At 63.3% G+C, this 56298-nt stretch carries 51 protein-coding genes and 3 pseudogenes (2 of these 54 running past the window's edge); 21 read left to right on the forward strand and 33 right to left on the reverse strand.

Annotated features, from left to right (window positions below):
* The 4 genes from LK540_RS10900 to mpl all read right to left on the reverse strand — a co-directional run.
* On the reverse strand, positions 1-868 hold the beginning of the coding sequence (locus LK540_RS10900; RefSeq protein ID WP_229437317.1) for a ribonuclease catalytic domain-containing protein. The gene continues 1199 nt to the left of window position 1, outside the view; 868 of the gene's 2067 nt are visible here — the first part of the coding sequence; it begins with the start codon at positions 866-868; its stop codon lies beyond the left edge, outside the window.
* A gap of 182 nt (positions 869-1050) precedes the next feature.
* Positions 1051-1635 (reverse strand): chorismate lyase, encoded by a 585-nt coding sequence (locus LK540_RS10905; protein ID WP_229437318.1) that lies wholly within the window; start codon positions 1633-1635, stop codon positions 1051-1053.
* Positions 1635-2246, reverse strand: coding sequence for a YqiA/YcfP family alpha/beta fold hydrolase (locus LK540_RS10910; protein ID WP_229437319.1), 612 nt, complete (start codon positions 2244-2246; stop codon positions 1635-1637). The genes LK540_RS10905 and LK540_RS10910 overlap by 1 nt, the downstream gene beginning before the upstream one ends.
* Positions 2243-3613: a UDP-N-acetylmuramate:L-alanyl-gamma-D-glutamyl-meso-diaminopimelate ligase gene (gene mpl, locus LK540_RS10915; RefSeq protein WP_267498754.1), complete on the reverse strand. Its 1371-nt coding sequence runs from the start codon at positions 3611-3613 to the stop codon at positions 2243-2245. Before mpl ends, LK540_RS10910 begins: the two co-directional genes overlap by 4 nt.
* 76 nt (positions 3614-3689) lie before the next feature.
* Here mpl and LK540_RS10920 point away from each other — a divergent pair, with 76 nt between their 5' ends.
* The 8 genes from LK540_RS10920 (at position 3690) to LK540_RS10955 (ending at position 11041) form a co-directional block, all read left to right on the forward strand.
* Positions 3690-4322, forward strand: coding sequence for a hypothetical protein (locus LK540_RS10920; protein WP_229437320.1), 633 nt, complete (start codon positions 3690-3692; stop codon positions 4320-4322).
* Positions 4319-4891, forward strand: coding sequence for a TlpA disulfide reductase family protein (locus tag LK540_RS10925; RefSeq protein WP_229437321.1), 573 nt, complete (start codon positions 4319-4321; stop codon positions 4889-4891). Before LK540_RS10920 ends, LK540_RS10925 begins: the two co-directional genes overlap by 4 nt.
* Positions 4892-5033: 142 nt before the next feature.
* Positions 5034-5465: a type II 3-dehydroquinate dehydratase gene (gene aroQ, locus LK540_RS10930; protein ID WP_229437322.1), complete on the forward strand. Its 432-nt coding sequence runs from the start codon at positions 5034-5036 to the stop codon at positions 5463-5465.
* Between the two features lie 97 nt (positions 5466-5562).
* Positions 5563-6030 (forward strand): acetyl-CoA carboxylase biotin carboxyl carrier protein, encoded by a 468-nt coding sequence (gene accB, locus LK540_RS10935; RefSeq protein WP_229437323.1) that lies wholly within the window; start codon positions 5563-5565, stop codon positions 6028-6030.
* A gap of 100 nt (positions 6031-6130) precedes the next feature.
* Positions 6131-7519: an acetyl-CoA carboxylase biotin carboxylase subunit gene (accC, locus tag LK540_RS10940; protein ID WP_229437324.1), complete on the forward strand. Its 1389-nt coding sequence runs from the start codon at positions 6131-6133 to the stop codon at positions 7517-7519.
* A complete protein-coding gene (prmA, locus tag LK540_RS10945) occupies positions 7516-8469 on the forward strand; it encodes a 50S ribosomal protein L11 methyltransferase (RefSeq protein ID WP_229437325.1) in 954 nt (317 codons plus the stop codon). The genes accC and prmA overlap by 4 nt, the downstream gene beginning before the upstream one ends.
* 13 nt (positions 8470-8482) lie before the next feature.
* Entirely contained in the window at positions 8483-10093 is a 1611-nt protein-coding gene (locus LK540_RS10950) for a zinc-ribbon and DUF3426 domain-containing protein (RefSeq protein ID WP_229437326.1), read from the forward strand.
* A gap of 6 nt (positions 10094-10099) precedes the next feature.
* Entirely contained in the window at positions 10100-11041 is a 942-nt protein-coding gene (locus LK540_RS10955; RefSeq protein WP_229437327.1) for a carbohydrate kinase family protein, read from the forward strand.
* Positions 11042-11280: 239 nt separating this feature from the next.
* Here LK540_RS10955 and LK540_RS10960 read toward each other — a convergent pair whose 3' ends face one another.
* Positions 11281-11814 (reverse strand): YggT family protein, encoded by a 534-nt coding sequence (locus LK540_RS10960; protein ID WP_229437328.1) that lies wholly within the window; start codon positions 11812-11814, stop codon positions 11281-11283.
* A gap of 83 nt (positions 11815-11897) precedes the next feature.
* Positions 11898-12764, reverse strand: coding sequence for a hypothetical protein (locus LK540_RS10965; protein WP_229437329.1), 867 nt, complete (start codon positions 12762-12764; stop codon positions 11898-11900).
* 55 nt (positions 12765-12819) lie between these two features.
* Between LK540_RS10965 and LK540_RS10970 the strand changes: the two genes are divergently transcribed.
* A complete protein-coding gene (locus tag LK540_RS10970; RefSeq protein ID WP_229437330.1) occupies positions 12820-13791 on the forward strand; it encodes a hypothetical protein in 972 nt (323 codons plus the stop codon).
* Positions 13792-14806: 1015 nt separating this feature from the next.
* The gene (locus LK540_RS10975) at positions 14807-15691 is read left to right on the forward strand and encodes a hypothetical protein (protein ID WP_229437331.1); all 885 of its coding nucleotides are present in this window, start codon (positions 14807-14809) and stop codon (positions 15689-15691) included.
* A 94-nt stretch (positions 15692-15785) separates the two neighbouring features.
* On the opposite strand, the pseudogene LK540_RS10980 reads toward LK540_RS10975, so the two are convergent.
* The 16 genes and pseudogenes from LK540_RS10980 to LK540_RS11055 form a co-directional block, all read right to left on the reverse strand.
* Positions 15786-15932 (reverse strand): annotated as a pseudogene (locus LK540_RS10980) (ribonucleotide-diphosphate reductase subunit beta); the annotation flags it as partial.
* Between the two features lie 8 nt (positions 15933-15940).
* Positions 15941-16926: pseudogene (locus LK540_RS10985) on the reverse strand (IS1595 family transposase).
* Between the two features lie 75 nt (positions 16927-17001).
* Positions 17002-17580: pseudogene (locus LK540_RS10990) on the reverse strand (ribonucleotide-diphosphate reductase subunit beta); the annotation flags it as partial.
* Between the two features lie 122 nt (positions 17581-17702).
* Positions 17703-18194: a hypothetical protein gene (locus LK540_RS10995; protein WP_229437332.1), complete on the reverse strand. Its 492-nt coding sequence runs from the start codon at positions 18192-18194 to the stop codon at positions 17703-17705.
* Positions 18187-18945: a type II TA system antitoxin MqsA family protein gene (locus LK540_RS11000; RefSeq protein WP_229437333.1), complete on the reverse strand. Its 759-nt coding sequence runs from the start codon at positions 18943-18945 to the stop codon at positions 18187-18189. The genes LK540_RS10995 and LK540_RS11000 overlap by 8 nt, the downstream gene beginning before the upstream one ends.
* 7 nt (positions 18946-18952) lie before the next feature.
* Positions 18953-19426 carry a hypothetical protein gene (locus tag LK540_RS11005; protein WP_229437334.1) on the reverse strand — a complete coding sequence of 158 codons (474 nt, stop codon included), beginning with the start codon at positions 19424-19426 and terminating at the stop codon, positions 18953-18955.
* A 232-nt stretch (positions 19427-19658) separates the two neighbouring features.
* Positions 19659-20768: a ribonucleotide-diphosphate reductase subunit beta gene (locus tag LK540_RS11010; protein ID WP_229437335.1), complete on the reverse strand. Its 1110-nt coding sequence runs from the start codon at positions 20766-20768 to the stop codon at positions 19659-19661.
* Between the two features lie 94 nt (positions 20769-20862).
* Positions 20863-23781: a ribonucleoside-diphosphate reductase subunit alpha gene (locus LK540_RS11015; RefSeq protein WP_229437336.1), complete on the reverse strand. Its 2919-nt coding sequence runs from the start codon at positions 23779-23781 to the stop codon at positions 20863-20865.
* Between the two features lie 625 nt (positions 23782-24406).
* Positions 24407-24571, reverse strand: coding sequence for a hypothetical protein (locus LK540_RS11020; protein WP_229437337.1), 165 nt, complete (start codon positions 24569-24571; stop codon positions 24407-24409).
* 1 nt (position 24572) lies between these two features.
* A complete protein-coding gene (locus tag LK540_RS11025; protein ID WP_229437338.1) occupies positions 24573-26057 on the reverse strand; it encodes a sigma-54 dependent transcriptional regulator in 1485 nt (494 codons plus the stop codon).
* 10 nt (positions 26058-26067) lie between these two features.
* Positions 26068-27795: a PAS domain-containing sensor histidine kinase gene (locus tag LK540_RS11030; RefSeq protein ID WP_229437339.1), complete on the reverse strand. Its 1728-nt coding sequence runs from the start codon at positions 27793-27795 to the stop codon at positions 26068-26070.
* A 4-nt stretch (positions 27796-27799) separates the two neighbouring features.
* The gene (locus LK540_RS11035) at positions 27800-28075 is read right to left on the reverse strand and encodes a PP0621 family protein (protein WP_229437340.1); all 276 of its coding nucleotides are present in this window, start codon (positions 28073-28075) and stop codon (positions 27800-27802) included.
* Positions 28072-28884, reverse strand: a complete 813-nt coding sequence (locus LK540_RS11040) for an inner membrane protein YpjD (protein WP_229437341.1) — start codon at positions 28882-28884, stop codon at positions 28072-28074. Before LK540_RS11040 ends, LK540_RS11035 begins: the two co-directional genes overlap by 4 nt.
* Before the next feature lie 350 nt (positions 28885-29234).
* Entirely contained in the window at positions 29235-30029 is a 795-nt protein-coding gene (locus LK540_RS11045; protein WP_229437342.1) for an ABC transporter ATP-binding protein, read from the reverse strand.
* Entirely contained in the window at positions 30030-30875 is an 846-nt protein-coding gene (locus tag LK540_RS11050; RefSeq protein WP_229437343.1) for an ABC transporter permease, read from the reverse strand.
* 25 nt (positions 30876-30900) lie between these two features.
* Positions 30901-31872, reverse strand: a complete 972-nt coding sequence (locus tag LK540_RS11055) for an ABC transporter substrate-binding protein (RefSeq protein WP_229437344.1) — start codon at positions 31870-31872, stop codon at positions 30901-30903.
* 265 nt (positions 31873-32137) lie between these two features.
* Between LK540_RS11055 and ffh the strand changes: the two genes are divergently transcribed.
* Complete coding sequence (gene ffh / locus LK540_RS11060; protein WP_229437345.1) at positions 32138-33505, forward strand: signal recognition particle protein; 1368 nt, start codon at positions 32138-32140, stop codon at positions 33503-33505.
* 253 nt (positions 33506-33758) lie between these two features.
* Complete coding sequence (locus LK540_RS11065; RefSeq protein ID WP_229437346.1) at positions 33759-34154, forward strand: SWIB/MDM2 domain-containing protein; 396 nt, start codon at positions 33759-33761, stop codon at positions 34152-34154.
* Between the two features lie 382 nt (positions 34155-34536).
* Here LK540_RS11065 and LK540_RS11070 read toward each other — a convergent pair whose 3' ends face one another.
* The 4 genes from LK540_RS11070 to LK540_RS11085 all read right to left on the reverse strand — a co-directional run bounded on the left by LK540_RS11070 (position 34537) and on the right by LK540_RS11085 (position 40108).
* Positions 34537-35925, reverse strand: coding sequence for an alkaline phosphatase (locus tag LK540_RS11070; RefSeq protein ID WP_229437488.1), 1389 nt, complete (start codon positions 35923-35925; stop codon positions 34537-34539).
* A gap of 20 nt (positions 35926-35945) precedes the next feature.
* Entirely contained in the window at positions 35946-37403 is a 1458-nt protein-coding gene (locus LK540_RS11075) for an alkaline phosphatase (protein ID WP_229437347.1), read from the reverse strand.
* A gap of 330 nt (positions 37404-37733) precedes the next feature.
* Positions 37734-38372: a lytic transglycosylase domain-containing protein gene (locus LK540_RS11080; RefSeq protein ID WP_229437348.1), complete on the reverse strand. Its 639-nt coding sequence runs from the start codon at positions 38370-38372 to the stop codon at positions 37734-37736.
* A 5-nt stretch (positions 38373-38377) separates the two neighbouring features.
* The gene (locus tag LK540_RS11085; RefSeq protein WP_229437349.1) at positions 38378-40108 is read right to left on the reverse strand and encodes a proline--tRNA ligase; all 1731 of its coding nucleotides are present in this window, start codon (positions 40106-40108) and stop codon (positions 38378-38380) included.
* 204 nt (positions 40109-40312) lie between these two features.
* Between LK540_RS11085 and LK540_RS11090 the strand changes: the two genes are divergently transcribed.
* The 4 genes from LK540_RS11090 (at position 40313) to LK540_RS11105 (ending at position 44750) form a co-directional block, all read left to right on the forward strand.
* Complete coding sequence (locus LK540_RS11090) at positions 40313-40951, forward strand: RNA pyrophosphohydrolase (protein WP_229437350.1); 639 nt, start codon at positions 40313-40315, stop codon at positions 40949-40951.
* A gap of 122 nt (positions 40952-41073) precedes the next feature.
* Complete coding sequence (locus LK540_RS11095) at positions 41074-42624, forward strand: retropepsin-like aspartic protease (RefSeq protein ID WP_229437351.1); 1551 nt, start codon at positions 41074-41076, stop codon at positions 42622-42624.
* A gap of 98 nt (positions 42625-42722) precedes the next feature.
* Positions 42723-44243 (forward strand): retroviral-like aspartic protease family protein, encoded by a 1521-nt coding sequence (locus LK540_RS11100; RefSeq protein ID WP_229437352.1) that lies wholly within the window; start codon positions 42723-42725, stop codon positions 44241-44243.
* A gap of 78 nt (positions 44244-44321) precedes the next feature.
* The gene (locus LK540_RS11105) at positions 44322-44750 is read left to right on the forward strand and encodes a DUF1841 family protein (RefSeq protein ID WP_229437353.1); all 429 of its coding nucleotides are present in this window, start codon (positions 44322-44324) and stop codon (positions 44748-44750) included.
* 58 nt (positions 44751-44808) lie between these two features.
* Here LK540_RS11105 and LK540_RS11110 read toward each other — a convergent pair whose 3' ends face one another.
* The 3 genes from LK540_RS11110 to LK540_RS11120 form a co-directional block, all read right to left on the reverse strand.
* Complete coding sequence (locus LK540_RS11110) at positions 44809-46314, reverse strand: SulP family inorganic anion transporter (RefSeq protein ID WP_229437354.1); 1506 nt, start codon at positions 46312-46314, stop codon at positions 44809-44811.
* Positions 46315-46707: 393 nt separating this feature from the next.
* Entirely contained in the window at positions 46708-47049 is a 342-nt protein-coding gene (locus LK540_RS11115) for a cytochrome c (protein ID WP_229437355.1), read from the reverse strand.
* An 11-nt stretch (positions 47050-47060) separates the two neighbouring features.
* Positions 47061-47396 (reverse strand): cytochrome c, encoded by a 336-nt coding sequence (locus LK540_RS11120; protein WP_229437356.1) that lies wholly within the window; start codon positions 47394-47396, stop codon positions 47061-47063.
* Between the two features lie 220 nt (positions 47397-47616).
* Between LK540_RS11120 and LK540_RS11125 the strand changes: the two genes are divergently transcribed.
* Genes LK540_RS11125 through LK540_RS11135 form a run of 3 tightly spaced genes read left to right on the forward strand, consistent with a single transcriptional unit; the run spans position 47617 to position 50242 of the window.
* On the forward strand, positions 47617-48471 hold the full coding sequence (locus tag LK540_RS11125; protein WP_229437357.1) for a MoxR family ATPase: 855 nt from the start codon (positions 47617-47619) through the stop codon (positions 48469-48471).
* On the forward strand, positions 48468-49076 hold the full coding sequence (locus LK540_RS11130) for a GNAT family N-acetyltransferase (protein WP_229437358.1): 609 nt from the start codon (positions 48468-48470) through the stop codon (positions 49074-49076). The genes LK540_RS11125 and LK540_RS11130 overlap by 4 nt, the downstream gene beginning before the upstream one ends.
* Positions 49070-50242: a VWA domain-containing protein gene (locus tag LK540_RS11135; protein ID WP_229437359.1), complete on the forward strand. Its 1173-nt coding sequence runs from the start codon at positions 49070-49072 to the stop codon at positions 50240-50242. Before LK540_RS11130 ends, LK540_RS11135 begins: the two co-directional genes overlap by 7 nt.
* Positions 50243-50478: 236 nt before the next feature.
* Here LK540_RS11135 and LK540_RS11140 read toward each other — a convergent pair whose 3' ends face one another.
* Complete coding sequence (locus LK540_RS11140; protein WP_229437360.1) at positions 50479-51150, reverse strand: CPBP family intramembrane glutamic endopeptidase; 672 nt, start codon at positions 51148-51150, stop codon at positions 50479-50481.
* Positions 51151-51364: 214 nt separating this feature from the next.
* On the opposite strand from LK540_RS11140, the gene LK540_RS11145 reads away from it, so the two are divergent.
* Both LK540_RS11145 and LK540_RS11150 read left to right on the forward strand, forming a co-directional pair.
* Positions 51365-52591: a cation:proton antiporter gene (locus LK540_RS11145; RefSeq protein WP_229437361.1), complete on the forward strand. Its 1227-nt coding sequence runs from the start codon at positions 51365-51367 to the stop codon at positions 52589-52591.
* Positions 52581-53717, forward strand: coding sequence for a YbdK family carboxylate-amine ligase (locus tag LK540_RS11150; protein WP_229437362.1), 1137 nt, complete (start codon positions 52581-52583; stop codon positions 53715-53717). The genes LK540_RS11145 and LK540_RS11150 overlap by 11 nt, the downstream gene beginning before the upstream one ends.
* Before the next feature lie 221 nt (positions 53718-53938).
* Here the strand turns inward: LK540_RS11150 and LK540_RS11155 are convergent, their stop codons facing one another.
* The 3 genes from LK540_RS11155 to LK540_RS11165 all read right to left on the reverse strand — a co-directional run.
* Positions 53939-54274, reverse strand: coding sequence for a hypothetical protein (locus LK540_RS11155; RefSeq protein ID WP_229437363.1), 336 nt, complete (start codon positions 54272-54274; stop codon positions 53939-53941).
* A gap of 260 nt (positions 54275-54534) precedes the next feature.
* Positions 54535-55521, reverse strand: a complete 987-nt coding sequence (locus LK540_RS11160; protein WP_229437364.1) for a gamma-glutamyl-gamma-aminobutyrate hydrolase family protein — start codon at positions 55519-55521, stop codon at positions 54535-54537.
* Between the two features lie 78 nt (positions 55522-55599).
* Positions 55600-56298 carry the 3' portion of a response regulator gene (locus tag LK540_RS11165; RefSeq protein WP_229437365.1) on the reverse strand. It continues 117 nt past the right edge of the window, so the window shows 699 of its 816 coding nt (coding positions 118-816); the start codon falls outside the window, past its right edge; it ends in the stop codon at positions 55600-55602.

The following is a 56298-nucleotide window of genomic DNA, read 5'->3' on the forward strand; positions in this document are numbered from 1 at the left end:
TCTTGTCGATCTCGTCGTCCGGCTTGATGGCAAGACCCGGCGCGGCGATGTGGATACCGACGCGCACGTTGCCGTCTTCCAGCTGCTCGACCGAGAAGGCATCGTCGATCTCGGTGGTGGTGAAGTCGTCGATCGAGAAGGCGGCCACGTTCGCCGTCGGCAGGCCGGCAGGCGCACTCGGCACGGGCACGGCCGGGAAACCGGCGCCGCGCGGGAAGTTCTCGAACAGGAAGCGGCCCATGTGCAGCTCTTTCGGCGAGGCGATGCCGCCGGCTTTCAGCATCAGGCGCGGGGCCGAAGTCTGCAGTTCGCTGGCGGCCGTTTCCATGGCCTTGTATTCGATGGTGTTGCGGTCCGGCTTGAACAGCAGCTGGTGCACCATGGGCTGCAGCGCGGCCGGCAATTTGCCCGCCTTCAGTTCCTCGACGTAGCCGGCCTGGATCAGGGCCTGCTGCTTTTTCTTTTCGATGCCGGCCTGGGCCGCGCGCAGCGATTGCTCGGGCGCCGCCTTGTAGCGGCCACGGCCCTTTTTATAGAAGTAGATCGGCGCATTGTGCAGGGCCAGCACCAGGCCGGCGGCCTCGGCCGGCAGCGGCGCATGGCCGAAGTACTCGGCGCCGAGCTCGGCAAAGCCGAACTCTTCCTGGCCAGCGACTTCCCACAGGAATTCCAGGTCGACGTCGGCGGCGATGCCCTTGGCAGCCTCGAGCAGCGACGCGGGGTCGGGTTTCTCGAACTGGAGCAGCACGTCCTTGGCCTTGACTTTGGATCGTTTGCCGCTCGACAGTTCTACCTGGTAAGCCTCGCCTGCCTGGGACAGCACCGAGCCGACCTTGAAGTCGCCCGATTCTTCAAAAAATACATTCATTGTTTATGTCGCAATCGTGTCGCGTTATTAAGAACCTATCTCAGTAGGTAAGAGTCGCTGCTGAGGCGCCTGGAAAGCGGGGGCGGCGTTACTCGTCGTTGCATGGCTCGCCATGCGGCCTCCTCGCGCCTTGCCCGCGCTTCCCAGCCATCGCCTACGCGCATGTCCTCATCAGCTTCCCCTTACCTACTGAGATAGGTTCTAAGTGTTGCGCCCAGATCGAGTACCGCCGGCAAGAATACCTCGGTGACCATCAGCAGGCCTTGATGGCGGCGATAGACACAGCGCCGCGCATAAAATTCGTTTCCCGTCACTGCGGTGCCGAGCGCAGACTGCATGCGCTCGAGCAGCGGGTGGCCCCTGCGCAAACGCGCAAATTCCAGTGGCCCGCGCACTACCAGCGGGTCGTAAAACAGGGTCGTGCCGAGCGAGCGTTCGCCCAGCGCCGAAAACAGCGGCCAGTCGCTGGCGCTGGCCGACATCGGCACCACCGTGTGGCCGAACACCGCCGGCGCACCGTCGCAGCACAGCAGGACCTCGCGTTCCCACACCCGCTCGCGGCGCGGCAAGCCGATTGGAGCCGCTTCCTCGGGCGAGCACAGCGCGGCATGCTGGTGCACACGCTTCACGCGGAAGGTCTCGCTACTTCTCACCAGGCGCGCGGTCAGCGAACCCTTGGTCGTCAGCCAGTCGCGCATCCCGGCCGGCGCCTGCAAGGCGCCCACGTGGCGATGCCATCTCGCCTGGCGCAGCGAAGCATTGCGCACTACTGCTTGCCTGCCTGCGACCAGTCGACATGCGGCTGGCAAAACGCCAGCACGGCGTCCACATACTGCGGGAATTCCGAAATCGCATGGTCGCTGCCGTCGATCACATGCTGGCGCGCGCCGGCGTAATGCGCCACCATGTCGCGGTAATCCAGCACTTCGTCGCCGGTTGCCGCGATCAGGAAATAGCGCTCGGGACGCGTGATCGTGGCAACCTTCAGCTCGGCCAGCTCGTCGATGTATTCGCGGCGGAATTCGAACGGTTCGTCCGAATGCCAGTTCGTGGTCACGCCGACGTGCTGCTCCAGGTTCTTCAAGGGGTCGACCGCCGGGTTCAGCAGCACGGCGGGCACACCCAGGCGCTCGGCCAGCCAGGTGGCGTAGAAGCCGCCCAGCGAGGAACCGACGATCGCCAGGTCTTGCGGCGCGTGGCGCTCGGCCAGCAGCAGGGCCAGTTCCATCGCCGCTTTCGGCGAGGCCGGCAGCTGCGGGCAGATCAGGTCGTTCGCGCGGCCGGCCGCCGCCATGCGCTCCTGCACCACGCGCGCCTTGAACGAGCGCGGCGAGGAGCGAAAGCCGTGCAAGTACAAAACGTGCGCGTAGGCGATCATTTGGCCAGCGCCTCGAGCAGCTTCTGGTGCACGCCGCCGAAGCCGCCGTTGCTCATCACCAGGATGTGGTCGCCCGGCTGGGCGGCCTGGATAATCGCCTGCACCATGTAGTCGATCTGGTCGAAGCTGTGGGCAATCGTGCCCAGCGGCTTCAGGGCGTCGGCCAGCGACCAGCCCAGCGCCTGCTGGCTGCCGAAGCCGAACACCAGGTCGGCATCCTTCAGGCTGCCCGGCAAGGCATCCTTCATGGCGCCCAGCTTCATCGTGTTCGAGCGCGGTTCCAGCACGGCCAGGATGCGGCCATTGGTACCGATGCGCTGGCGCAGGCCACCGACGGTGGTGGCGATCGCGGTCGGGTGGTGCGCGAAGTCATCGTACACGGTGACATCGTTCACCACGCCGCGCACTTCCATGCGGCGCTTGACGCTCTGGAAGCGCGACAGCGAATCGACCGCCTGCGCCACCGGCACGCCCACGTGGCGGGCGGCGGCAATCGCGGCCAGCGCGTTCGAGCGGTTGTGCTTGCCGGTCAGTTCCCAGTGGACCGTGCCCTGGTTCTCGCCATTGAACAGCACGTCGAAGCTGGCGCCGCCCGGATGCTCGACCATCGCCCAGTTCACGCCGTCCGAACCGCCGAAGGTTTCCTTGTCGCTCCAGCAGCCGCGCTTGATCACGCGCGCCAGCGAGGCTTCGTCGCCGTTCACGACCAGGCGGCCGATGCCCGGCACGGTGCGCACCAGATGGTGGAACTGGGTTTCGATGGCGCCGATGTCGGGGAAGATGTCGGCGTGGTCGAATTCCAGGTTGTTCAGCACGGCGGTTTTCGCATGGTAGTGCACGAACTTGGAACGCTTGTCGAAGAAGGCGGTGTCGTATTCGTCGGCCTCGATCACGAAGAAGTCGGAATCGGCTTCGCCTGACAGGCGCGCCGAAATGCCGAAGTTCATCGGCACGCCGCCGATCAGGAAGCCCGGCGAATAGCCCGCGTCTTCCAGGATCCAGGCCAGCATCGACGAGGTCGTGGTCTTGCCGTGGGTACCGGCCACGGCCAGCACCCATTTATTACGCAAAATGTGTTCGCCAATCCACTGCGGGCCAGACATATACGGCAAGCCGCGGTTCAGGATTTCCTCGATCAGCGGGTTCCCGCGCGTCATCACGTTGCCGACCACGTACAGGTCCGGCTCCAGCGACACCTGCTCCGGCCCGTAACCCTGGATCAGTTCGATGCCCTGGGCTTCGAGCTGGGTGCTCATCGGGGGATAGACGTTGGCGTCGCAACCGGTAACGCGGTGGCCGGCCTCCTTGGCCAGCACCGCCAGGCCACCCATGAAGGTGCCGCAAATGCCGAGGATATGAATGTGCATGGTCGTGGGTATGAAAGCGAATACAGGATTCTAACCGACGCGATGCCATTTTTCGTTCAAGAGTATGATCGTCCTCATGATGCCAAGCCAGAACAATGACCTATTCCAGCTGCGCCTGGAGATTGCCGCCACAGCGGCGCGCATGATCGCCCAGGACGGCGCCGATTACGCCACTGCCCGCCGCAAGGCCGCAAGGCAAGTGCTGGGCGTGGACCAGCCGGCCCCGAACCTGATGCCCGACAACCTGCAGATCGAGGACGAGGTGCGCAAGTACCAGGCCTTGTTCGGCGGCAGTGCGCAGGCCGAGCGCCTGCTGCATCTGCGCCAGACGGCCCTGCAGGTCATGGACGCGCTGGCCGCGTTCAATCCTTATCTCACCGGCGCGGTGCTGAACGGCACCGCCGGCGAGCACGACGACATCCATTTGCAATTGTTTGCCGACAGCGCCAAGGAAGTCGAGATCTTCCTGCTGGGCCGCAATGTGAATATCGATATCTCGGAAACGCCCCACTTCAAGGGCGCACGCCACGATCCGGTTGAAACGGTGAGCTTCCTGTGGCATAAGGAAGCCGTCCACGCTGAGCTGTATGAATTTCATGACTTGCGTGGCGCACTCAAGCCGCGCGCCGATGGCCGCCTGCAGCGTGTCGACGCGGCCGGCCTGCGCGCCTTGATGACGACCGACCAATCTCTGGAACAGGACGAATGAATAAAAAGAAGTTGGCAGCACTCGCGGCCGTGGCCGTGGTCTTCGGCGCGCTTGGCGCTTTCCTCGGGTACAAGACCCAGCCGCAACCGGCGGCGCCCGCATCGTCACCAATGACGACCGCCATGGCCCCGACCGGCGGTGCGGCCCACACGGCCTCCACTAATCTATATGCGCAATCGCTGAACGACCTGAACGGCCAGCCGCAGTCGCTGGAAAAATGGAAGGGCAAGCCGGTGCTGGTGAACTTCTGGGCCACCTGGTGCGGCCCCTGCGTGCAGGAAATGCCGGAACTGTCGGCACTGGCGAACGAAGAAAACGGCAAACGGTATAACGTGATCGGCATCGGCATCGATTCGCCTTCGGCCATGAGCGAGTTCGCCGCCAAGCACAAGATTCAGTATCCGCTGTACGTGGGCGGCATGGGCGGCACGGAACTGTCGCGCGGCTTCGGCAATGCGCAGGGCGGCCTGCCCTTCACGGTGCTGATCGGCGCCGACGGGCAGGTGAAAAAGACTTACCTGGGCAAGCTCAAGTTCGACGAGCTGAAGGCGGACCTGGCGGCACTGTAAGGCGGCACTGCGGGGCTGGCGAACGGTCGTTCTATTCCGAACGCCGCCCAAGTCACCCTTATCCGCATAGAATTTTATTGCTTGCCAATACCCCTTGTTGGCGGCAAAATGCGTCACTTTCGAGCATAGACTCTACAAAAACATGGCGAAAAAGCTACTGCTGCTCAACGGTCCCAACCTGAATCTACTGGGGACCCGGGAGCCTGCGGTGTACGGCGCGGCAACGCTGGCCGACATCGAAAGCGCTGCAACGGCCCAGGCCGAAGCTGCGGGTGGATCGCTTTCCTGCTTTCAAAGCAACCACGAAGGTGCGCTGATCGACCGCATCCACGCTGCCCGTACCGAAGGCGTGGAAGCCATCGTCATCAATCCTGGCGGACTGACCCACACGAGCGTGGCCCTGCGCGATGCGCTGGCTGCGGTGGCGATTCCGTTTATTGAGGTACATATCTCAAATATTTACCAGCGTGAAGAATTCCGTCATTTCTCGTACCTGTCGGCGATCGCCCGCGGAACGATCAGCGGCCTGGGTGTGGACGGATATCGGTTTGCCATCGACTTTGCGCTTAAATAGCGTTAATCTACGCCAACTTCATGCATCATGCGCGGATGCGCCCTCTTTTTGGCGCTTCGCTTACTCTTAAAACACAAATAATTCCAAGGGGTTCTACATGGATCTTCGTAAACTCAAGACTTTGATCGACCTCGTCGCCGAATCGGACATCGCTGAACTCGAAGTGACCGAAGGCGAAAGCAAGGTCCGCATCGTCAAGTCGTCCGCAATGCCCCAAGGCCAGATGGTCATGATGCCGTCCGCTGGCGTGCAGCAGTTCTCGGCGCCGGCTGCCCCTGCCGCAGCGCCAGCCCCGGCCGCTCCGGCAGCACCTGCCGTTGCCGCCGAAACCGGTCACGTGGTCAAGTCGCCGATGGTCGGCACCTTCTACCGTTCGTCGGCGCCAGGCGCACCGGCCTTCGTGGAAGTGGGCGCCAACATCAAGGAAGGCGATACCCTCTGCATCATCGAAGCGATGAAGCTCCTGAACGAAATCGACGCCGATGTCTCCGGCGTGGTGACCAAGATCCTGGTGGAAAATGGCCAGCCGGTCGAATTCGGCCAGCCGCTGTTCGTGATCGGCTAAGGTTAAACCGAGCCCCGCCGGCCGTGATGTCTACGCGGCCTCTTGATCCGAACCCAGGCCGGCGCCCGACGCCGGCTTCTCTCATCTACCCAAGCTAACCATGTTTGAAAAAATCCTCATCGCCAACCGTGGTGAAATCGCGCTGCGTATCCAGCGCGCCTGCCGCGAAATGGGCATCAAGACGGTGGTCGTTCACTCCGAGGCGGACAAGGACGCCAAGTACGTGAAGCTGGCCGACGAGTCCGTCTGCATCGGGCCGGCACAATCGTCGCTGAGCTACCTGAACATGCCGGCCATCATCAGCGCCGCCGAAGTGACCGACGCCGAAGCGATCCACCCCGGCTACGGCTTCCTGTCGGAAAACGCCGACTTTGCCGAGCGCGTGGAAAAATCGGGCTTCGTCTTCATCGGCCCGCGTTCCGATTCGATCCGTTTGATGGGCGACAAGGTCTCGGCCAAGCAGGCCATGATCCGCGCCGGCGTGCCTTGCGTGCCGGGCTCGGACGGCGCCCTGTCGGATGACCCGAAAGAGATCATCCAGACCGCGCGCAAGGTCGGTTACCCGGTCATCATCAAGGCGGCCGGTGGTGGCGGCGGCCGCGGCATGCGCGTCGTCCACACCGAAGCGGCCCTGCTGAACGCCGTGGCGATGACCAAGACCGAAGCCGGTACCGCCTTCGGCAATCCGGAAGTGTACATGGAGAAGTACCTGGAAAATCCGCGCCACGTGGAAATCCAGGTGCTGGCCGACGAACACAAGCAGGCCGTCTGGCTGGGCGAACGCGACTGCTCGATGCAGCGCCGCCACCAGAAGGTGATCGAGGAAGCACCGGCGCCGGGCATCCCGCGCAAGCTGATCGAAAAGATCGGCGACCGCTGCGCCGAAGCCTGCCGCAAGATCGGCTACCGCGGCGCCGGCACCTTCGAATTCCTGTACGAAAACGGCGAGTTCTATTTCATCGAGATGAACACCCGCGTGCAGGTGGAACACCCGGTCACCGAAATGATCACCGGCATCGACATCGTGCAGGAACAGATCCGCATCGCCTGCGGCGAAAAGCTGCGTTTCCGCCAGCGCGACATCATGCTGGCCGGCCACGCCATCGAATGCCGCATCAATGCCGAAGACCCGTTCAAATTCACGCCGTCGCCGGGCCGCATCACCGGCTGGCATCCGCCGGGCGGTCCTGGCATCCGTGTCGATTCGCACTCGTATGCGGGCTACTATGTGCCACCTCATTACGACTCGATGATCGGCAAGGTAATTTCCTACGGTGCTACCCGGGAGCAAGCCATCCGCCGCATGCAGATCGCGCTCTCTGAAATGGTGGTCGAGGGTATCCTCACCAACATCCAGCTGCACCGCGAACTGATGGTCGACGCGCGCTTCATCGAAGGCGGCACCAACATCCATTACCTCGAACAAAAGCTGGCAAACCGTCCCGACACGAAAGTGGTCGTGGCCCCAGAGAACAAGGCTGACGCATGAGCTGGACTGAAGTCGTCATCGAAATCGCCCGCGAGCACGCCGAAGCCCTGTCCGACGCGCTGATGGAAGCGGGCGCCCTGTCGGTGTCGGTGGAAGACGCCGACGAAGGCACCGACCAGGAAAATCCCCTGTTCGGCGAGCCGGGCATGGAACCGACCGAGACCGCCTGGGACCACAGCCGCGTGGTCGCCTTGACCGACACCGATGCGGACCAGGCTGCCATTGTGGCCGAAGCCGCTGCCGCGATCAAGCTGGCCGACGTGCCGGCGTTCACCACGCGCGACGTGGCGGACGCCGACTGGGTGCGCCTGACCCAATCGCAGTTCGAGCCTATCCACATCGGCAAGAACATCTGGGTCGTGCCGAGCTGGCACGAGGCGCCGAACCCGGACGCCCTGATCCTGGAACTCGATCCGGGCCTGGCCTTCGGCACCGGCAGCCATCCGACCACCCGCCTGTGCATGGAGTGGCTGGAAGCGCACCCGGCGCCGGGCCAGTCGGTGCTGGACTATGGCTGCGGCTCGGGTATCCTGGCGATGGTGGCCAAGAAGCTCGGTTCCGGCGACGTGGCCGGCGTCGACATCGATCCGCAAGCGATCGAGTCGGCCCGCGCCAACGCCGAGCGCAACAATTGCGAGATCGACTTCTACGTGCCGGACGAACTGGCCGTGGCGCCGAACGCGCGTCACGCCAGCGGCAAGTTCGACATCGTGGTGGCGAATATCCTGTCGAGCCCATTGAAGCTGATGGCGCCGATGCTGTCGGGCCGCGTGGCGCCCGGCGGTTCGCTGATCCTGTCGGGCGTGCTGGCGCGCCAGGCCGAGGAAGTGGCCGCCGCCTACGCACCTTTCATCAAGCTGGGCGTCTGGGCCGAGCAGGACGGCTGGGTTGCCTTGCACGGCACGCTCGGCCAGGACACGGTTCCGCCCGCGCGTTCCGCCACCGCCTAAGGAGAGGCCAGGCATGGCGCTCGCCACACAATGCCCCCACTGCGGCACCATGTTCCGGGTCGCCTCGGACCAGCTCAAACTACGTGGGGGCATCGTGCGCTGCGGCGCCTGCCAGGAAATCTTCGACGGCAGCGCCTCGCTGGTCGACCTCGATGCGCTGCCGCGTGCGCCGGCAGCGCCGACGCCGCCTGCCGTGGCCGACACGCCTGCGGCGCCCGGTATCTCCGCTGCACCTGAAACGCCGGCCGAAGCCGACGTTGCTGCCGTACCTGAAGCCTTGGCCGAAGCCGAGGCCGCTGCCGCTTCTGAAGCGCCAGCTGAAGCAGAAGCCACACCTGAGGCTCCGGCCGACGTGCTGGCTGAGGCCATGCCGGAACCCGAACCGGCCGAGCAGCCGGCAGCGGACACCGCAGCCGATCCCCTTTCCATTGCCGTTGTCGACGCAGAAGCGCCTGCCGCGCCTGCAGGCGACGCCGCACCGAACTTCGACGACCAGCCGGTCTACACGCTCGACTTCGGCCATACCTTCGGCCCGTTCGGCATCCTGCCCAAGGTCGCCGCGCCGGAAGAGGACGCCCCTGTCACACCCGAAGCGGAGGCCTTGTCGGCAGACGCGCCGATAGCGAAGGTGACGGTCGTCGAACCGCCTGCGCCAGCCGACGCCGAAGCGGCTGCGCAAGCCGATTCCGACAGCACCGCAGCGAGCGACACCACATCGGGCGACACCGCCCAGGTGCTCACGCCGCCGGCCTTTGCGCCGGCGACCGAGATCGCCTTCCCGCCCTCGGGCCGCATCGAGCCGACCTTTGGCCTGCCGGTGGACGAGGAAATCGTCGCCACCGCCCTGCCCGGCCACGAGGACGAGCACAGGCACGAACCAGCGGCGGCGGCCGCGGCGCCGGTGCGCGCCACCGATGCGCCGCCGATGCTGCCGCTGCGCGAAGCGGCGGGCGCCATCGTCCACGGTGCAGCGCCGGCCCCAAGCGCGCCGCCAGTGGCCCGTACGCCCTCGGCAAAGCGAGCCGAAAAGGCCGCCGCCCGCCGCTCGCGCCTGACCCCGACGAAAATCGACGCGCCGCCGAAAATCCGCGTGCCGGAAAGCGACGAACCCGAATTCGTGAAACGCAGCCGCCAGCAGGAACAAAGCGGACGCACGCGCAAGATCGCCATGCTGGCCGGCTCGATCGTGCTGCTGCTGCTCCTGTTTGCCCAGGGCGCCTTCACCTTCCGCAATGCGCTGGCCGCGCGCTACCCTGGCGCGAAGCCGGCGCTGGAGTCAAGCTGCGCCCTGTTCGGCTGCCGCGTCGAGCTGCCGGCCCAGGTCGACAACCTCGTCATCGACACCGGCGAACTGACCACCCTCGGCGGCAGCGCCTATGCGTTCACCACCCAGCTGCGCAACCAGGGCGCCGTGCCGCAGGCCTGGCCCAGCCTCGAGCTGTCGCTGACCGACGCCAACGACAAGCCGCTGGTGCGCCGCGTCTTCGCGCCGCGCGACTACCTGGCGGCAGGCACGCCGGCTGCGAACGGCCTGGCGCCGCGCGTCGAACAAGCGATTACGCTCCACTTCCGCGTGGACGACCTTCAACCATCCGGCTACCACATCGCCGTCTTTTATCCCTGAGCGAACATGACCCACCCTACCCTGATCTGCGGATCGCTGGCATTCGACAAGATCATGCAGTACCACGGCCGCTTCGGCGACACCCTGCTGGCCGACCAGCTGCACCGCGTGAACGTGTCCTTCCTGGTGCCGACCCTGCGCACCGAATACGGCGGCTGCTCGGCGAACATCGCCTACAACCTGAACATGCTGGGCGGCGACCCGCTGATCATGGCCACCATCGGCCAGGACGGCGCCGACTACCTCGAGCGCCTGCGTAACTTCGGCATCAAGACGCGTGCCATCAAGACCATCGGCGACGCCTACACCGCGCAGTGCTTCGTCACGGCCGACCAGGACAACAACCAGATCAACGCCTTCCACCCGGGCGCCATGCAGTTCTCGCACGAGAACAACGTGGCCGACTGCGGCCCGCTGCGCGTGGCGATCATCGCCCCGGACGGCCGCGACGGCATGCTGAAACACGCGCGCGACTGCGCCGCGCAAGGCATCCCCTTCATGTTCGACCCGGGCCAGCAGCTGCCGATGTTCAGCGGCGAAGAACTCTTGAGCTTCATCGACCAGGCCACCTACCTGGCGGCCAACGACTACGAATTCGAGATGATCGTCGACCGCACCGGCCTGACGCTGGAACAGATCGCCTCGCGCCTGGACGCCTTGGTCATTACCCGCGGCGAAAAGGGTTCCGAGATCTACGCCGGCGGCGAGCGCTACGACATCCCGGTAGTCCCGGCCGCCAGCATCGTCGACCCAACCGGTTGCGGCGACGCCTACCGCGCCGGCCTCCTGTACGGCATCGCCCAGGGCTACGACTGGAAAACCACCGGCCGCCTCGCCAGCCTGCTCGGCTCGATCAAGATCGGCCACCAGGGCGGCCAGAACCACAAATTCACCCCGAGCGAAATCGCCGACAAGTTCGAAGCCGCCTTCGGCTACCGCTTCAAGTAAAGGCGCGCTGGCCGCACACGCAGCCCGCGATACGGCCGCGAGTCGCGGATCGGCCTCTGGCTTATGATTCGGCCTGCGGCTCGCTCCGTAAGGTGGGCACCCCGTGCCCACGCGCTTACGTGCTCCGATGACGGCCACGTTCGTGGAGGCATCGCCCCCACCCTCAAGCCAGGCCACGAACAACAGACAAAAAAATGGGCAGCTCCAGGCTGCCCATTTTCACATCCAACGCCCGCGCCTCAATACGGCCCCGGCAACACCATCCTCAACAAATACAAGGCAATCTGCAACAGCAGCACCGCCACCAGCACCGACAGATCCAGCCCGCCGATCGGCGGCACCACGCGCCGGATCGGCCGCAGCAGCGGATCGTTCAGCGCATGCACGAACGGCGCCAGCGGTGCATGGGGATTCACCCAGCTGAAGATCGCCTCGATGATCAACAGCGCCACGAAGCCATAGATGATCCACTTCACGAAGCGCGCCAGCGCCCACAGGAAGACCTGCTCGCCGCCGGCGCCGGCCAGGAAGTAGATCGAGGTCGCCAGCAGCACCACGATGAAAGCGCCGATCAGGCTCGCCCAATCGTAGCCGCCTGCCCCCGGCACCACGCGGCGCAGGGGCTTGACCAGCCAGTCGCTCAGCGTGAACGTGAACTGCGCCACGGATGCAGGTGGACGGACCCGGATGGCCTGCATCCAGAAACGCAGGAGCAGGACCGCGCCCAGCACGGTGGCAGCGGTGTCGACGATCAACTGAAGAATGGGCAGCACATGGACTCCTTAAAATAAAAAAAATACCGCTGTGCGAACATATCACACAGCGGTATTTTGCCCCAAGCGGGCGTGGACTGTCGTTACGGACGGCTGCTAGTCGGGAACGGCCATGCCGCTGCCGGCGCCAGCGTGGTCTTCGCGGCAGGAGCCGGTGCAGCCGCCTTGTTCTCGCCGCCTGCTTCTTTCGAAGCTTGCTTGGCGGCTGGCTGCGCTTCCGACTTGGTGTCGGCGGCCTTGGCGGCTGCTTTCTTCGCAGCTGGCTTCTTCGCCGCTGGCTTGGCTTCGGCTTTCGCTTCAGGCTTGGCTTCGGCCTTCGCTTCAGGCTTGGCTTCGGCCTGGGCTTCAGGCGTGGCTTCGGCCTTGGCTTCCGGCTGGGCTTCAGCCTTGGCTGCCGGTGCGGCTGGCTTGGCTTCGGTCTTCGCTGCCGGCTTGGCTTCGGCCGACTTCGTGCCGACTGCGCGCTTGACTGCCGGGTTGGCGGCTAGGGTTGCTTCCGACTTGGCCGGCGCCGCAGGCGAGTCTTCGGCTTTTACCGTCGAACGCGCTGCCGGCTTGGCTGCTGGCTTGGTGGCAGCGGCCTTGGCCGGCGCTTTTGCTGCGGTCTTGGTAGCGGCGGCTTTCACCGGAGCGGCTTGCGCTGCGGTCTTGGTCGCTGCGGTCTTGGCCGGCGCCTTGGCTGCGGTCTTGGTGGCGGCGGTTTTCACCGGAGCGGCTTGCGCTGCGGTCTTGGTCGCTGCTGCCTTGGCCGGCGCTTTTGCTGCGGTCTTGGTAGCGGCGGCTTTCACCGGAGCGGCTTTCGCTGCAGTCTTGGTCGCTGCTGCTTTGGCCGGAGCCTTGGCTGCGGTTTTGGTGGCGGCGGCCTTCACCGGAGCGGCTTTCGCTGCGGTCTTGGTCGCTGCGGCTTTGACCGGAGCCTTGGCTGCAGTCTTGGTCGCTGCGGCTTTCACTGGAGCCTTTGCTGCGGTCTTGGTCGCTGCCTTGGCCGGAGCTTTGGTCGCGGTCTTGGCCGACGACTTGGCTGCAGTTTTGGTCGCTGCCTTTGCTGGCGCTTTAGCTGCGGTCTTGGCCGACGACTTGGCTGCAGTCTTGGTCGCTGCCTTCGCTGGTGCTTTGGCTGCGGTCTTGGCCGCTGCCTTGGCCGGAGCCTTGGTCGCGGTCTTGGCCGACGACTTGGCCGCGGTTTTGGTCGCTGCCTTGGCTGGTGCTTTGGCTGCGGTCTTGGTCGCTGCCTTGGCCGGAGCCTTGGTGGCGGTCTTGGCCGACGACTTGGCTGCGGTTTTGGTCGCTGCCTTGGCTGGCGTTTTGGCTGCAGTCTTGGTGGCTGCTGCCTTGGCCGGAGCCTTGGTTGCGGTCTTGGTTGCTGCTGCTTTAGCCGGCGCCTTGGCTGCGGTCTTGGTCGCTGCTGCTTTAGCCGGCGCCTTGGCTGCGGTCTTGGTTGCTGCAGCCTTGGCCGGCGCCTTGGCTGCGGTCTTGGTTGCTGCAGCCTTGGCCGGCGACTTGGTTGCGGTCTTGGCCGCTGCCTTGGCTGGCGACTTTGCTGCAGTCTTGGCAGCGGTCTTCGCCGGAGCTGCAGCCTTCTTCGCTGCTGGCTTGGCGGCCGGTTTCGCTGCAGCTTTTGCAGCCGGTTTCGCGGCTGGTTTCGCAGCAGCTTTCTTTGCTGCCGGCTTGGCAGCTGGTTTCGCCGCAGCTTTTGCCGCTGGCTTCGCAGCTGGCTTGGCTGCCGGTTTGGCCGCAGCTTTTGCAGCCGGCTTGGCCGCTGCCTTTGCTGCTGGTTTCTCTGCTGCGGCAGCTTTTGCGGCCGGCTTGGCGGCAGTCTTGCCTGCCGGTTTTGCTGCTGGTTTCTTAGTGGCTGTTGCCATTTTTGTTCTCCTTCTCTGCGATGAGAAAATACGCTACAAGGTTGAAATCCGTCCGACCGCCTGCTGCATCGGGCGAATTATTCATCGGCACAAACCAATCGGTTACTGCCAATGAATACGGCACCAGCTGAACTGCTGCAACTCCTCACAATTGCAGCGCTTCAGCCAACGACGTTGGAACACCCACACTTCCAGTACTTCCACATCGCTACCCCTGCGGGCGCGAAAAGAAAAAGCCGCCATGCCTGATGTCGATCAGGCAGTGCGGCTTGTTCTTTTCGCTAAGCTTAAGTGCATACTGAACGTATCAGCGTCCCAATATTCGATCGGTTTTGTTTGCCAGCGAGCATGCAAAAAAATCCATGTTCACGTTTTGACAAATTCAATCACGTAAAGTACACGAAAACCTTGTCAGTGCGCAACCCGCGCACAGACATTTCACTCTATTGGACCGCGCCGCAACGCATCGAGCTTCAAACGGCGCCTTATTTCATCGGCAAATCTCGCAAAACAGTTTTCGCCCGACCCGCGCACGATTGAATTGCGCAAACGCAGAGAACATGGAAAAAAAATTTCGTTGGTGTGGTCTCATGCCCTCCGGACGATGTCAACTTGATAGGTGTCGCAGATGCCATGTACGCGTAGGGAAGCGCCTCCTTCCCAAGCTACTCACAGGGCTTGGCTAGCTACCGATGCCTTCGACGTAGTAAGAGAGGCCAGTGGGCCTTAGGCTGCGCAGCCGAGCTGGCCTGCGATGTCGACTTTGACAAGAACGCACTTACGCGTGTGTGACATACGCCTCCTGGTGATCTCTGCTTCGAAGCGAGTCTTGCTCAGACACCCTTGGTCAACGTCGAGCTAGGTAACATCAGTGCACGATCCTACGACACGATCCGAATCCAACCACACAAGCTACGAGCTATTTCAGGTTAGCGCTCACGCCCCTACCTCAGTGCCGCTTACTTGAACTATCCGGGGTTTCATACCCGCACGTCGATAACGACCGTTTGTAGACAGCTACTACGATCAATTGGATGAGATGTAAACCACAACGTTCGAGCTGAAGTAGTGGCAGCGCAAGATAGCTTACGTAATATCATAGACGTGCTCTATTTTCTACGAGGTTTTAGATGATTGATCAGCTAGTTGCTGCTTTAGACTTGTTAGAACGGGTGAAGGTGGGTTATCGGAAATGGAAAAATCCACCTCAAGAATCTGTAGCATCAAGGTTCATCCGACTCTTCGAGACGCACGGTGTGCATCGCAATCAAATTCCACGCTTCTTTGGACATGGCCTTAGCTTGGCCGACCTACAGAGTGAAGATTCACTACTGCTCAAGCTTGATGAACCCATGTTAGAAGACGCTTGTGCCCTCTTTGCAGTACGTAGACCTTGGCTGGATGGCGCAGACTTGCAAGTCTATCCCCACCACGACTTCTATAAGCGGCCGAAGGAGTTCGCTCAGTTCATCACACAGCTTCAAGCTGCTGGTCCGGACAGAGAACTTTGTGGCATCTTAGTGTCTCCGTCTCGCCCAACCCCTGGTGCTCCAGCTATCTTCGTACTTCAAGAATACGTAGGCTTGGTTGGCGACAAAGCGATTGCTAGGCATCATCTATGTACGGGATGGATCTTCGAATATTGGAAATCACGAGCATACTTGGCGGCATGCGTCGCGCTAGCTTGGAAAGCAGGGATCTACACTCGCGGGGTTGTGGCTAGTTCTGAGACGATTGCTAAATATGTCGAAGCAGCTTCGCTGTTTGGTGCTGAAGAAATAGGTGTATTCAACAGAAGCGGATGGTACCCAGAGGACTTGGCGCTAGAGCCTTCAACCTTCCTTCATCAGTTAGATTTCGAAAGTGACTGTTATGGCGCTAGAGCTGGTCTAAAGCTGTGGTTGATGTTACATGATGACGGACTACTTGAGCTCAGTTTGCCCTCCCCCTGCGCACGACCAAAGTTCCAGGCTGAGCTCGCAAAATATAACAACGGCTCCCCTATTGTCGAATAGAGCATTGTGCTTGGGAAACTCAACGTTCAGCTCTACACGAAGCTCATTGCGACGCTATCAACAAATGGTAGCTGAGTTCGCCACCTTAGGAACGGGCTTTCAGCTCGTCGCAGAAAACCGGGGTCCACAGTTGCAGGTTTTCCATCTTGATCGTATTGATCAGGTCGATGCCGAAGTTCACGTGCATCGATTCGTCGCGCAGGATGTACTGGTACTGCTCGGCGGCGCCGGTCATTTTATTTGGCGCTGTCACCGTTCACTGTGGATGGGGCTGATCGCTAATCTCAGCAATTGTTCGGCGGAAGCGATTCGTCCACCATCGAGCGCCCGTCGCCAGCCCAGGTAATTTGGCAAATAGCGCGAAGCGACGCCGTGAAACGGCGCGAGCCATTCGCGCAGGCGCCGGTGGTAACCGTTCACGTTCTGCACGTGAATGGCGCCTGAAGCGTCCTGCCGTATGCGCTCGCCTGCCCGCAAGTTGACGGCTTGGTGCGCAATGCCGTGCGCGCGGGCAAACGCGCGGTAGGCCGCATGCGAGTCGGTCACCAGCAACACTTGCCGGTCGAGGTAAGGCAGCAAGTGGTGTCCAGCTGCGCGCTGCTCACGGCGCCGCGCCCGGTGACGGCGTCGACGGTCTGGCCGCTGCGGTCACGCGCCACGAGGATGCAATCGAGTTCGCGCGAGATTCCGCGCCTGCTCGCCGCGCCGCCTCGTTTGCGCGGCAACCGGTCGAGATGACGTGCGCCTTTCTGCGATTCGAGGAGGAACATCTCGTCGGCTTCGGCAATACCGTTCAGGCGCGCTCGCCGGTTGTCTTTCACTCGGTCGAGAAAGCGGTGGCGCCAGCGAAAGGCAGTGTTGCGATGCACCTGCAGTTGCTTTGCGGCGGCACATACCGGACGCGACGCGAGCAAGGCATCGAGATAATCGCACCATTTTTCGCGCAGCCGTAGCCGCGCCAGCGGGGTGCCGGTCAGGTCATTGAAGGTGCGTCGACATTGCCGGCAGCGGTAGCGCTGCAGGTTGTTGGCGCGGCCATGCCGATGCCAGCGTTCGCAGCGGCAATGGGGGCAGCGGCGTCCGGCCGCGCGGATATGTGCGATGAGCGCCAGTATCCGATGCAGCCCTGCCGTCGGACGCAGGGCGTCGAGTACCTGCAAGCGCTGAGGCTGGTTCAGTGCCGGCAGCGATGCGAACCATTTCTTGAAGCGGGGGCTTCCATGGTGAACCCATATCGGTGGCGATACGGGTTGGACCGCGGCAAAGCTCAGCAGTTCAATCCTCATCCATAGCTAACGGTGACAGCGCCTTTTATTTTGGCGGCCCAGCGCCAGGATCTGGGTGAAGCCGACGTAGAAGAACAGGCCTTCCATCAGCCAGGCGAACACGATGATCGACTTCAGCAGCTGCTGGTCGGCTTCCAGGGTGTCGGTCTTGAATTCCGGGTCGGTCAGCACGTTGATGAACGGGATCAGGAACTGGTCCTTGTCGTGGATCGACGCGATCTCGTTATCGGCGTTGAAGATCTCCTGCTCGTCCAGACTGAGCGCCTCGACGATGTACTGGTAGGCGCGGGTGTGGATCGCTTCCTCGAACGCCTGGCGCAGTAGGTACTAGCGGCATTCCGGCGCCGTGATGTGGCGGTAGGTGCCCAGCATGATGTTGTTCGCGGCCAGCGAGTCGGCGGTGGTGAAAAAGCCCAAGTTGCGCTTGACCAGGCGGCGCTCGTCTTCCGACAGGCCGTTCGGGTTCTTCCACAGCTCGATGTTGCGCTGCATGTTCACTTCCTGCGGCATCCAGTGGTTCGCGCAGCCAGCCGGCCAGGTACTTGTCCCATGTCCATTTGTACTTGAACAGCACCAACTGTTGACGTCGGTCTGGCTATTGACCTTGGTCGGGCTGTACATATATGCCCGGTTCCTTGGGCATCTTCGCCCAGTAGATGAGATCTTAAATTATCTACTTAAACATTACAAAATTGCTCTGCCTTTTTGCAATATCGGGAGCAATTTTAAGACAAGTTTTCTTCCATAGCTGCCTCATCTTTGTGCATAAGGTTAACTCTACTCTCAATAGGTGGAAGGCTTAGAGGAAAATCTGTTTTAAAATTTAGTTCAGAAAGTAAATTTTTGAGCCTGCAGAGCGCTAATGGGTACGCCTGATCAGCCAGGCGATCGAGAAAATCGAGATCATCAAATACCTCGTTAAACCTTTTTACTCCGAGATTGCGCAACTCAAAATGAGCTTCACCTTCAACAAATGACTCCACAGCAGTTTTATTTTGCTCGACCTCATCCTTTCGTTCCAATAATACATTGATACGAATTACTAAATTAATATAAAATGGCGCGCGCTTTCTCTCTGCGTATCCAAACGCGATTTCAGGAGCAATTTTTACTACTCCTTCCTCATTTATCCGCTCATTAGCACTTCTTCGGTCAATTGCAACAAGCTGCCGCAAATTGAAGTCCTGAAAAACAACTTGAATTTGCTTTTTATGCATTTTTCTGACCGCGTACTTTGCTAGTTTTTCTAATTGGAGTAACGAATTTTGTTTTAGTTCGATTTTCTGGATATTGCTTTTGCGCAACATCATAAGACTGAACAACGTACTCGTAATCTAGCGCGTAATTTACACCTGCCTCTTGGCCCCACTCTTCTGCTGACTTAGTTCTGGTCACATCTAACCCTTTCTTAAGAAGGGCAACGCAACCGTCCCATCGCGAGATCCGAAGATTTCCGGCGTATTCTTCCACTTGAGAACGAATTTCAAGTGGCAAAGTATCAATTAACGCTTCGCATGACTCAATTGGCGTACAAACATTGACCCTAACGCCACGACTATCCGCGACGCTACGCATAAATGAAGGATCGCGTAGTGCTGCCAACATTTGACGAGATGCGCTAGCGGTAGGATTACTTAAACCACGTTCGTATTTTGAAAAAGCCGTTGGGCCTCCTCCAAATATTTTATTTGCATCAACCTGAGTTATTTTATATTTCTCCCTCAACTCAAGAATCTGCTCAGGAGAAATATAATCTTCCAGTTTTGCCTGAAAATCTTTTACACGTCGATTATTTTCTTTTAGCTGACTCGGCAAAAACATTGACACTCCGCATGCGGAACACAACGTTTGCGAAAGATTAGGAACCTCTTTCAATTTTCTTCCATGGTTAAAGAAAAAGGAATGATCGTGCTTTTCAGTTAAAGCACTAGCTCCACAGACTGGACAAATGTTAGATTGGGCGTTCATGATATTCCTAGTAAGCAGGATGCAATCGGCAAATTACAGCTTTGCTGCCATTGGGAAAAAATCCGAACTTAACATATAACTTAATTCCCTGCTGAGGGTCACTCGATCTCTTTTTGCGTGAACGGCTGAAACGAATAACGTAGGAATCACAGTCTAAATAAGTATTAACGTTGAGCGCACACCACTGAGCATTCTCATGATCATTCTCGGTGAGTGACATAATTACAGCCTCGAACTCTTCGTCGCTCCATGCTGGGGCTGGTAGAGGATTGCGGCCTCGGCCTCGTTTTGCTTCATCCGTATCATCGTTAAGCACGACAAAACCATGCTTTTTTATCATCTCGCGAACCTTAGCGAGATCATAAATTGGATCATCGCTAATGATTCGATTTGCGTCAGTGACAGGATCGGGACGTTCAGCTCGCGGCCACTGATAGCGAGGCGCAGGCGGCGGAGCAATTTTTGCGGTAGTCAACAGCATGTGTCATCTCGCGTATTATTAACCACTAAGGTTAGTTCAAGCAAGCGGATTCGCTGTGTCGAGACAGTCATCTGTTGCAGAATGTCATGACATGCGCACAATAGAAGCTTTCGAGGTGCTGAAAGCACCTCGATTAGCCAAGGAATGATGTGCCATTGCGTGAATGGCAGACTAGACATTGAGTGCGGTTAAATTTTACCAGTCTAAGGCTTGGAAGTGCGCTAAGGTAATTTTAGTCCCAGTTCAGCGCGCCGCCAGTCTGGTACTCGGTCACGCGCGTTTCGAAGAAGTTACGCTCTTTCTTCAGGTCGATCATTTCGCTCATCCACGGGAACGGATTCTCTTCGTTCGGGAACAGCGCATCGAGGCCGATCTGCACGGCGCGGCGGTTCGCGATGAAGCGCAGGTAACCCTTGAACATCGGTGCGTTCAGGCCCAGCACGCCGCGCGGCATGGTGTCTTCGGCGTAGCGGTATTCGAGTTCGACAGCCTGCAGGAACAGGGCTTTCAGCTCGTCGCGGAAGGCCGGGGTCCACAGCTGCGGGTTTTCCATCTTGATCGTGTTGATCAGGTCGATGCCGAAGTTCACGTGCATCGATTCGTCGCGCAGGATGTACTGGTACTGCTCGGCGGCGCCGGTCATCTTGTTCTGGCGGCCCAGCGCCAGGATCTGGGTGAAGCCGACGTAGAAGAACAGGCCTTCCATCAGGCAGGCGAAGACGATGATCGACTTCAGCAGCTGCTGGTCGGCTTCCAGGGTGCCGGTCTTGAATTCCGGGTCGGTCAGCACGTTGATGAACGGGATCAGGAACTGGTCCTTGTCGTGGATCGACGCGATCTCGTTATACGCGTTGAAGATCTCCTGCTCGTCCAGGCCGAGCGACTCGACGATGTACTGGTAGGCGTGGGTGTGGATCGCCTCTTCGAACGCCTGGCGCAGCAGGTACTGGCGGCATTCCGGCGCCGTGATGTGGCGGTAGGTGCCCAGCACGATGTTGTTCGCGGCCAGCGAGTCGGCGGTGGTGAAGAAGCCCAGGTTGCGCTTGACCAGGCGGCGCTCGTCTTCGGACAGGCCGTTCGGGTTCTTCCACAGCTCGATGTCGCGCTGCATGTTCACTTCCTGCGGCATCCAGTGGTTCGCGCAGCCGGCCAGGTACTTGTCCCATGCCCACTTGTACTTGAACGGCACCAGCTGGTTGACGTCGGTCTGGCCGTTGATGATGCGCTTGTCGTCGGCGTTCACGCGCTTGGCGACTTCGGCGGCAGGTGCGCCTTCGGTATTACCGGCGAGCGGTGCGCGCGAAGCTGGCGCGCTGGTTGGTTCATCGTCCCATGACAGCATGATTTGTTTCCTTTGAATTCTTGACGTGGCAGCGCCCGGCGCGTAGCCGGGCGTGCACTTACTGATTGATTACTGATTAACGCTTATTGACCACTTACTGGCAGGCTTCGCATTCGTCGAAGCCGGCGTCGCCCGGACGCAGGTAGCAAGCCGCGCCGTCGACGATTTCAGGGGCTGCCGCTGCTGGGGCAGCAGCAGGTGCCGCCGCTGGCGCAGCGTGACCGCTCAAGCCGCCCGACACAGGCACCGCGTTCAGCGCGCCGGTACGGGTGGTCGACTTCTCCATGTGCGTCGCCGCGATGGTGCGCAGGTAGTAGGTGGTCTTCAGGCCGCGCAGCCATGCCAGCTTATAGGTCTCGTCCAGTTTCTTGCCCGATGCGCCGGCCATGTAGATGTTCAGCGACTGGGCCTGGTCGATCCACTTCTGGCGGCGCGATGCCTGCTCGACCAGCCACTTCGGCTCGACTTCGAAGGCGGTGGCGTAGATGTCGCGCAGGTCTTGCGGCACGCGGTCGATCTTGGAGAGCGAACCGTCGAAGTACTTCAGGTCGGCAATCATGACTTCGTCCCACAGGTCGCGTGCCTTCAGGTCGCGCACCAGGTACGAGTTGATCTCGGTGAACTCGCCCGACAGGTTCGACTTCACGTACAGGTTCTGGAAGGTCGGCTCGATGCAGGCCGACACGCCGATGATGTTCGAAATGGTCGCGGTCGGAGCGATCGCCACGCAGTTCGAGTTACGCATGCCGAACTCCTTGATGCGGTTACGCACCACGGTCCAGTCCATCGATTCGCTGGTGTCCTGCTCCAGGTAGCCGCCGCGTTCTTCGGCCAGCAGCTTGATCGAGTCCTGCGGCAGGATGCCGCGGTCCCACAGCGAACCGGCGTAGGTGTCGTAGCGGCCGCGCTCTTCGGCCAGCTCGGTCGAGGCCAGGTAGGCGTAGTAGCAGACGGCTTCCATCGACTTGTCGGCGAATTCAACGGCCTTGTCCGAGGCGAACGGCACGCGCATCATGTGCAGGCAGTCCTGGTGACCCATGATGCCCATGCCGACCGGGCGGTGGCGCAGGTTCGAGTTGCGCGCCTTTCCCACGGCGTAGTAGTTGATGTCGATGACGTTGTCCAGCATGCGCATCGCGGTGCGGATGGTCTTTTGCAGCTTGACGTGGTCGAGGCCATCGCCCTTCATGTGCTGCGGCAGGTTCACCGAGCCCAGGTTGCAGACGGCGATTTCGTCGGCGCTGGTGTTCAGGGTGATCTCGGTGCACAGGTTCGACGAGTGCACGACGCCGATGTGCTGCTGCGGCGAACGGATGTTGCATGGGTCCTTGAAGGTGATCCATGGGTGGCCGGTTTCGAACAGCATCGACAGCATCTTGCGCCACAGGTCGAGGGCAGCGACTTTCTTGTACACGGTCATTTCGCCGCGTGCCGCCTTGGCTTCGTAGGCGGTGTACGCGTCTTCGAAGGCCTTGCCGACCAGATCGTGCAGGTCAGGGGTTTCGCTTGGCGAGAACAGGCTCCAGTCGCCCTTTTCCATCACGCGCTTCATGAACAGGTCGGGAATCCAGTTCGCGGTGTTCATGTCGTGGGTACGGCGGCGGTCGTCGCCGGTGTTCTTGCGCAGGTCGAGGAATTCCTCGATGTCCATGTGCCAGGTTTCCAGGTAGGCGCAGACCGCGCCCTTGCGCTTGCCGCCCTGGTTGACCGCGACGGCGGTGTCGTTCACCACTTTCAGGAACGGGACCACGCCTTGCGACTTGCCGTTGGTGCCCTTGATGCGCGAACCGAGCGCACGCACCGGGGTCCAGTCGTTGCCCAGGCCGCCGGCGAACTTCGACAGCAGAGCGTTTTCCTTAATCGCGTCGTAGATGCCTTCCAGGTCGTCGCCGACGGTGGTCAGGTAGCACGACGACAGCTGCGAGCGGCGGGTGCCCGAGTTGAACAGGGTCGGGGTCGAGCTCATGAAGTCGAAGGACGACAACAGGTTGTAGAACTCGATGGCGCGCTCTTCGCGTTCGCTTTCGCGCAGGGCCAGGCCCATGGCGACGCGCATGTAGAAGGCCTGCGGCATCTCGATGCGGGTTTCGCGCACGTGCAGGAAGTAGCGGTCGTACAGGGTCTGCAGGCCGATGTAGCCGAATTGCAGGTCGCGGTCGGCGACGATGGCTTTCGCCAGACGCTCAAGGTCGTAGGTGCCGAGCTGTTCATCCAGCAGTTCGTTCTGGATGCCCTTGGCGATGTACTGCGGGAAGTAGGTGATGTATTCGGCGGCAGCCTTGGCTTGCGCGACTTCCTTGCCGAAGACTTCCTTGCGGATCGTGTGCAGCAGGATGCGGGCGGTGACCTGGCTGTAGGCCGGATCGGTTTCCATCAGGGCGCGGGCGGCCAGGATAGCGGACTTGTGCAGTTCCTCGACCGGCACGCCGTCGTACAGGTTGCGCAGGGTCTCGGCGACGATGGCGTCGGCGTCGACGTGTTTTTCCAGGCCGGCGCAGGCGGCGTTCACCAGCGCGTGGACGTCGTTGACGTCGAGCGGACGGCGCTCGCCGCCGTCGACCACGTGGATCTGCGGCGCCTGGATGGCGGTGCCGCCGGCGGCTTCCTTGGCGGCGCGGCGCTCTTCCATCTGCTTGGCGCGGTACAGCACGTAGGCGCGCGCCACGTCATGCTCGCCCGAGCGCATCAGCGACAGCTCGACCTGGTCCTGCACGTCTTCGATGTGGAAGGTGCCGCCGTTCGGCTGGCGGCGCACCAGGGCCGCGACCACGTTGTTGGTCAGCTCTTCCACCAGGTCGCGGATGCGGGCCGAGGCGGCGCCCTGGCCACCGGCGACCGCCAGGAAGGCCTTGGTCATGGCGACCGAGATCTTGTTCGGCTCGAAAGGCACGACGGCACCGTTGCGGCGGATGATGCGGTAGTCGCCGTGGGCCGCGATGTCGGTTGCCTTGGCGCCGGTTGCCGCTCCTGGAGCCGCTTGCGGTTTGATTGAGATGTCTTGAGAAGTTTGCATTGAGCCTCCAGGATGGGCAGTCGGGCTGCCGCCGGTTGTTCCGTGCCGAATGCCCGCGCGTGCGGGCAATCGACGTATATTAAAAAGCGAAAAAGGGTTCCCTACCGGCTGGGCAACGCCGAGCCGGGCAGTATTATTGCCTACAGTTATTTATTGCGTGTGAAGCCAGTAAAAAACAGGTGCAAGACGAAATGCGCTACTGCCGGGTTGTATTGCAGTCAAGTGCTCCGTTCGTGGCTGCCTGGTCAGGCTACCCGGTGCTACTCTTGACCTCGCTACCACTATATCTAGTGTTGCGTATTGAGATGGGACTAATTGTAGTACCTGCTCGCGCGGCCGTGCAAGTGAATAAATTCTCAATTTCGCGCGTTTTTTGGGTGCGCGCCTCTTGACAATCGGGTCTAAGCCGACTGATGGGTCGTTTCGGGTTAGTGAGCACTAACACTCTGCCTAAAGCTTGTACAGCTGCAATAATCATTGCTCAACAACGGTGCACAGCGCACCGTTTTGCACTGGCGAAAAGACAACACTATTTGATAACGGCAGATAGGTAGATGGACGGCGAGCCGTCCACCCTGCCGGTATGCATGCGCCGGAGGGTGAAGCGCCTTCCCGCCGCTTGCGACTACACCGGCGTTCCTGGCGTGTACGGCTGGATGCACTCGCCCAGTCCGTTATCCCAGCGCCCGCCTGCATCCAGGCAGCTGTCCACCTTGGCCTCGTGCCGCATCCACATCAGCGCGGCGATCAGGGCAATCGCCAGGGCGACGTAACGCAAGAGCTTGGGCATGTCAGTTCTCCGGTGCCTGGATATCGAGCTTCTGCATCTGGTAGCGCAGCTGGCGTACGCTGATGCCGAGCAGGCTGGCGGTCCTGGTGCGGTTGAATTGGGTTTGCTGGAGCGCGCGCTGGATGATATCGCGTTCCACCCCCTCCAGGTAGGCCGGCAGGTTGCTCGGCAAGCTGTCTGGACCAAGCGCTACTGGCGCACCCGCTTCAGGCAGCGGCGCCGCGGCCGGCACGGGCGGCGCCTCGTGCGTCACGGGCAGCGCCGGCGCCGGGACGGCAGACGGCGTGACGGACGCCGGCGCCTGGACTTCCTGCACGCGCGCGCCTTCGCTCGGCCGCGCCGCCTTCAGCGACAGGTCCTCGACCTGGATCACGCCGTCGTCCGCAAAGGCCAGCGCCCGCTCCAGCACATTCTCGAGTTCGCGCACGTTGCCGGGGAAGGAGTAGGCGCGCAAGGCGTCGAGCACGCCCGGCCCCAGCGCGGCGCCGCCCGGCCCGGCCAGGCGCGCCAGGATCGCGTTCGTCAGCACCGGCAGGTCGTCGAGCCGCTCGCGCAGCGCCGGCAGCGACAGCTCGATCACGTTCAGGCGGTAGAACAAATCCTGGCGGAAGCTGCCGGTCTCGACGCAACGCGCCAGGTCCTTGTGGGTGGCGCTGATGATGCGCACGTCGACCGGCTCCTCAGCGGTGGCGCCGATCTTGCGCACGCGCCGCTCCTGGATCGCGCGCAGCAATTTGACCTGCATCGCCAGCGGCAAATCGGCCACCTCGTCCAGCATCAGGGTGCCGCCGTTGGCCGCCTGGAAGAAGCCGTCGCGCTCCTCGCCGGCGCCGGTGAACGCGCCCTTGCGGTAGCCGAAGAACTCGGCTTCCATCAAATTTTCGGGAATCGCGCCGCAGTTCACGGCCACGAAGGGTTTCGATGCGCGCGAACTCTGGGCGTGGATCTCGCGCGCGGCCAGTTCCTTGCCGGCGCCGGACTCGCCGGTGATCGCGATCGGCGCCATCGAGCGCGCCAGGCGGCCGATCTGGGCGCGCAGCGCCTGCATCGCCTGCGAACCGCCGATCAGACGCGAGTTGCCACCATTGCCGCCCTCCTCCGCCAGCGCGGCGCCCGGCGCCTCCGACAGCTTCAGGGCCGAGCGCACCATCACGCGCAGTTCGTCCAGCACGACAGGCTTGGACACGTAGTCGAAGGCGCCGGCCTTCAGCGCCACCACCGCGTTCTCGGCGCTGCCGAAGGCGGTGATCACGGCGATCGGCGTCTTCGACGTGCTGGAGACTTCGCGCACCAGTTCCAGCCCCAGCCCGTCGGGCAGGCGCATGTCGGTCAGCACCAGGTTGTAGGCGTTGTCGTCGACCAGCCTGCGCGCCTCGCGCAAGGTGGCGGCGCAGTCGACATCCAGCCCCATCTTGAGCAGGGTGATCTCGAGCAGGTCGCGCAGGTCGGCTTCGTCGTCGACCACCAGGATGCGGGGGGAACTCATGGACAAATCCTTATTCTGCATGCGCGCCGGCAGCCGCCGGCTGGGCGAAGGTCATCACAAAGCGGCCGCTGGCCTTGCGCGCACCTGGCGCGGCCGGATCGAAGCGGTATTCGTAGTCCAGCTTGGCGCCGTTGTTCAGGCACAGCTCGCGCGCCAGGTAGAGCCCGAGGCCCGTACCCTTGCTGGACGTAGTATAGAAGGGCTCGAACAGGTGGGCGCGCACGTCCGGCGTGATGCCGGGGCCATCGTCCTGCACGTGCAGTTCTAGCGTGCCGAAGGCGTCGAGCTCGGGCCAGATGCGGATGCTGGCCGGCGCCCGGCTGGCGTAGCGGATCGCATTGCCGAGCAGGTTCACCAGCACTTCGCGCAGGTGCAGGGCGTCGAAGCGCACCTCGATGGCGCCGGCGCCGCCCAGCCACAGCATCTCCTCGGGCAGGCCCTGGGTTTCGATGAACTCGGCCTTCAGCTCGGCCAGGAAAGTGGCCAGCACCAGCGGCTCGGCGTAGGGCTGGGCCTTGCGCGAGAGCTGCAAAATGTCCTCGACCATGCGGTTCACGCGTGCCACGTTGTCGCCGATGATTTTCAACAGCCGCACCTCGGCCTTGCCGTGCAGGTCTTCGGCCAGCAGCGCGGTGGCGTGGCCGATGGCCGACAAGGGATTACGTACCTCGTGCGCGATGCTGGCAGTCAGGCGCCCCATCGAGGCCAGTTTCAGCTGCTGCGCCTGGTTCTCGATGGCGCTTACGTCCTGCATGAAGACCACGCTGCGCCCCGGCTTGCCGCCGGCCGCTTCCACGCGCGCGAAGCGCAATTTGAGGTGTGCCGGCTGGTCGCGCCGCGCGCTGCCGTTGGCGTCCGGTGCGCCCGGCTCCTGGAAGGGTTTCAGGATGACCCAGGCTTCGTCGGGTCCGGCTTCGCCCTGCACCGGCTCGACCGCGGCCAGGGCCGGTGCCGCGGCTGCGCCGACCCAGCGCGCAAAGGCGCCGGCCACCGGTTCCAGCCCGTGCACCGCATCCAGGCGCAGGCCGCCCGGGGCATCGACGCCGAGCATGCGCCGCGCCGCCGGATTGGCGGTGTGGATGACGCCGTCGGCGCCCAGCACCAGCACGCCGTCGTTGACGTCGGCAATCACGATCTCGTTGATCGACTGCTGCACTTCCAGGTCGACGCCGCGCTGGGCCGCCAGCTCCTCCTGCCCGATCAGGCGCGCCGCCAGCCGGTTCACCAGCCAGACCACGGCGAAGAAGGCGATGCCGTACATCCCGGCCTGGGCCAGCGGCGGTTCGCCATCGCGCGTGAACAGCTGCCAGGACGCCTGCAGCAGCACGATGATCGAGGCCACTGCCGCCGCGAACAGCGCCAGCAGCAGCGGCGCCAGGATCGCGGCGCCGGCCAGTGGGAACAGGTAAAGGACGCCGAGACCGCTGCGCACGCCGCCGGCGGCCTGGTACAGCAGCGAGATGGCGAACAGGTCGACCGCGATCTGGACCGCCAGCTGCAGCGGGAAGCGGCGCTTCCAGAAGGTGGAAACCAGGCCGAAGCACAGCGCCGCGCCCAGGTAGAAGAAGCAGGTGCGCGCGTAGGCCGGGTCGGTGCCGGGGCGGCCGTCGCGCACGTCGAAGGCCATGTACAGCAGCAGCACGATGCCGATGACGATGCGCGTGACGTTCAGCGCCTGCAGCGAGCGCCAGAAGGTCGTGCGCGACTGCGTGGACAGCGCCGGCCAGCGGATCTTCAAGGGCTTACCGCGGCGGCAGGCGCACGTGGGCCGGGCTGCAATAGTCGAGGCCATCGGCGCGCACCGCCTCGGAAGCCGGGAAATGCAGGCCGCAGTGGGCGCAGCTGGTCATGTTTTCGATGGACACCGGCTCGGCCTGGCGTCCCTGCTGCTGATATTGCTGCCGGCGCCACTGCTCTTCCTGCTGCAGCTGGCTCTTGCGGATGGCGGCGCGCAGCTTGGCGCGCACCGCAAAGCCGATCACGATGATCAGGATGATCCAGAACAGGAGGCGGCTCATGCGATCCCCCGGTGCAGCACGACTTCGAGCACGAAACGGCTGCCGACATAGGCCAGCGCCAGCGTGGCAAACCCGGCCAGGGTGAAGCGCAGCGCCGTCTTGCCGCGCCAGCCGCGCCAGTGGCGCCCCGCCAGCAGGGCGCCGAACAGCACCCACGACAGCATCGCGAACACGTTCTTGTGGTCCCAGCGCATCGCCTGGCCGAACAGCTGCTCGGAAAACACCACGCCCGACAGCACGGTCAGGCTGAGCAGCACGAAGCCGATGCCGATCAGGCGGAACAGCAGCTTTTCCATGGTCAGCAGGGCCGGCAGCTGGTCGAGCGTGCCGCCGATCCAGCCGCTGCCGCTGCTGGGCGCGGTGCGCGCGTGCAGCCGGGTTTCCTGCAGCGCCATCAGCACCGCGTGGAAGGCGGCAATCGTCAGCGTGCTGTAGGCCAGCACGGCCACGGCCACGTGCCAGCCAAAGGCGCTGGAACGGTTCTCGATGGCCATCACCGCTCCGGGGAACAGCACCGGCAGCAGCGCCGCGCCAAAGGCGCAGGGCATTACCAGGCGCCGCAGGCCGTCGAGGGCGAAGTTGCGGTTTTCAAACCAGTAGGCGGCCACCGAGACCCACAGGGCGGCCGAGAGCATGATGGCAAAACCGATGCGCAGCGCGCCGGGAGCAAAGGCCGCGCCCCACAGCGCCACGCCGTGCGCGAACCAGGCCAGCGCGGTGACGCCGGAAATGACAGCGCCCCGGCGCGACGGCAGCAGGGCGCAGGCCGCGTACAGAAAGGCCGCGGCAAAAAAGAGGGTGTTCTGCATACCGGCAGTCTACACCATCGGCAAATGGCGGTGGCGGGGCTGCCCTGCTGTTGGGGCGGCTTAACCGGCGCCTCGATGCGCGATTCATCGCCAGCGCCGCTACGCCACCGTCATCGACCGTAGGGTGGGGACCCCGTGCCCACGCGAAATGACGATCATTGTTGGCGCCGTTCCGGTCAAACCCTCTGTACCTAGGCAGCGCCTCCGGAAGCGTCTCTTTAGCGCTTCCATCCATTGCATGCGTCCGGAGCGAATCGTCACGGCGGCAGGTGCAAGGTTATGCACGTAACCGCGTGGGCACAGGGTGCCCACCGTACGGGTGGCTTGCGCGGCCCAGCGCACCCAACGAATCAATCCACCGCCGCCATCCTCAACTCGTCGCTATGATGCCGCTGCTGCTCCTCCATCACCAGCTGCCCCAGCTCGCGCTTGAGCGCATTGAACTCCGGCGCCGCCGGATCGCGCATCCTCGGCAAATCGACCAGGATGTCGCGCTTCACCGTCCCCGGCCGGTAAGTCATCACCACGATCCGGTCGGCCAGATAAATCGCTTCCTCGATGCTGTGCGTAACGAACAAAATCGTCTTCTTCAGCTCGGCCCAGATGCGCAGCAATTCGTCCTGCAGGTTGCGCCGGGTGAGCGCATCGAGCGCACCAAACGGCTCATCCATCAGCATGATCGGCGAATCCAGCGCCAGCACGCGCGCGATCGCCACCCGCTGGCGCATCCCGCCCGACAAATCCTTCGGGTAGCGCGCCCTGAAGTCGGTCAACGACAGAATGCGCAGCAATTCGTCCACGGTGCGGCGGATCTCGGCCTTGGGCGTGCCCTTGATGTCCAGCCCGAAGCCGACGTTCTGCTCGACCGTCATCCACGGAAACAGCGCGTACTCCTGGAACACCATGCCCCGGTCCGGCCCCGGCGCCACCACCGGCTGCCCATCGACCAGGATCGAACCGCTTGTGGGCGGCGAAAAGCCGGCCACGGCGTTCAGCAGGGTCGACTTGCCGCAGCCCGAAGGCCCGAGCAGGCAGGTGAACTGCCCGCGCGGGATGGCCAGATTAATGTCCTGCAGCGCCACCACCTGGCGCTCGTCGCTGGCGAACACCTTGCTCACCCCATTCACTGCAATATGCGCGTCCATTCAGTGCTCCAGGCCGCGGTGCCAGCGCAGCAGATAGTTGTTCAGGCGGTTCATGCCGATGTCGATGGCGAGACCGAGCATGCCGATGGTGATCATGCCGGCGATGATCTTGTCGGACCAGAAGTACTCGCGCGCCTCCAGGATGCGGTAGCCCAGGCCGTTGTTCACGGCGATCATCTCGGACACGATGACGACGATGAAGGCGGTGCCGATGCCGATGCGAACGCCCGACAAAATGTAGGGCACGGCCGCCGGCAGGATCACGCGCAGGAACATGGTCGCGCCGCCCGCACCCAGGTTGCGCGCCGCGCGCAGGTAAATGCCGTCGACATGGCGCACCCCGGCAATGGTGTTCATCAAGACCGGGAAAAAGGCGCCCAGCGCGATCAGGAACACAGCCGGCGGATTGCCCAGCCCAAACCAGAGGATGGCCAGCGGGATGTAGGCGATCGGCGGAATCGGACGCAGGATCTGCACCAGCGGGTTCATCCAGGCGTACACCGTGTTGCTGGCGCCCATGGCCAGGCCGAGCGGCAAGGCCAGCCCGCCGCCGATCAGGAAGCCGACCACCACCCGGTACAGGCTGGTGAGCGTATCGACGATCAGCTCACCGGAAAACGCCCAGTGCCACCAGCCGCCTTCGGTATAGCCTTCGTAGGGGACGAGCGGCAGCAGGTAAGCCACCCACCGCTCCCACACCGCCAGCGGCGACGGCAGTACCTGGGGATTGACCCAGCCCATGCTCGCCACCGCTTGCCAGATGGCGATCGCCAGCACCGGCACCACCATGCCGACGCCGATCTCGCGCCAATTGCGCTGCTTGTTCCTGCCGATGCTCGTGCTCATGCCGCCCCCCGGGGTTGTGGCTGGCTTACTTGATGTTCAGGCTTTTCTTGGCCGCGTCCAGCAGATCGGTCTTGACCCAGTCGGCGGCCACCGGCGGCTTGGCCATCCGTCCGACGCCGGTCTTGACCATGGTGTCGGTGGTGATCTGGATGTGCTGCGGCGTGATGTCGTACGAATACTCGGAGTTGCCGATCGCATCGTTGAAGTCGTCGGTCGTGATCTGGTTCTTGAACACGACTTCGCGCACGTACTTCTCGGCCAGGGACTTGTTGTCGATGAAGGTCTTGGTCGCCTGCACGAAGCAGCGCATGAACTTTTCCGCCACCGGCCGCCGCTCCTTATAGAACTTCTCGGTCATGACCATGGTGCGGATCGGCTCCCCGATCGGCGTATCGTAAGGCTTCAGCACTTCCGCCCCGAAACCCTTGTTGATCGCCTGCGAGGATTGCGGCTCGGACTGCATCATGGCGTCGATCTGCTTGCCGAGCAAAGCCTGGTTCAAATCGGCATACGGCAGGAACACCAGCTGCACGTCCTTGCCCGGCGCCGGGTCGGCCTTCATGTTGTGCTTGGCCAGTTCCGCCATCAGCAGCACTTCCTGGATGCCGCCGCGCGTCACGCCGACGCGCTTGCCTTTCAGTTGCGGCACGGAGGTGATTTTCAAATCGGGCCGGGCCACCAGGCGCGCGCCGCCCTTGGCGAAGCCGGCCACGACGTAGATCGGGGCGCCGCCGGCGCGGCCGGAGATCGCCGCTTCGGAAGCGGTGGTGCCGACATCGAGTTCGCCGGCGATGATGGCCTGCATGACGTCCAGCCCTTTCGGGAAGATCTTTTCCTCGACCTTGATGCCGCACTTGGGCGCGATTTCCTTGATGTACGAGACGGCGCCGTAGTGCGCGAACTTGAGGTTCCCGAGGCGCACAGTTTCCTGAGCCTGGGCGCCGGCGGCTGCCAGCAGGGTCATTGCGATCAGGGTCTTGCCGAACACTTTAGTCATGCCATGTCTCCGTTATGCGCTTCGTCAAAATCGGTGGGGGCTGCTGCGGTGGTGCCGTGACGCTGCCATGCATACATGATGCCGGCGGGAAAAGGCTATATGGGAATGCAAGATGTGTCAAACGTGGCAATGTGCAGTTGTGACATCTGTCATCACATGCACTCAAAAAAGGCGTAATCCGCGCGATGTAGACGGGCAAGCCCTTCTTGCGCAAGGTAAAATGGCCGCTTTCCCGAATACCGTCCTATATATAGTCAGGTAGAACATGCTAGATAACCTTACCCAACGCCTAGCCAAGGTCGTCAAGACGATGCGCGGCGAGGCGCGTCTGACCGAAGCGAACACCGCCGAGATGCTACGCGAAGTGCGCCTGGCGCTGCTCGAGGCCGACGTGGCGCTGCCGGCGGTGCGCGAATTCATCGCCAAAGTGAAGGAAAAAGCGCTGGGCGAAGAAGTCATCGCTTCCCTCAGCCCGGGCCAGGCCCTGGTCGGCGTGGTGCAGCGCGAGCTGGCCGCCCTGATGGGCGCCGACCTCGGCGCCGACGCGACGCAATTGTCGTTCGCCCAGCAGCCGCCGGCGATCATCCTGATGGCCGGCTTGCAAGGTGTCGGTAAAACGACCACCACCGGCAAGCTAGCCAAGTACCTGAAAGAGCAAAAGAAGAAAAAGGTCCTGACCGTCTCCGCCGACGTCTACCGCCCTGCGGCAATCGCGCAGCTGGAGTCCGTCACGAAGCAGGTCGGCGCCGACTTCTTCCCGTCCACCTCCACCGACAAGCCGGTCGACATCGCCCTGGCCGCGCTGGACTGGGCCAAGAAGCACTACCACGACGTCCTGATCATCGACACCGCCGGCCGCCTCGGTATCGACGAAGCGATGATGCAGGAAATCGCCGCCGTCCACGGCGCCGTGAAGCCGATCGAGACCCTGTTCGTGGTCGACGCCATGCTGGGCCAGGATGCGATCAACACGGCGAAAGCCTTCAACGACGCCCTGCCCCTGACCGGCATCGTGCTGACCAAGCTCGATGGCGACTCGCGCGGCGGTGCGGCGCTGTCCGTGCGTCATGTGACCGGCAAGCCGATCAAGTTCGCCGGCGTGTCGGAAAAGCTGGACGGCCTGGAAGCCTTCGACCCGACCCGCATGGCCAGCCGCGTGCTGGGCATGGGCGACATCCTGGCGCTGGTGGAAGAAGCGCGCAAGGGCGTCGACGAAAAGGCCGCGGCCGACATGGCCAACAAGATCAAGGCGGGCGGCCGCTTCGACATGAACGACTTCAAGGCCCAGCTGACCCAGATGAAGAAGATGGGCGGCATGTCGGGCTTGCTGGATAAACTGCCGGCGCAGTTCCAGCAGGCGGCGGCCGGCGCCAACATGGACCAGGCCGAGAAGCAGGTGCGGCGCATGGTCGGCATTATCGACTCGATGACGCCGCAGGAGCGCGCCAAGCCGGAACTGATCAAGGCCAACCGCAAGCGCCGCATCGCCGCCGGCGCCGGCGTGCAGGTGCAGGAAGTGAACCGCATGCTGACGCAGTACGACCAGATGCAGACCATGATGAAGAAGCTCAAGGGCGGCGGCCTGATGAAGATGATGCGCGGGATGAAAGGCATGATGCCGGGCATGCGCTAAGCGTTTTTGCCTTCCTTGACGCTCGCTGGAGCGACAAAACGCCGCGCCCGGCTCCATGCCCGGCGCGGCGTTTTTATGCCGAATTTCGCGTGGATTTTCACTCTGCGGTCACGCCTGACGCGCAAACCCCTATTTTTGGGCCGCATAGAGTGAAAAAATGAAGAAAAAGACTTGCAGGAACGCTAAAACGCCACCAATATAAGCCGTGCGATATTGCGCAACTTTTACATATGCTCGTTTAGGAGGCTCGAAGATGGCAACAGCCAAGAAATCCCCAGCAGCGCCCGCAAAGAAGGCAGCCGCCAAGCCGGCCGCTAAGCCTGCGGCGAAGAAGGCCGCCGCTCCGGCAAAGGAAGCAGCACCGAAGGCCGCAGCAGCGAAGAAACCGGCTGCAGCACGCAAGCCGAACGCCGCTTTCATGAAAGAGCTGACGCCGTCGGCCGAGCTCGCTGCAGTGGTCGGCAACAAGCCGCTGCCACGCACGGAAGTGACCAAGAAAGTCTGGGAATACATCAAGAAAGCGGACCTGCAAGCTGCAGACAACCGCCAGATGATCAACGCCGACGACAAGCTGAAAGCCGTCTTCGGTGGCAAGGAACAAGTCTCGATGTTCGAGATGACCAAGCTGATCTCGAATCACCTGAAATAATAAGACGCCGGCTGCCCCATTAGCCTGAACGTTGAAAAGCCCCGGTCGTGTGATCGGGGCTTTTTGTTTTGGGACGTGCGCTTATCGTTGGCGCGATTCGAAGCGAGATGGTGGATCGATGGTGGCGCGTCCCGTATGGTGGGCACTCCGTGCCCACGCGGAAGCCTGCGTCGAGGTGACGCCGTTCTGGACGCCTCGGATGCGCTGTGACGGCGCGTCCAAATGATCGTCGCGAACGCCGGCAGGTTTCGGCGAACGTTGCGGCTAATCCGCGAACAGGCGCATCAGGAAGCGATTTTTATCGCCGCGCTCACGCGCCAACACGCGGCACGCATCCGCGTGGGCACGAAGTGCCCACCGTACGGGATACGCCGCCGGCCATTTAGAACCCGAACGCCGCCTTCATCAAGTCGAACACGCGCGTGTTCTCGATCGTGCCCTTGAACGGCGCCGAGCCCGCCCCCGCCGCATACAACTTCACGTCGCCGCCGCCGTGCGACTCGCTCGACCAGCGAATTCCGGTCTCCTGGTGATAGTCCTCGGCCAGCGCCTGCTCGCTGCTTACATCGGCACGGACCTCCGGCCGGTTCGGACCATTCCCGAACACCAGCGTCGTAAACGTCTTGCCGTCGGCATCCTTGGTCGGCTCGCCGTTGGCATAGCCGCGCACGATGTCCAGCACCGGATTGCCGCGCTTCGGATAGCCGTTCAACACCATCGTGTGGTCATGGTCCGCCGTCACCACGATCAGCGTGTTCTCCAGACCCGGATCGAGCGCGCGCATGCGCTCCACCGCGGTCTGGATCGCCTCGTCGAAGGCCACGGTCTCGGTCATGGCGTTGCGCGCATTCGTGTCGTGCAGCGCGTGGTCGATCTTGCCGCCTTCGACCATCAGGAAGAAGCCCTTCGGATTCTTCGAGAGCAGCTCGATCGACTTGGCCGTCATCTCGGCCAGCGTCGGCTGCTCGGGGCGGCGTTTCGACGCGTAGTCGAGATGGCTGTCGGCGTAGATGCCGACGAACTTGCGGTTCGGGAGGGCCGACTGCATGTCGGCGCGGGTGTTGGCCACGAAGTAGCCGCGCGCCGCGAATTCCGCCAGCAGGTCGCGCCCGTCGCCGCGGCCCTTTGGGTTGCGCGCCTTGTCGAACGGCGTGAAGTGCATGCGCCCGCCTCCCATCAGCACGTCGACGCCATCCTGCAGGCGTTCATTGTAGCCCGCGCCGCCCGGCACGATCTGCTCGGCGATGGTATAGCCCATGTCGCGGTCGCACACGTGCGAGAAGGTCGAGGCCGGGGTGGCGTGGGTCAGCTCGGTGGTGGTCACCGCGCCGACCGCCTTGCCGTTGGCTTTCGCCAGTTCCAGGATCGTCATCGGCGACGTGCCATTACCCGCACCGCAGCGATCTATGCTGGCGTTGCCGTTGGCGTCCTTGGCCGGCGCCACCGGCTTGGCGTCCTTCATCGAGATCACGTCGTTGTTGATCTTCACACCGGTCATGTAGGCGCCCATCGATGGCGCGCTGTCGGTCACCTGGGCGTCGGCCGAATAAGTCTTGATGCGCGCGGTGCGGTCCAGGCGCTCGAAGTTCAGCAGGCCGTCTTCGCCATGCTTGAAGATGCGCGCGGCGGTGATCGTGGTCGGGCCCATGCCGTCGCCGAGGAAGAAGATGATGTTCCTGGCCTGGGACTTGGTGGCTGGAGCGGTTTGCGCCTGGACTGGCAAGGTGCAGGAGGCTGCCAGCAGCAGCGCGGCGAGTCGGATGGTGGTCATCGGGTGTTGGTTCATGGCGCTCACAGGTCCCCTGCTGTCTTGATCAGGTTGAAGACGCGGGTGTTGTCGATGGTCCCGCGGAACAGTTCCGCATTCGCGCCGATGGCGCCCAGGTAGACGTCGGCGCCGCCGTGGGTCTCGGCCCCAAGGCGGGTGCGCACCACGGCTTCCTGGTGGTAGTCGTCAGCGGCTGCGATTTCGTCGGTCAGCTTGACGTCCTTGCGGCTGCCCTGGATGCGATGCTCGCCGGTGCCGAAACCGAGGATCGTGAAGGGCGCGCCGTCCTTGTCGAGGCGGATTTTATTGTCCGGCAGGCTGCGCACCAGGCCCAGCACGCCTGGGTTGGTGGGCGTGGTCTTGCCGGTGCGCGGCGAATAGCCGTTGATCAGCAGCGTGTGGTCGTGGTCGGCGGTGGCGACGATCAGGGTGTTCTTCAGGCCCGGGTCGATGGCGTTCATCTTGTCGATGGCGGTTTTCAGGGCCGCGTTGTAGCTCACGGTTTCCTGCAGCGCGCGCTTGGCCAGGGTGGCGTGCAGCGCGTGGTCGATCAAGCCGCCCTCCACCATCAGGAAGAAGCCGTTCGGGTTGCGCGACAGGATGTCGATGGCTTTTGACGTCATGCCGGCCAGGGCCGGCTGCTTGGCGGTGTCGCGCGCGGCTTCGTAGGTGAAGTGGTTCTGGGCAAACAGGCCGATCGCAGGCTGCGCGTTCGGCGCCAGGGCCTGCAGTTGCGCGGTGTCGGCGGCGTAGCGCCAGCCCTTGGCTTGCAGCTCCGCGACCAGGTTGCGGCCGTCGGCGCGCTTGCCGCCCTGCGCCACCGGCGCAAAGAATTGGGCGCCGCCGCCGAAGACCAGGTCCAGGCCATTGCTACCCAGCGCGGCGTTGTAACCGGCGCCGCCCGGCACCAGCGCGGCCGCGATGTCGGATTCGATCTTGCGGTGGCAGGCGTGGGCGTAGGTGGCGGCGGGCGTGGCGTCGGTGACGCTGGTGGTGGTGACCACGCCGGCGGCCATGCCGCGTGCCTTGGCCAGTTCGGCCAGGGTCGGCATCGGGCGGCCGTTTGCGGTCTGACCATCCTGACAGCGGCTGACCTGCTTGTTGCCGTTGGCGTCTGCTGCCGGGGAGATCGAGCGGGTGTCCGAGGACATCGAGATCACGCCGTTGTTCTGCTTCACGCCGGTCATATAGGCCGACATCGAGGCGGCGCTGTCGGTGACCTGGGCGTCGTTCGAGAAGGTTTTGACGAAGGCGGATTCGGGCAGCGTGTCGATGGTCAGCTCGCCGTCTTCGCCCACCGCGTAGATGCGCGCGGCGGTGAGGGTGTTGATGCCCATGCCGTCGCCGAGGAAGAAGATGATGTTTTTCGCGCGGGTGTCGGCGCCCGATGGGGTGTGCGTGGCGACAGTGGGTGACGTGACGGTGGACGCGCAGCCGGCCAGCAGCAACAGGCTTGCGCCGGCGAGAGTGGTCAATCGCATGGTGGATCCTGGGGTGGAAAGCGGGCAGTCTACACCGGTAACTGTTTATATGGTGTGATTGATATGTAGCGGGAATCCAGGCCTGCGGCTTGAACCGTACGGTGGGCACTCCGTGCCCACGCGGTTACGTGCGCGTGCTGTTGCCCGCTGCGGCGAATCGTCGCTCGCTGACGCTTGAGGAAATCGCGGATGTTTGGAAATCGGGTTGGAGCGTGCGACTCGCGGAGAAGATTGCGGGCGAGATATCGCGGCCAGTGGTGAAAGGATGCGCACGTAACCGCGTGGGCACGGAGTGCCCACCGTACGGGCGAGGTCTCGACAAAAATGACGTTACCGCGACGCCACTGCCGCCGGCGTGAACTCCCACTTCTTCCACGCCGACAGCACCGCATTCGGATACTGTGGCTTGCCCCGGCTGCCGTTGTAGCGGCCGAGCGCGAGGTACAGATTGCCGCGCTCCATGTCGATATACATGCGCAAGATCGAGCAGCCGTAGCGCAAATTGGTCTGCATGTGGAACAGCTTGCGCCGGTCGCTGTCGCCGATCACCTTGGTCCAGAACGGCATCACCTGCATGTAGCCGCGCGCGCCGGCGATCGACACCGCGTACTTGCGATACGCCGACTCGACCTGGATCAGCCCCAGCACCAGCCCCGGATCGAGCCCGGCACGGGTCGCCTCATACCAGGCCGCCTCCAGGAATTCCGTGCGCGAGAATTCGTCGGGGATGCGTTTTTTCAGCCGCCCCGACATCTCGTTGAACCACTGCTGGTAGCGCAGCCGCCCTGCCTCGTCACGGAAGACAGGCTTGGGCGGACGCGCATCGTTGATGGCGTTCGACAGCGCCAGGCGCACGGAATCGGCGAGCGCCTCTTCCTTCTGGTTGCCCGCGTGGGCGCTCGTGAAGGCAAGCGCCGCCACGAGCAGCGCGCCACTTAACAGTGTGCGCGCCCCGCCCTGTCCCGCCATCCGCATCACTGCGCGAATTTGGCCTTGATGAAGCCGACCATCTCGTCGACCGCGATGGCCGTGGCTTCGGTATCGCGGCGGCCCTGGTATTCGAGCTTGCCTTCCTTCAGGCCGCGCTCGCCGATCACCACGCGGTGCGGCACGCCGATCAGTTCCCAGTCGGCGAACATCGCGCCCGGACGCAGGCCGCGGTCGTCGACGATCACGTCCACGCCCGCCGCTTGCAGCTCGGCGTACAGCTTCTCGGTCTGTTCCTTGACCATTTCGCTGCGGTCAAGGCCCATCGGGCACAGCACGATCTGGAACGGCGCCAGCGCGTCTGGCCAGACTATGCCCTTGTCGTCGTAGTTCTGCTCGATCGCCGCGCCCAGGATACGGGTCACGCCGATGCCGTAGCAGCCCATCTGCAGCGGCGCCGGCTTGCCGTTTTCGTCGAGGTAGGTTGCTTCCATGGCTTTCGAGTAGGCGCTGCCGAGCTGGAACACGTGGCCGACTTCGATGCCGCGCTCGATGGCCAGCACGCCCTTGCCGTCCGGCGAAGCGTCGCCTTCGACCACGTTGCGCAGGTCGGCGACCACCGGTTCCGGCAGGTCGCGGCCCCAGTTCACGCCGGCGAGGTGGGCGTCGACCTCGTTCGCGCCGCAGACGAAATCGGCCATGTTGGCCACGGTACGGTCGGCAACGATCGTGACAGGCTGCTTCGGCGCGACAGGACCGAGGTAGCCCGGCATGGTGCCATACACTTCCGCGATCTCGGCTTCGCTCGAGAAGCGGTAGGTGCCCAGGCCTGGAACCTTGTTGACCTTGACTTCATTCAGCTCGTGGTCGCCGCGCAGCAGCAGCATGAAGTATTGCTTGCTGACCTTGCCCTCTTCTTCGGTTTCGACCGTCAGCGCAATGGTTTTCACCGTTTGCGACAGCGGCAGGCCCAGCTGCTCGGCCACCATCTCGCACTTGGTCTTGCCCGGGGTCGGCACCTTGGTCATGGCTTGCGTGGCCGCGCCGCGCTCGCCGATGGCCAGCGCCTCAGCCGCTTCCATGTTGGCCGCGTAGTCCGAGGTCGGGCAGTAGACCAGCGCGTCTTCGCCGGTCGAGGCGATCACGTGGAATTCGTGCGAGCCGGTGCCGCCGATGGCGCCGTTGTCGGCCGCCACCGCGCGGAATTTCAGACCGAAGCGGTTGAAGATGCGCACGTAGGCATCGAACATGATCTGGTAGGACTTCTGCATGCCTTCCAGGTCGCGGTCGAAGGAATAGGCATCCTTCATCGTGAACTCGCGGCCGCGCATCAGGCCGAAGCGCGGGCGGCGTTCGTCGCGGAACTTGGTCTGGATGTGATAGAAGTTCAGCGGCAGCTGGCGGTAGGACTTGATCTCGCTGCGCACGACGTCGGTGACGACTTCTTCCGAGGTCGGCTGGATGGCGTAGTCGCGGCCATGGCGGTCCTTGACGCGCATCAGTTCCGGACCCATCTTGTCCCAGCGGCCCGTCTCTTGCCACAGTTCGGCCGGCTGCACGACCGGCATCAGCAGTTCGAGCGCGCCCGACTTGTTCATCTCTTCGCGAATGATCGCTTCGACCTTGCGAATGACGCGCAAGCCGGTCGGCATGTAGGTGTAGATGCCCGAGCCGAGGCGCTTGATCATCCCCGCCCGCATCATCAGCTTGTGGCTGACGATCTCGGCATCGGATGGCGCTTCTTTAAGAGTTGAAATAAAAAATCGTGAGGCACGCATATCGATGAATTCTTTTTAAAAAGAGAGGGTTATAATCGACCTAATTTTAAAGGATTAGCTGGCTGATGCGTCCAAACTTTGTACAAATGGGTCCGGAACACGCAGCCGCCGCCGTTTTCGTGATCGAAAGGCATGGCTGACGCAGGGATTTGTAGGTAAAAACGCAAGGGACCAGAAGCCGGCAGAAAGTTTCGAGGTGCACTTATGCTCGATCGTGAAGGGTTCCGCCCCAACGTCGGCATCATCCTGCTGAACGCCAATAACGAGGTGTGGTGGGGCAAGCGGGTGCGCGAGCACTCATGGCAATTTCCGCAAGGGGGTATCAAATACGGCGAGACGCCGGAACAGGCGATGTACCGCGAGCTGGAGGAAGAAATCGGGCTGCGCCAGGAGCATGTCAAGATCGTGGGCCGTACCCGCGACTGGCTGCGCTACGAGGTGCCGGATCACTTCATCAAGCGCGAGATCCGCGGCCATTACCGTGGCCAGAAGCAGATCTGGTTCTTGTTGCGCATGGTAGCGCGCGACAACGACGTCAACCTGCGCCTGACCGACCATCCCGAGTTCGACGCCTGGCGCTGGCACGACTACTGGGTGCCGCTGGACGTGGTCATCGAGTTCAAGCGCGATGTCTACCAGCGCGCCTTGCAGGAACTGTCGCGCTTCATCAGCTGGCCGGCCAACGGCGGGCACGGTGAGCGCCGCCACAGCGCGCGCTACCTGCGCCAGCCGCGTGGCCAGGGCAACGCGCCGGGCAGCGCCAACGGCGGCGCCAAGACCGGGCCGAGGCCGCCACGCGATGCCGCGGCCGAGCCGCAGCTGGTGCTGACACCGGAAAAATAGTTGCGTCTGTAACTCAGCAGTTACACGCCATCCGAAGCAGGCACGCCACGCAAGTGACGTTTGCCTGCTTTTTTTCTGCCAAATCATTGCAAAATAGAAAACTTTCATCCTAGAATTACTGGATGAATCCTTCATTCCTTGGCGCCCTTGCCGCACTGGCGATGGGCCTGGCCCTTCCCATCACCGCTTCCGCCGCGCCGGCGCCGGCGTCCTGCAAATACGTCGAGATCGCCAAGCTGCCGCTCAACTACACCGGCCCCAACCTGGAAATCACGACGACCGGCAGCATCAACGGCACACCGTCCGTCATGCTGCTCGACACCGGCGCCTGGCGTACCCTTCTGACACGCACCGGCACCGAGCGTCTCGGCCTGCGGCTGCGCAATACCGGACACCATGCGTATGGCGTCGGCGGCATCGCCCGTCTCTACGAGACACGGGTCAACGAGTTCGTCACCGGCCCTTCGCGCGCCAGCAAGGGCGTGATGACGGTGTTGACCGACTTCGGCTACGTCCCTTCGTACGACGCGATTGTCGGCGCCCCTTTCCTGCTGCAGGCCGACCTCGAGATTTCCCTCGCCGCCAAGGAGCTGAAATTCTTCCGGCCACTCGACTGCCGCGACGAATTCCTTGCCTACTGGGACCCGAAAGCGGTCGAACTGCCCTTCCACCGCGACTCGCGCGAAGGCAGCAACCCGCTCTTCACCGTCTCGGTCAACGGCCGCGAGCTGATCGCGATGATCGACACCGGCGCCGGCACCACCTCGATCACCCTGGACGCGGCCAAGCGAACCGGCCTGCAGCTCGATGCGCCGGGCGTCAACCGCCTCAGCGATGCCGTCGGCGTCGGCACCCGCAAGCGAGCACGCTGGCGCACCCGCTTTGCCACCCTGCAGGTTGGCGACGAAACCATACGCAACGCCGAGGTCAACGTCATCGACAGCGACGTCCCGACCGACGTCATCCTCGGTGCGGATTTCCTGCGCTCGCACCGCGTCCTGTTCGCGATGAGCCAGCGCAAGCTCTACTTCTCCTACATCGGCGGCGTACCCCTCGACGAATACGGCAAGCTCGCGCCCTGGGTCGTCACCGAAGCCGAGGCCGGCAACGCCGATGCCCAGATGGCGCTTGCAGACATCTACGCAAAAGGCAAGATCGTTGCGAAGGACACGGCACTGGCCGACAGCTGGCTCGCCAAGGCCGCCAGCGGTGGCAATCCGCAGGCGAATATCCGCACCGGACGCTGGAAGATGACGCATGGCCAGCTGGCCGAAGGCGCCGCCCACCTGCGCACCGGCCTCGACCGCCTGCCCTCGCATCACCAGGCCGCCCTCTGGCTGCACATTGCGCGCCTGCGCCTGGGCCAGCCGGAACTGGCGGCCAGCGAGCTGCAGGCTTCGGTTGCACGTTACGACGACGAGTGGCCACGGCCGGTTGCCGACTTTTACCTGGGCAAACTCAGCGCCGCAGCCCTGCTCGAGGAAGCCGCCGACGACAAGACCACCGCACGGACACGGACCTGCCAGGCCATCGCTGCGATCGGCGAGTGGCACGGCGCGCGCGGCGAAAAGGAACAGGAGCGTCCGCTGGCAGCGCGCTACAAGGCGGAGTGCGCCTTCAAGCCAACAGATCCGGCAACCGGGCAGGCGCAGGAGGAAGACAACCCCGCATGAAGGCTGGCGCGCGCGGCTCCATGCCGATGCGTACCTGCTTGCCACAAAGCAGCTTTTTAGATTGCTTTTATGTAAATTTCCCACGTAGAATCTTTGGCATGAAGCCCTTGTCCCGTACCCTGGCCGCGCTGGCGCTGGTCCTCTCCGTTCCACTTGGCCAGGCCGCAGAGGCCCCGCGCTGCCGTTATGTCACGGTCGGGAAATTGCCCCTGCAGTACACCGGACCCAGCCTGCAGGTCACGACCGAGGGCGTGATCAACGGCACGCCGGCAACCATGCTGGTCGATACCGGTGCTTACGATACCTTCCTTACCCGCACCGGCACGGAAAGGCGCGGCATGAAGCTGAGTAACCTGGGCCGGGTGGCGCAGGGTGTCGGCGGCGTCTCGTCGATTTACCAGACCCGCATCAAGGAATTCGTGGCCGGCCCGGCGCGCAGCGAGCGCGGGCACATGCGCGTGCTATCGGACTTCGGCTTCACGCCTTCGTTCGACGCCATCCTGGGCGCACCCTTTCTCCTGCAGACAGACCTGGAAATTTCCCTGGCTACCAAGGAAATGAAGTTCTTCCAGCCAATCAATTGCGGCGATACCCACCTCGCCTACTGGGATGCCGACGCCCTTGTCATTCCTTTCGACACCAGTTCCGAAACCACGCCGAATCCGTATCTCACGGTCCTGGTGAACGATGTGAAGATGCGCGCGATCATCGACACCGGTGCGGCGGCAACCACGATCTCGCTCGCCGCGGCCAGGCGTGCGGGCCTGAAACTGGACGCGCCCGATGTCACGCGGGCCGGCCACGTCGTCGGCGTGGGCGACGACAAGGTCGCCTTCTGGCATACGGCCTTCAAGACCTTCCAGATCGGCGAGGAAGTCATCCAGAATGCCGACATCGGCGTGGTCGACCGCAAGGGAAGCGACGTCGACATCCTGCTGGGCGACGACTTCCTGCGTTCGCACCGCGTGCTGATCGCGATGAGCCAGCGCAAGATCTACTTTTCGTATGTCGGCGGCCAGCCTTTCGAACAGCGCCGCAAGCTCGAATCCTGGATCCAGGCCGAAGCCGACGCCGGCAATGGTGATGCCCAGATGCGGCTGGCCAACATGTACGGCAGCGGCGACGGCGTAGCGCGCGACGCGCAAGCCTCCGCCAAATGGCTGGAGCAGGCAGCCGCCAGCGGCAATGCCTACGCCAACCTGTACAGCGGCCGCTCGCTGCTGCGCCAGGGCCGTGCAAGCGATGCCGCCCCGCGCCTGCGCCTGGCGCTCGACAAGCTGCCGTCCAACCGCGACGCCGCCCTCTGGCTGTATCTCGCCCGCCTGCGTATGGGCCAGGCGGAACTCGGCCGCACCGAGCTGGCCACCGCCTTTGCGCGCAGCGAGGACGACGAGTGGCCGGCGCCGGTTGCCGCTTTCTACCTTGGCAAGTCGAGCGCCGAACAGGTGTTGAAGCAGGCGGCCGAAGACCGCGAGCTGGGATCGAAGCGTCGCTGCACGGCCATCGGATTGATGACCGAGCTGCACGAAGCCCAAGGCGACAGCGCCGGCGTGCAGGCCATGGCGGCGGCGCGCAAGCAGCATTGCAGCGGCGGCCAGGACGACGCGGACGAAGACTGACAAGGACGACCGGCGGCAGCGAAGTGCGCGCCATCGCGTTAAAATAGCGCCCTTCCCCACCGCCTTTCAGATCCCGCCATGTTCACCCCGTCCTCGCACGACGTGCGCCGCTTTTTCTGTGAAGCCTTCCGCAAGCAACGCGCCGGCGAAGTCCTCACGCCGATGGACGCCATCGCCGCCGACTGGATCGTCCAGCATCCCGAATACCACGAGGCCATGATGGACGCCGAGGAAGCCGTCGCGCGCGACTACTCGGTCGAGGGCGGCAAGCCGAACCCCTTCCTGCATTTGTCGATGCATTTGTCGATTGCCGAGCAGGTGTCGATCGACCAGCCGCGCGGCATCAAGGCTGCGCATGATCTATTGGTGCGCAAGATCGGCGAGCACGACGCCCACCACGAGATCATGGAATGCCTGGGCGAGATGATCTGGAAGTCGCAGCGCAACGGCGTGCCGCCGGATACCGAGGCCTACATCGAGTGCGTGCGCAGCCGGGCGATGCGCTGAACTGTATGACCAAACAAAAGGCGACCAAGGTCGCCTTTGTTTTTATCGCTGGGTACTGTTAACCCAGCTTGTCGTCCGCCACCCGGTAGCGCGGATCTTCCAGCACGTTCACTTCGATCATCTCCTGCGCCTTGCCGAGCAGCTCGCGGCAGTCCGGGCTCAGGTGGCGCAGGTGCAGGCGCTTGCCGAGCGCGCGGTACTTGTCGGCCAGCGCATCGATGGCCTGGATCGCCGAATGGTCGACCACGCGCGCATTGCGGAACTCGACCACCACGTCCTGCGGGTCTTCTTTCGGCGCGAACAGCTCGTTGAAATTCGCCACCGAGGCGAAGAACAGCGTGCCCTGCAACTCATACACCTTCCAGCCCTGCGCATCCTGCGAGGTGGTCACCGCGATCTGCTTTGCATGCTGCCAGGCGAACACCAGCGCCGACACGATCACACCCACCAGCACTGCAATCGCCAGGTCGAAGACCAGGGTGATCGCCGCCACCAGCACCACCACCAGCGTATCGGCGCGCGGCACCTTGCCGACCATGCGGAAGGTGCCCCACTCGAAGGTCTTCTCGCAGACCACGAACATCACGCCGATCAGCGCCGCCAGCGGAATCTGCTCGATCCAGCTGGAGCCGAACAGGATGAACGACAGCAGGAACAGCGAAGCCGCGATGCCCGACAGGCGGCCATAGGCGCCGTTGTTCACGTTGATCATGCTCTGGCCGATCATGGCGCAGCCGCCCATGCCGCCGAAGAAAGCGGTGACCACGTTCGCCGCGCCCTGCGCCATGCATTCGCGGTTCGGCTGGCCGCGGGTTTCCGTGATCTCGTCGACCAGGGTCAGCGTCAGCAGCGACTCGATCAGGCCCACGCCGGCCAGCACCAGCGAGTACGGGAAGACGATCCGGAAGGTCTCCCAGTTGAAGGGCACGTCGGGAATCGCAAAGCTCGGCAAGCCGCCGGCAATCGAACCCAACTCGCCCACGGTCTTCGATTCGATGCCGAGCAGCGCGGCGCCAATGGTCACCACCAGGATGCCGACCAGCGTCGCCGGCACGGCTTTGGTGATACGCGGCGTGATGTAGATGACGGCCATCGTCGCGGCCACCAGGCCGAGCATGGTGAACAGCTGGGCGCCCGCCATCCATTCGCCGTTCACCTTGAAGTGCCCGAACTGGGCGATGAAGATCACCAGCGCCAGGCCGTTCACGAAGCCGAGCATGACCGGGTACGGCACCATGCGGATGAATTTACCCAGGCGCGCGGCGGCGAACAGCATCTGCAGGATGCCCATCAGGACGATGGCCGCGAACAGGTACTGCACGCCATGCTCGACCACCAGCGCGACCATGACCACGGCAAGCGCACCGGCGGCGCCCGAGATCATGCCGGGGCGGCCGCCGAAGGCCGAGGTGATGAAGGAGACCAGCACTGCGGCATACAGGCCGGTGAGCGGAGAGACGTGGGCGACCAGCGCAAAGGCGATCGCCTCGGGAACCAGCGCCAGGGCCACGGTGAGGCCGCTGAGCAGGTTGGTTTTCAGATAAGCGGGGGAGACGGACTGCAAGGTGACACTCCAACAAAAGGCGCTAGCGAGCGGAAAAACGAAATCCCCCGGAGCGGCGTGGAGACCGCTTCGGGGGATCAGATATAGCCGTTATTATAGTCGGAGTTGCCGAACGCTTCCTGCCGCAGGTGTCATTAACATTGCCAGCGAGGACCGTACGGTGGGCACTCCGTGCCCACGCGGACATATGAACGGTGTTGGCAGGCGCCCGAGCCGCGCCAGCAGCATGAACGCGCCAGAATGAGATGATCAGCTGATCATTTGCCGAAGCCGCGTCCATGCACGCGTTTCGATGCGAAAGAAGCCATTACCATGCAAGCTTCCGCGTGGGCACAGCGTGCCCACCATACGGTCCCAGCCGCGTCAGGGAAAACGCGTCGCGTGAACTCCGGCTTACTTGCTCACCACCAGTTGCGACGGCAAACTCGACAAATACGCCCCGATATCCTGCATATCCTGGTTGGTCAGCGGCTTGGCGAACCCCGCCATGATCGGATTGCTGCGCCCGTTCGCCTTGTCGCCGCCGCGTTTATAGGCCATCAGCGCATGCGCGATGTAGTCGGCATGCTGCCCCGCCAGCTTCGGATAGCTCGGGTCGATCGGCTTGTTGTAGTCCGCGCCATGGCAGGACGCGCAGTTGTACTTCTTGACCAGCTCCTCGCCGCGTTTAACATCGGCGGCGGAGGCGCCAAGGGAAACGGCGCCGAGCACCAGCGCAATGATCAGTTTTTGCATGGCGGCGGTCCTCATTTGCGGGTCTGGGCGGTCTGCTGCGCGTAGTAGGCGGCGACGTCGGCGATGTCCTGGTCGGACAGGCTGGCGGCGATGCCGCGCATCGACGGGTGCTTGCGGTCGCCCTTTTTATAGGCGTGCAGCGCGGCTTCGATGTACTTGGCCGATTGACCACCGATCATCGGCACCTGGTAGACCTCGGGGAAAGCGGATTTGTAGCCGGGGATGCCATGGCAGCCGATGCACATCTCGATCTTGGCCGGCGCGGCCTTCGGGTTGCCGACGACGTCCGCAGCGGACGCGGCGCCGGCGCAGGCGCCCAGAACGAGTACAGCGAAAAGTTTTTTCATGGTGGGAATCGCAAAAAAATTTGATCGAATACCGCTACCGCACGAAACTAGATGAAGCCGATAAAGTTAGCAAATCATCTAACAAGCGTCCGATTCTAGCCCAACAAAAGATTGCAGTCTACCAACGTCGCGCACCCGGACGGCCGCGCCCGCAAGCGCATCCGGCCCCGGCCCGGCTTCTGGCATATACTCAGGATTTCCTCTCTCACCACAGACGCCCATGCAAGCCCAAGCCCGCTTCGAAGGATCCGACAACTACGTCGCCACCGACGACCTGAAACTGGCCGTGAACGCCGCCCTCACGCTGGCGCGCCCGCTCCTGATCAAGGGCGAACCGGGCACCGGCAAGACCATGCTGGCCGAGGAAGTGGCCGCCGCGCTGAACATGCCGCTGCTGCAGTGGCACGTGAAGTCCACCACCAAGGCCCAGCAGGGCCTGTACGAATACGACGCCGTCTCGCGCCTGCGCGATTCCCAGCTGGGCGACGAACGCGTGCGCGACATCCACAACTACATCGTCAAGGGCGTGCTGTGGCAGGCATTCACGGCGCCGGAACCGGTGGTGCTGCTGATCGACGAGATCGACAAGGCCGACATCGAATTCCCGAACGACCTGCTGCGCGAACTCGACCGCATGGAGTTCTATGTGTACGAGACGCGCGAAATGGTGGTGGCCAAGCACCGTCCGCTGGTGATCATCACTTCGAACAACGAAAAGGAACTGCCGGACGCCTTCCTGCGCCGCTGCTTCTTCCACTACATTAAATTCCCGGACCGCGAGACGATGGCCGACATCGTCAAGGTCCACTTCCCGCACCTGAAGCAGGAGCTGCTGGCCGCCGCCCTGCAAAGCTTCTACGAAGTGCGCGACGTCGCCGGCATCAAGAAAAAGCCCTCGACCTCGGAATTCCTCGACTGGCTGAAGCTCCTGATGGCGGAGGACATCCCGGCCGAAGCCCTGCGCAGCAAGGATGCCAAAACCGTGGTGCCGCCGCTGCACGGCGCCCTGCTGAAGAACGAGCAGGATGTGCATTTGTTCGAGCGCCTGGTCTACATGTCGAGGACGAATCGATGACGGTAGGGAGAGTTGCGGTCGAGCCGGTCACGCTCGATTTCAACGGCGTGCGGCTGGAACCGTTGTCGCTCGATCACGTCGACGGCCTGCGCGCCGCCGCGGCCGATGGCCAGCTGTGGAACATCCGCGTGACCTCGGTGCCCGAGCCGCACCGCACCCAGGCCTACGTGCATGCCGCGCTCGAGATGCAGAACCGCGTGGCCTTTGCCGTGGTCGAGGCGGAATCGAACCGCGTGCTCGGCTCGACCAGCTACCACGACATCGTGCCCGAGCTCGAGCGCGTGGAAATCGGTTACACCTGGTATGCGCAAAGCGTGCAGCGCTCGCACGTGAACACCAGCTGCAAGTTGCTGCTCCTGTCCCACGCCTTCGACACCCTCGGTTGCGCGGTGGTCGGCCTGCGCACCGATAATTTCAACTTCGCCTCGCAGGCGGCCATCGAACGCCTCGGCGCCAAGAAGGATGGCGTGATCCGCCACCACGGCCTGCGCCGCGACGGCACCGTGCGCGACACCGTCATGTACAGCATCGTGCGCGGCGAGTGGCCAGAAATAAAAGCGCAACTGCACTACCGGCTGCAACGCCACGGACACGCACCATGCTGATCGACTTCTTTTTCGCGCTGCGCAACGCCAAGGTCCCGGTCTCGATCAAGGAATTCCTGACCCTGCTCGAAGCCCTGGAAAAGAGCGTCATCGCGCCTTCGCTCGACGCCTTCTATTACCTGGCGCGCCTGACGCTGGTGAAGGACGAAGCCCACTTCGACAAGTTCGACCGTGCCTTCGGCATGTACTTCAAGGGCATCGAGGCCGTGTTCGACACGAGCAAGGGCGAGATTCCGCTCGACTGGCTGATCAAGCGCATGGAGCGCGAACTGACGCCCGAGCAGAAGGCGGCGCTGGAAAAATTCGGCTACGACAAGCTGATGGACCGCCTGAACGAACTGCTGAAAGAGCAGAAGGAACGCCACGAAGGCGGCAACAAGTGGATCGGCACCGGCGGCACCTCGCCGTTCGGGCACGGCGGCACCAATCCCGAAGGCGTGCGCATCGGCGGCCAGGGCCGCAATCGCACGGCAGTCAAGGTCTGGGACCAGCGTTCGTACAAGGACTACGACGACGAGCGCGAACTGGGCACGCGCAACATCAAGGTGGCCCTGCGCCGCCTGCGCCGCTTCGCCCGCCATGGCGCGCCCGATGAACTGGCGCTCGACGACACCATCCGCGCCACGGCCAGCAATGCCGGCTACCTCGACATCAAGATGCAGCCCGAGCGCAAGAACCGCATCAAGGTGGTGATGCTGCTGGATGTGGGCGGCAGCATGGACGACCACATCGAGCGTACCGAAGAACTGTTCTCGGCGGCGAAGAGCGAATTCAAGAACATGGAGTTCTACTACTTCCACAACTGCGTCTACGACTACCTGTGGAAGAGCAACCGGCGCCGCCATGCGGAGCGTTTCCCGACCTGGGACGTGCTGCGCAAGTACCCAGCCGATACGCGGGTGATCTTCGTCGGGGATGCGACCATGAGCCCCTACGAGGTGCTGGCGCCGGGCGGGTCGGTCGAGTATAACAACGAGGAAGCCGGGGCGGAATGGCTGGCGCGCTTCTGCAAGGCGTTTCCGAAGTTCGCTTGGCTCAATCCCGAGCCGGAGAATCTGTGGCAGTACCGGCAGTCGATTGCGATCATCCGGCAGCTGATGAACAACCGCATGTTCCCGATCACGCTGGAAGGGCTGGAGCGGGCGATGCGCTTGCTGAGCAAATAGCGCCAGCAAGGATGGTCAACGCCTGGATTGAGGCGGTGGTGACCGTACGGTGGGCACTCCGTGCCCACGCGGAATGATGCGCCGTGTTGGCGCCGTTCCAACCCGACCCCGTTGCGGACTCGCGGCAACCTCCCGGATACTCCGCGAACGTCTGACCGAATCACTCACATATCAGCCGCGCTTATCCGCCAACAATACGCGAGCATTCGCGTGGGCACGGCGTGCCCACCGTACGGTCAGCTCCGCACGCGCAACGCATTGCGCACCACGTACAAGCCCACCACATCGATCGCCACGTGCACCAGCACCGCCGCCAGCAAGCCCACGTACTGGTAGATGAACCCCAGCACCACGCTGGCCCCGAACACCCCCGCCGCCTGCACCAGCGTCGCCTTGTCCAGCTTGCGGAACTGGTACACCGGCGTATGCGTCAGCAAAAAGATCACCGAGGTATTCCACACACCCAGCAGCGGCTGCAGCGCCGCGCGGAACAGCAGCTCTTCGCCAATCCCAGCCGCCAGGCTGATCCACACCGGATTGAACCCCGATAAATCCAGCCGCGCATACGCCGCGATGGTCTTGCGCGTCGATTCGGATGATGCCGTCATCCGGAAACTCACATACGACCCGGCCGCCGCCAGCGCCGACAGGCCCAGCCCGAACAGCAGCTGACTCCCCTCATTCATCGGCCCCACGAACACCGACAGCGGCTCCGCGTAGGCCACGAGAATGATCACCGCGGCAATGACGAGAAACACGAGACAGGTGAGCAGCTGCGCGGTCAGGCGGATCGGCGGACGCTCTTGCGGCGGGATCGATGGTTGAACGGACATGAAGAGCAACGCCAACGCGGTTGACGGATAAGGAATCGGAGCCGGCCAGGCCAGCGAATGCGGAATGGCCGCCATTCTAGCGAGCAGCCTGCCCGCTGACAACGCGCCGCGCAAGCGATCAAACGGTGGAGCCGCACTTTGTTAGTGCGAGCACGGACGGCCTTGCCGCAAACCGCGATATTGACGCAAGACCTGCGCCAAACCGCCCGCAATCGTGCGCCTTGCGCCGGCCTGTAGTATCGAGCGGATTGTATTGACGAACCCTTTCGCCTCATTTCCTGGAGATTGCATGACCGAGCTGTTGCCGATCCTGAACAACCTTGCGTGGCCGGTTGCGATTGCCATTGCCTGGATCGCCGGGGAATTCGGCCAGCGCTACACCAACCTCCCGCGCATCAGCTTTTATGGCCTGGTCGGCTTCGCCCTCGGCGCGCCCCAGCTCGGCGTGCTGCCGGTGCCCGATGCCGGCGCCATCCCGATGCTGGCCGACGTCGCCTTTGGCCTGATCCTGTTCGAGCTCGGCTACCGCATCAACTTGCGCTGGCTGCGCAACAACCCGTGGATAGGCGTGAGCGGCCTGGTCGAATCGATCGCCACCTTCATCGCCGTCTACTTCATCGCGGTGGCCTTCGGCACGCCCCAGCTCACCTCGCTGATGCTGGCCTCGCTGTCCATGGCCACCTCCCCCGCCACGGTGGTGCGTGTGATCAACGAGCAGCGCAGCTCGGGCCAGGTGACCGAACGCGTGCTGCATTTGTCGGCGCAGAACTGTGTGCTGGCCGTGTTCGCTTTCAATGCCGTGATCGGCTTCTGGATTTTCCGCACCTTCGAAGACCTGGGCGACGCCCTCTGGAACAGCCTGGTGCTGCTGGCGGTCTCGGCCCTGACCGGCGCCGTGTTCGGGCTGGTGGTGCCGGCCCTGCTGCGCGCGATCGGCAACCCGCGCCACGACGCCACCGTCGCCTTTGCCATTGCCGTGATCCTGCTGGTGGCGATTTCCTATGCCGGCGGACTCTCCCCGGTGGTGGCCTCGCTCGCCTTTGGCCTGGTGGCGCGCCACCGCCGCGTGGCCTTCAGCCAGGCCCAGCGCAACTTCGGCGCGCTGGGCGAACTGCTGACCATCTTGCTGTTCGTGTTCGCCGCCTCGACCCTGGACTGGGAAAAGGTCGCGGCCGGGATCTGGCTGGCCATTGCCGTCGTGATTGCACGCCTGCTGACCAAGACCGCCGGCGTGACCGCGTTTGCCCATCTGTCCGGCGTGTCCTGGCGCAAGGGTTTCCTGGCCGGGGTGGCGCTGGCGCCTTTGTCTGTGTTCGTCATCCTGCTGCTGGAACATGCGCGCCTGGCGGGCGTGGTGGTGGTCGAGGAACTGCGTTCGGTGGCGGCGGTGACCATGCTGCTCGAGATATTCGGCCCCATCATCATCCAGCGCGCCCTGATGTGGGCACGCGAGACCACGGAAATGCGGCCGGAAGCCCGGCCGGAAGTCCGCTCGGAGAACCACCATGCCGCTTGAAGCCTTTGCCCAATCCCAGCCGCTTACCTTCGGGGTCGAGCTCGAACTGCAGTTGGTTAGCCTGTCCGACTTCGACCTGACGGCGGCCAGTCCCGATCTGCTGCACCTGCTGTCGCGCAAGCCCTTCCCCGGCAACGTGACGCCGGAGATCACCGAGAGCATGATCGAGATTAATTCGAGCGTGCATTCGGACTACCAGGAGCTGCTGGCCGAACTGCTGGAAATCCGCGATACGCTGGTGACGGCCGGCGACACCCTGAACATCGGCATTGCCGGCGGCGGCACCCATCCCTTCCAGCACTGGTCCGAGCAAAAGATTTTCGCCAAGCCGCGCTTCGAGCACCTGTCTTCGCTGTATGGTTACCTGGCCAAGCAGTTCACCGTGTTCGGCCAGCACGTGCACATCGGTTGCGGCAATGGCGACAACGCCATGTACCTGCTGCACGCGCTGAACCGCTACATTCCGCACTTCATTGCCTTGTCGGCGTCCTCGCCCTTCGTGCAGGGGCACGACAGTTTGTTCGATTCAGCACGGCTGAACTCGGTGTTTGCCTTTCCGATGAGCGGGCGCGCGCCGTTCACGCTCAGCTGGAGCGATTTCGAGCACGCGTATTACGCGAAGATGGAGCGCACCGGCATCATCAAGAGCATGAAGGATTTTTACTGGGACCTGCGGCCGAAGCCCGAGTACGGCACCATCGAGCTGCGCGTGTGCGATACGCCGCTGACGGTGCAGCGGGCGGCGGCGCTGGCGGCCTACCTGCAGGCGCTGTGCAGCTACCTGCTGCAGCGGACGGAAGAGCCGCCGGTCGAGGACGATTACCTCGTCTACAACTACAACCGCTTCCAGGCGTGCCGCTTCGGGCTGGATGGGTCGATCACGCATCCGAAAACCTACGAAACGGTATCGCTGCGCGAAGATATTCTGACGACGCTGCGCAAGATGGAGCCGCATGCGCAGGCGCTGGGCAGCCTGGATGGCTTGCGGGACCTGGCGGATGCGGCGGCCGGGGGCAGCGATGCGTCGCTGCTACGCCAGCAGTACGAGCGCGAAGGCAGTGTCGAGGCGATCGTGCATTCGGCGATCAATACCTTCCGGGGTGAGCGGCGGTTCTGGCGGCGCTGATGGGGGCGTAGGGTGGACGGCTTGTGATTCAGTCCACTGGACTGAATCACTCCACGCGTTGATTGCCGACAGTGCCATGACTGTGTCGGTTGATCTTGCCGATTTCCGGCTCCGTGATCGTACCGGATGATCTTGCCGCCAACGACCGACGCGTGGGCGGCGCACACGGAGCGGATGACCGATCGTGAAAGGTGGAGCCGACCACCCTACGAGCGTGTGCGTCAGGCCGCGCTCGGTCCCAGGCGGCTGCCGCGCATGATGCGTTCCATGAACGTCGGCTTGGCTGCCGGACGCGGCATGCCGTCGTCGACCAGTCCGGCCCATTTTTCACACAATTGTTCGCAGGTGGCGCGCAGCACCGGGTCGAGCTCGGGCAGGCGCGCGAGGGCGCACAGGTGGCGCTCGATCACCGAGGCCAGGCGCACGCAGGGACGGTCGTTCTCGTCGCGCGCGGTATAGTGCGACATCAGGTGCAGCAGCGACGCGATCATCACCGCGTCGCGGTGGCGCATGTCTGGCGCCGGCAGCATGGATGGCTCGTTTGCTTGGTCTTTCATGACAGCCCCTTGTTCGGATGGACGGTGTGTCTTGGTCAATGAATGAGAATCATTCTCATTCAATGGTAATGGAGGGGCGGATGAGAGGCAAGCGATTTCGCAAGCGTGTGCGGGGGTGTTTGATGTATTTCGGAATGGGTGTGGTGGACACGGCGGCATGGCGCGCATGGTGAGACGGTGGGTACAAGTACCCACCCTACCAGGTTGTAGGGTGGGTTCTCGAACCCACCGCTTCATCACCCGATCAACGGCGAATGCAATTACAAGCGCGTCTCCCGCGCCGCCCTCAAAAACTCATCCAGCACCGGCGTGCAATCGAGCAGATCCGTCCCGCCGGCCCGGTGAAACTCCGGATGCCACTGCAGTCCCATCACGAAGTCCGCCTTGTCGTAGCGGATCGCCTCGACGATCCCATCCGGATACGACACCGCCTCGATGCGCACGTCGCGCCCCAGCTCCTTCACCGCCTGGTGGTGGATCGAATTCACTACAGGCCGCGTGGCCTTCGGGAACATCTTGCGCAGCGATGAGCCCGGCGGGAATTCGATCGCATGGCGGTGCGCGTCGTAGTCGGTGTGCACGTGGGCCAGCGCCTCGGGCACGTTGGTCGCCACGTCCTGGTACAGCGAGCCGCCGAATGCCACGTTGATCAGCTGGCAGCCGCGGCACACGCCCAGCACCGGCTTGCCGGCCTCGACGAATTCGTGCAGCAGTTCGAGTTCGTACAAATCGCGCGCGCGGTCGCCGCTCCACTCGGGCCGGGTCGGGCTTTCGGAATAGGTTTGCGGCGACACGTCCGCCCCGCCCTGCAGCACCAGCCCGTCCAGGTGGCGCGCGTAGTGGCGCAGCGTGATGTTGCTGGGGTGGAGCAGCCCGTTGGTATTCACCGTCGGGATCATGAACACCAGCACGTCGCGCGACATCACCCACTGGGCGATCGATTCTTCCAGGTATTGCAGGTTCTTGCTGCGCAGGCCGGTGGAGCCCGGTTCGGGATGGAAGATACGGGCCGAGACGCCGATGCGCAGGGTGCGGCGCATAAAGTCGCGGCTGAAGCGGTCGCGCATGGCGCGCCAGCGCGAAGACAATACGCGGCCGGCCAGCGCGAACGGCGTGTCGCCGGGCCGCTGGTAGCGCGGCGGGCCATCGGCCGAGCGGCGGTCGGGAACGCGTTCGGGTGCGTCGGGGCGGGTTTCGAGCGGCGGGCCGGGCGCCTCCTCCAGCCCATTTGGATGATCGTCTGCCATGGCTTCAATATAGCCCCGCTACAGCCGCGCACGATTTGAAGTTGTAACAAAGTCACACGGATGAGCTCAATCAGGCGTTCAGGGACACATCGAGGTCAGGCGCATCAGCATCGCCACCAGGCTGCGGTCGCCGACCGGCTGGTCGAGCAGGCCGCGCACGCCGGCCGAATGGGCGCGCGCCGTGTCGTAGCAAAAGGCGCGCCCCACCAGGAACACCACCGCCGTGCGCCCCGCCCCTTCCTGCGCCTTGATCGCCGCGCACAGCGCATACGGGTCGATGCCGGGCGTCGAGGTGTTGATCATCGCCAGCGACACCGGCGTTTCGTCGCACAGGCGCACGGCGGCCGGGGCACTGTCGGTCCAGGCGACCGCCAGGCGCTGCGCGCCGACCAGCTGGGCCAGGTGGTCGCGGAAGGCGCCACCGCCGTCGACGATCAGGACCTTGCCGTCGTGCGGCGGCTGGCGCAGGGCTTCGCCGTCGATGGCCAGGCCGTCGATGCCGCGCTGGCGCCGGCGCCGTTCCGGCAAGGGTGCTTCGCCGCAGGCGCATTGGTGTTCGAGGGCGCGGCGGCGCTCGGCCACCAGCCGCGCCAGCATCGCGTGCAGGGACGCCGCCTCGAGCGGACGCTCGGCCCGCGTCCAGCCATTGCCGCGCTCGGCGCCGCCGACCTGCAGGGCCAGCGGCGTGCTGCGCATGCCGGTCAGGCGCAGCATGGCGCAGGCGTTGTCGCCGTCGGCCAGGTAGACATCGGGTTCCTGCAGGCTGTCCTCGTGCAG

The organism is Massilia sp. IC2-278, assembly GCF_020708045.1.
Classification (GTDB): domain Bacteria; phylum Pseudomonadota; class Gammaproteobacteria; order Burkholderiales; family Burkholderiaceae_D; genus Telluria.

What these genes read in the sequence shown, in the direction of transcription:
- accB (WP_229437323.1), top strand. Translation starts at nt 5,563, where the DNA reads ATGGATCTTCGTAAACTCAAGACTTTGATCGACCTCGTCGCCGAATCG.
- LK540_RS11055 (WP_229437344.1), bottom strand. Translation starts at nt 31,872, where the DNA reads ATGACTAAAGTGTTCGGCAAGACCCTGATCGCAATGACCCTGCTGGCA.
- LK540_RS11115 (WP_229437355.1), bottom strand. Translation starts at nt 47,049, where the DNA reads ATGCAAAAACTGATCATTGCGCTGGTGCTCGGCGCCGTTTCCCTTGGC.
- LK540_RS10950 (WP_229437326.1), top strand. Translation starts at nt 8,483, where the DNA reads ATGGCGCTCGCCACACAATGCCCCCACTGCGGCACCATGTTCCGGGTC.
- LK540_RS11085 (WP_229437349.1), bottom strand. Translation starts at nt 40,108, where the DNA reads ATGCGTGCCTCACGATTTTTTATTTCAACTCTTAAAGAAGCGCCATCC.
- aroQ (WP_229437322.1), top strand. Translation starts at nt 5,034, where the DNA reads ATGGCGAAAAAGCTACTGCTGCTCAACGGTCCCAACCTGAATCTACTG.
- LK540_RS11100 (WP_229437352.1), top strand. Translation starts at nt 42,723, where the DNA reads ATGAAGCCCTTGTCCCGTACCCTGGCCGCGCTGGCGCTGGTCCTCTCC.
- LK540_RS11045 (WP_229437342.1), bottom strand. Translation starts at nt 30,029, where the DNA reads ATGGACGCGCATATTGCAGTGAATGGGGTGAGCAAGGTGTTCGCCAGC.
- LK540_RS11125 (WP_229437357.1), top strand. Translation starts at nt 47,617, where the DNA reads ATGCAAGCCCAAGCCCGCTTCGAAGGATCCGACAACTACGTCGCCACC.
- LK540_RS10925 (WP_229437321.1), top strand. Translation starts at nt 4,319, where the DNA reads ATGAATAAAAAGAAGTTGGCAGCACTCGCGGCCGTGGCCGTGGTCTTC.
- LK540_RS11015 (WP_229437336.1), bottom strand. Translation starts at nt 23,781, where the DNA reads ATGCAAACTTCTCAAGACATCTCAATCAAACCGCAAGCGGCTCCAGGA.
- LK540_RS11155 (WP_229437363.1), bottom strand. Translation starts at nt 54,274, where the DNA reads ATGAAAGACCAAGCAAACGAGCCATCCATGCTGCCGGCGCCAGACATG.
- LK540_RS11140 (WP_229437360.1), bottom strand. Translation starts at nt 51,150, where the DNA reads ATGGCGGCCATTCCGCATTCGCTGGCCTGGCCGGCTCCGATTCCTTAT.
- mpl (WP_267498754.1), bottom strand. Translation starts at nt 3,613, where the DNA reads ATGCACATTCATATCCTCGGCATTTGCGGCACCTTCATGGGTGGCCTG.
- LK540_RS11005 (WP_229437334.1), bottom strand. Translation starts at nt 19,426, where the DNA reads ATGCTGTTGACTACCGCAAAAATTGCTCCGCCGCCTGCGCCTCGCTAT.
- LK540_RS10955 (WP_229437327.1), top strand. Translation starts at nt 10,100, where the DNA reads ATGACCCACCCTACCCTGATCTGCGGATCGCTGGCATTCGACAAGATC.
- LK540_RS11095 (WP_229437351.1), top strand. Translation starts at nt 41,074, where the DNA reads ATGAATCCTTCATTCCTTGGCGCCCTTGCCGCACTGGCGATGGGCCTG.
- LK540_RS11065 (WP_229437346.1), top strand. Translation starts at nt 33,759, where the DNA reads ATGGCAACAGCCAAGAAATCCCCAGCAGCGCCCGCAAAGAAGGCAGCC.
- LK540_RS11150 (WP_229437362.1), top strand. Translation starts at nt 52,581, where the DNA reads ATGCCGCTTGAAGCCTTTGCCCAATCCCAGCCGCTTACCTTCGGGGTC.
- LK540_RS10995 (WP_229437332.1), bottom strand. Translation starts at nt 18,194, where the DNA reads ATGCATAAAAAGCAAATTCAAGTTGTTTTTCAGGACTTCAATTTGCGG.
- LK540_RS11040 (WP_229437341.1), bottom strand. Translation starts at nt 28,884, where the DNA reads ATGCAGAACACCCTCTTTTTTGCCGCGGCCTTTCTGTACGCGGCCTGC.
- LK540_RS11000 (WP_229437333.1), bottom strand. Translation starts at nt 18,945, where the DNA reads ATGAACGCCCAATCTAACATTTGTCCAGTCTGTGGAGCTAGTGCTTTA.
- LK540_RS11020 (WP_229437337.1), bottom strand. Translation starts at nt 24,571, where the DNA reads ATGCCCAAGCTCTTGCGTTACGTCGCCCTGGCGATTGCCCTGATCGCC.
- LK540_RS10975 (WP_229437331.1), top strand. Translation starts at nt 14,807, where the DNA reads ATGATTGATCAGCTAGTTGCTGCTTTAGACTTGTTAGAACGGGTGAAG.
- LK540_RS11075 (WP_229437347.1), bottom strand. Translation starts at nt 37,403, where the DNA reads ATGCGATTGACCACTCTCGCCGGCGCAAGCCTGTTGCTGCTGGCCGGC.
- prmA (WP_229437325.1), top strand. Translation starts at nt 7,516, where the DNA reads ATGAGCTGGACTGAAGTCGTCATCGAAATCGCCCGCGAGCACGCCGAA.
- LK540_RS11145 (WP_229437361.1), top strand. Translation starts at nt 51,365, where the DNA reads ATGACCGAGCTGTTGCCGATCCTGAACAACCTTGCGTGGCCGGTTGCG.
- LK540_RS11120 (WP_229437356.1), bottom strand. Translation starts at nt 47,396, where the DNA reads ATGAAAAAACTTTTCGCTGTACTCGTTCTGGGCGCCTGCGCCGGCGCC.
- LK540_RS11025 (WP_229437338.1), bottom strand. Translation starts at nt 26,057, where the DNA reads ATGAGTTCCCCCCGCATCCTGGTGGTCGACGACGAAGCCGACCTGCGC.
- LK540_RS11135 (WP_229437359.1), top strand. Translation starts at nt 49,070, where the DNA reads ATGCTGATCGACTTCTTTTTCGCGCTGCGCAACGCCAAGGTCCCGGTC.
- ffh (WP_229437345.1), top strand. Translation starts at nt 32,138, where the DNA reads ATGCTAGATAACCTTACCCAACGCCTAGCCAAGGTCGTCAAGACGATG.
- LK540_RS11160 (WP_229437364.1), bottom strand. Translation starts at nt 55,521, where the DNA reads ATGGCAGACGATCATCCAAATGGGCTGGAGGAGGCGCCCGGCCCGCCG.
- LK540_RS11010 (WP_229437335.1), bottom strand. Translation starts at nt 20,768, where the DNA reads ATGCTGTCATGGGACGATGAACCAACCAGCGCGCCAGCTTCGCGCGCA.
- LK540_RS11080 (WP_229437348.1), bottom strand. Translation starts at nt 38,372, where the DNA reads ATGGCGGGACAGGGCGGGGCGCGCACACTGTTAAGTGGCGCGCTGCTC.
- LK540_RS10910 (WP_229437319.1), bottom strand. Translation starts at nt 2,246, where the DNA reads ATGATCGCCTACGCGCACGTTTTGTACTTGCACGGCTTTCGCTCCTCG.
- LK540_RS11070 (WP_229437488.1), bottom strand. Translation starts at nt 35,925, where the DNA reads ATGACCACCATCCGACTCGCCGCGCTGCTGCTGGCAGCCTCCTGCACC.
- LK540_RS11050 (WP_229437343.1), bottom strand. Translation starts at nt 30,875, where the DNA reads ATGAGCACGAGCATCGGCAGGAACAAGCAGCGCAATTGGCGCGAGATC.
- LK540_RS10920 (WP_229437320.1), top strand. Translation starts at nt 3,690, where the DNA reads ATGATGCCAAGCCAGAACAATGACCTATTCCAGCTGCGCCTGGAGATT.
- LK540_RS11105 (WP_229437353.1), top strand. Translation starts at nt 44,322, where the DNA reads ATGTTCACCCCGTCCTCGCACGACGTGCGCCGCTTTTTCTGTGAAGCC.
- accC (WP_229437324.1), top strand. Translation starts at nt 6,131, where the DNA reads ATGTTTGAAAAAATCCTCATCGCCAACCGTGGTGAAATCGCGCTGCGT.
- LK540_RS11090 (WP_229437350.1), top strand. Translation starts at nt 40,313, where the DNA reads ATGCTCGATCGTGAAGGGTTCCGCCCCAACGTCGGCATCATCCTGCTG.
- LK540_RS11130 (WP_229437358.1), top strand. Translation starts at nt 48,468, where the DNA reads ATGACGGTAGGGAGAGTTGCGGTCGAGCCGGTCACGCTCGATTTCAAC.
- LK540_RS11035 (WP_229437340.1), bottom strand. Translation starts at nt 28,075, where the DNA reads ATGAGCCGCCTCCTGTTCTGGATCATCCTGATCATCGTGATCGGCTTT.